The organism is Spiroplasma culicicola AES-1 (assembly GCF_000565175.1).
Classification (GTDB): domain Bacteria; phylum Bacillota_I; class Bacilli_A; order Mycoplasmatales; family Mycoplasmataceae; genus Spiroplasma_A; species Spiroplasma_A culicicola.
In genome coordinates, this window is sequence record NZ_CP006681.1 from 115,343 (window position 1) to 173,013 (window position 57,671).

A 57,671-nucleotide genomic window follows, 5' to 3' on the forward strand; every position below is an offset into this window, starting at 1 on the left:
GAATGAGAATTATTAGAATTTAATAAATTAGATAGATTATCACTAAAACTAAAATAATTGTATAAAATATTTATGATATATAAAAAGGGGAAAAACAAAAATGGAAATCAAACAATTAGTTGATACATATCAAGAATATGATCAAAAAGAGATTACTTTAATTGCAAGAACAAGAAACCATAGACAGGGAAAAGCGGTTAACTTTTTAATTGTAAATGATGGAACAACAATTAATGATGTTCAAGTTGTCTACAAAAGTGATGTAAAAGGATTTGATTCAATTAGTGAAGCAAGAATTTCAAGTATTGTTGAAATTACTGGAATTGTAAATTTGACTCCAGGAAAACAACAAGAATTTGAAATTCAAGCAACAAGTTTAGAATTATTAGACCAAGCTGTTGAAGATTATCCATTACAAAAAAAAGAACATTCACCAGAATTTTTAAGAGAAATTGCTCATTTAAGAGCAAGAACAAAAACATTTCAATCAATTTTTAGAATCAGAAGTGTTGCTGCGTTTGCAATTCATGAATTTTTTAACAAAAATAACTTTGTTTACGTAAATGCCCCAATCATTACAGAAAATGATGCAGAGGGTGCAGGAGAATCATTTATTGTTACAACAAGAACTGATGGAGATTATGAACAAGATTTCTTTGGTAAGAAAGCAGCTTTAACAGTTTCAGGACAATTAAATGCAGAGTCATATGCACAGGCGTTTAAAAAAGTTTATACATTTGGACCAACTTTTAGAGCAGAAAATTCACATACTTCAAAACATGCTGCTGAATTTTGAATGATTGAACCTGAGGTTGCTTTTAATGATTTAGCTCAAAATATCGAATTAATTGAAGCAATGGTTAAATATACAATTAACTATTTATTTGAAAATGCAAAGGTTGAATTAGAATTTTGTGAAGCAAACTTAGAAGAAGGTTTAATTGCAAAATTAGATAACGTTAGAAATTCTAAATTTGCAATTAATACTTATGCACAAGTAATTGAAATTTTACAAAAAGCAGTAGCTGATGGACATGTTTTTGAAGAATCAAATATTGAATTTGGACTTGATTTAGGAACAGAACATGAAAGATATATTTGTGAAGTTGTAAACAAATGTCCTACATTTGTTACAAATTATCCAAAAGATATTAAAGCATTTTACATGAAACAAAATGATGATGGCAAAACAGTTGCTGCAGTTGACTTGTTAGTTCCTGGAATTGGAGAACTAGTAGGGGGTAGTCAAAGAGAAGATGACTACGATAAACTAATTACTAGATGTAAAGAAATGAATATTGATCCAGAAGAATTGTGATGATATAACGATTTAAGAAAATATGGTTACTATAAATCTGCTGGATTTGGACTTGGCTTTGAAAGATTAATTATGTATGTAACAGGATCTGCAAATATTAGAGATGTTATCTCATTCCCAAGAACCCCAAAAAACTTATCTTTCTAATTTTTAATAAAAGATAATTGAAAAAAATGATAGAATAATAATGATGTGAAAATAGGAGGAATTAATATGTTAATTTCGTTTGTTGTAGTTTCACAAGAGGTTGAAGAAAGCATTGAAAATACTATGAATAGTATTGCTTATCAAACAGATGACGATTATGAAATCATACTTGTTTCTGATAGATCAATTGTAGAAAATACAAAAGAAACATTTGGAAAAGATAAATTCTGAGCAAACAACAATTTTAAATTAGTTTTAAATAATTCAGTACAAGGAGTTTCAGTTTCATGAAACTCAGCAATTGACTTAGCTGAAGGAAAATACATTAAGTTTGTAAATCAAGGAGATACATTGGATCAAAACTTTGTAGCTACAGTGAAAAAAGAACTTGCAAAACATGCAAAAGAAGAAATTGATGTTGTTGAATATAAAGGCAAAATGTTTGGTTTAAATGATTCAGAAACAGATATTTTCTTAGAACCAGATAAAATTTATGATTTAAGTCAAGAATTTTGTCCGTATGCATTTACAAATGTAACTTTATTTAATAAATTGTTTAGAACTAAATTGTTACAAGAATTTGGCTTTAAATTTAGAAGATTTGTTAGATTTGACTTATTATTTGTATACAAAGTATTGGGACAAACAGAAAAATACCTATACTTAGATTCACCAGCAATTGAAAACTATTTAATTGAACCAGTTGCCTACTCAGCATTTGATTTAGTAAATCAATGAACACATATTTTAAACTACTACAGAAGAATTGCAAAATTTAAAGAATTAAAAGATCAATTAAATTATGCATATTATAAAACTATGGTTCACATTTGATTATGATTGATTAAACAATATAATAATAAATTATTGATGAAAAAAGCAACTAATTTTGCAAGTAGAAAATTTGAAGATAAAAAAGCTGATTTTATCAAAAACAATTCTGTTTTTGTAAACACACCAGATGAAAAATTTAAAACAATTTGTCTTTCATTTGAAAAATACATCAAAGAAATTCTTAAATTAGCTAAATAGGGAGTCTTGAAAATGTCATTAGACAATAACTTAGGCATTTATAATACTAAAACCTCTTCTTGAATGTGTGAAAAACCGCATTTAGGAAGAGTTTTTTTTGCTAGATTAATTGATGTAATTATTGTTTCAATTCCTTTGGTTTTGGTTTTGGTGTTTTATAGAGCAAGTAACTTAACAAGCGCAATTATTGTTTCGTCAACTAACTTTGTCACTTTATTTTTGTATTTTGTAGTACTTGCAAATTTCTTTAATGGCAATAGTCTTGGAAAACTAATTATGAATTTAAGATTAGTCAAAGAAGAAAAACAAAAAATTAAGTTTAGCGAAATATTGCGCAGAGAAATATATTATGTTTTTATTCCTTTTTTTATTCAAATTATTTTTCAATCATTAATTGTTATTGTCTTTTATACTTTAAATAAGGATAATGATGGTGAAGAAACTATTGGAAAATCAACAATTATACTTTTACAAAATTTAAGTTATCTATTATATACATGTTGATTTATGTATATATGTATAACAATTTGATTACAAAAAAATTATCAATCAGCAATTGATCATAAACTTAAAATATTTGCAGTTAAAATTAATTGAAATTCAAAAACTCAAACTGAGATTAAAGTTGTTGATCAACAAAAAAATAACCATGTACATTTAAAAGATAACAAACCAGGATTAGTTAATCTTGATTTACTAGAATTGGAAGATGAAAATGATGAAGAATAGTATAAAAAAAATTAATGAATTTATTGAGAATAAATATTTTACTGGTGCAAGTCTTATTGTTTCAAAAAATAAACAAATTATTTTTAAACAACATTTTGGTTTGAATGATGTAAATTTAAAAACTCAATTTAATGACAAAACTTTATTTAGAGCATATTCAATGACAAAGCCTTTAACTGTAATTGCATTTTTGATACTTGTTCAACAAAACAAACTTAATTTTGATACTTTATTAGAAGATATTTTTCCATGTTTTAAAAATCAAACTCAATTAGTAAACCAAAATAGTAAAGAAACTCAAATTGTAAACCAAAAAATTACAATGCATCATTTATTAACAATGACAGCTGGAATGACTTATCATGGAAACAAAAATCAAACTCAAATTGAAACTGCTAAATTTATTAAAGACTTTTCTTCTAAAAAGGACTTTTGAGATTATGAAACATTTTGTAATAATTTATCACAAATTCCATTATTATTTGAGCCAGGTAGTTCATGACATTACGGTTTATGTTTGGATGTAATTAGTGCTGTTGTTGAAAAAGTAAGTCAACAAAAATTTAGTCAATTTATTGAAGAACAAATTTTTAATAAATTAAATATGTTAGATAGTGGATTTTATGTTAAAGATAAAACTAATGAAGCTAAAATTTATAACTGATCATTTGATGGAGAAAATAATAAATTAGATATGATAAATGATTTTAATTTTTTATTTCAAGATATTTATCAAGATACACCAATTTCTTTGGGAGGAGCTGGATTAATAACTACTGCTTTGGACTATAATAAATTTTTAAACTTTTTACTTGATGGCAAAGATGAAAATCAAAAACAGATTCTAGATTTTAAATTCATTAAAAAAATGTCTCAAGATCAACTTAAAGATTTAAGACAATATTTTAAATGAACTTTAAATGAAGATTATAGTTATGGATATGGAGTAAGAGTTAGAATTGAAAATGAAAGTTATCCTAAAACTCAAATTGGAGAATTTGGTTGGGATGGTTTACTTGGCTCAACTGGATTGGTTGATCCAAAAAATAAAATTACAATGAATCTAATGTTAAGTTCTAAACCAGGACATAATAAAATGATTGAATCTGAATTTTTTGATTCATTTTATAAAGATGTCTTAGAAATAAAATAAAAAGTTGAATGTAATCATTCAACTTTTTAATTAGAAATTTAATTTACTAGTAATTCAATTTCTAAAGGTTCATAATTTTTTTCAATAAAAATTATTTTAGCTGCACCAATTTTTAATGCATGAATATTAAATTCTAATAAATTTGTATCTTGATCTGATTTTAACTTTGTAACTTTAATAATATTTTCATTACTTGAAATAAATTTAATTTCACTATTTGTTTCTAATTTTAAAATTTTCATTTCTCCTGGAGAAAATATATTTGATTCTAAAATATAATTTAAAGTTCGCGTTTTATTTTTATTTAAGCCATTGGCTTCTAAAATTAATTTTAATTTATTAAGTTCTCAATTAGTGTTATTGAGTTCAATTTGTTGATTATCAATCTTGTCGTCTTTCATTTTTAAATCTAGTTCTATTTTTTTCATATCATTTTTCTGTTCGATATAAAGTTTTCGACACTCAAGTGTAAAACGAGGCATAAGTTCACCTTTATCTATGGAAACATAATCATTATAAGATTTAATGTATTGGCCAAGCAATTTATCTTTTTGTGTTTCCATAAGCATTATATCATTTTCACGAGTACTCACTCATTTTCCTTTACTGATACTTTTTGGATTTGTAAACTCAAAATCAACATTAAAATTAATTTTGACAAATTTCAAAAATATTTGATAATCACAATTGAGATTAAATTTATTTTCTTTTTGCCAATTAAGTACAAATTGATCAGGAATACTTTGATGATAAATAATATGTATTAAAGTTTCTTTTTGATTAAGGATAATATTTTTATTGTCATTCATTTTTATTTTCTCCTATTCTTATGACATATGAAGAGTTTTTTTCTCTCAATATAGTTATCGTCATAAAAAACATGAATTGTACAAAAATATTAATTTGAAAAAAATTATTGAACTCATTTTTCTTTTTTAAAAGTGATATTATAAATAAGTTATAAGGAGTATTTAACATGAATGAATTATTAAAGAGTTTGAATGATCCTCAATTAGACAGTGTAATTACAACTGATGTTCCTTTAAGAATAATTGCTGGAGCTGGTAGTGGTAAAACAAGAGTTATTACTACTAAAATTGCATATTTAATTGAAAAAGAAAATTTAAATCCATATAAAATATTGGCAGTTACATTTACAAATAAAGCTGCCAATGAAATGAAAGAACGAGTAAGAAAAATTACTCAAGATAATTTTAGAACACCTTATATCATGACCTTCCACTCATTTTGTGTAAGAGTATTAAGAGAAGATTTTGAATATGTGGGACTTCCAAAAGAATTTACAATTATTGATACAAGTGATCAAACAAAAATTGTGAGAAAAATATTAAAAGATTTAGACATGAATGATTCTAAATCAAAACCAGAAAAAAAGATTTTAGCAAAAATTAGTAATTGAAAATCAAGTTTTACAACTTGACAAGAAGCATATGATGAAAGTTTAAATCATTTGTATAAAAGTTATGCAAAGGTTTATCGCAAGTATAACGAGTTTTTAGAAGAAAAAGGTTATGTTGATTTTGATGATTTAATTTTAAAAGTGCATACTTTATTTAAAACAAATATTGAAATTAGAAGTAAATGAGCAAATCGCTTTGATTATATTTTAGTGGATGAGTTTCAAGATACAAACTATACTCAATTTGATTTAATTAAGTGATTAACATCTGGAAGAAATTGTTTAACAGTGGTAGGAGATCCTGACCAAACAATTTATTCTTGAAGAGGTGCTAAAGTTAATATTATTTTAAACTTTGAAAAAGAATTTAAAAATGCAAGAACTGTCATGTTAAAACAAAATTATCGTTCAACAAAACCAATCTTAGATTTAGCAAATGATTTAATTGATAATAATAAGAATCGAGAAAAAAAAGATATTTTCACAGAAAAACATGAAGGTGAAAAAGTATCAATTAAAGAAGCAAATTCAAAAAACTTTGAAGCAAAATATGTTTCAAAAAAAATTAAAGAACTTGTTGAGTCAAAACAATATAACTATTCAGATATATTTGTTTTATACAGAACAAATGCTTGATCATTTGAATTTGAAAAGGAATTTGCAAATAATAAAGTTCCGTTTCAAATGGTTGGGGGATTTCAATTTAGAGATAGAAAAGTAATTAAAGATACAACAGCGTTATTAAGAGCAATTGTTGTTAAAGATGATTTATCATTTGATCGTATATTTGGCTTTATTCCTAAAGTTGGAGCTGTTACTAGTGAAAAATTATTTAATTTAGCACATGAAAATAATTTAAATATGTTTGATTTGTTAGTAAATCATTTAGATTTAGTAAAAACAATTACTAAAAACTTAAATGACTTAAGTTATGCTTTAAGTTATGCTGCAAAAATGTTTGAAGAAAATAAAAACCTAATTGATATTTGTCAAACTTTAATCAAGACAACAGGTTATCAAGATCGATTAGATTTAAAAGATAAAGAAGATGTTGAATCTTTGCAAAACTTAGAAGCATATTATGATCAAATGAAACAATTTGATTTGGATTATGATAGTGAACCTCAAACTTTAAAACGTTTAGTAAAATTTTTACAAGAAGAATCACTTGGTGATGCAGAACAAGAAATTCAAGTTCCAAACAAAGTAACATTATTAACAATTCATGCTGCTAAAGGACTTGAAAATAAAATAGTTTTTATTACAGGTGTAAATAAAGATGTCTTTCCTTCAAGGATGAGTTTTAGTTCAATTGAATCATTAGAAGAAGAAAGACGTGCTTTTTATGTTGCAATTACAAGAGCACAAGAATTGCTATATATTTCGTATGTTTCAGGAGAATATTCATATATATCTGGGGGAAGTTTAAGTCCTTCTAAATTTATTGGAGAGCTTGATCCAAATTTATATGAAATTGAAAAAAATATCTTTTTCCATTCTCCAACAGAAATGTCAAGTCAAAAATATGATTCAGGAGTCATTCATACTAAACCAGAAAAATTAGATGCTGGAGTTAAAGTTGGTGACGCTATTGAACATATGATGTTTGGAGAGGGAATTGTTACCAAAGTATTAGATAAATTTATTTCAGTAAGTTTTAAAAAAGCTGCATATGGTACAAAAACTTTACCTATTAATACAACAGCTTGAACCAAAAAAGATTATTAAACGAATCTTTTTAAACTGTAAAAAATTAATTATTTGCATCTCTCAATAATAGTTTTGATGCTTTATTAAAGAAAAATAGAGAATAAATAATTCTCTATTTTTATGTTATAGACATTTGTATTTTGTATTTTTATACTCAACTATATTTTCAATTTGTCAATACTAGTTTCTTTGCTTGTGCCAATTTTTTAATTAAATCTCTAAATAAGATATTATATAAAATTATTCATTTTTTGTTTTTAATTCCTTGTTTAAAGAGAACACATCCCCTATAAATTTCTAAAGTATCCCAATTAAATGCATACTAATTTTAGCACATGCTATTGAATTATTATGATTTTCAAAGTTACCTGAATATAAATATTTATAAAAATAGAAAAAATTATTATATAATCCTAAGGTGAAATAGAATAAAGAGTGGACACCTAAAAATATATTTGATTCTAAATATTGAAAGAGAGTGAAAAAATGAAAAATTTATTAGCAATTTTAGACTCTGTTACAATTATAAGCAGTGTCGTTGTAGCAAATGTTGCAGTGACATTTAAATTTAAAGGATTAGCAGAAAAATAAATATATATTTGTATGAGCAAAATTGATTGAATTATATTTGGTTCATCTTTAGGAATAATTCTATTTTTTATATTATATGTACAAAGTATAAAATTATGAAGAAAAATGAAATTAGGAAAAGCTAAAAGAGTAATCCAAATTTTATTGTGACCATTTGCATTGATTGCATTAATATTTTTCCCAATATTTATTTTAATAAGCATATTTCATTTAGGAAAAGGTCCAGGACCACCAAGGGATCCTGGTTTTGCAATTGGGGGTTTACTTTGAAAGTATCTTCCAACAATGAAGAACGCCAATAATGCAAAACAAAAAGAGATGGAAGATGTTTTTCAAAAGTAGAACCGGAATGATAAATTTTAAATAATAGCAAATTAAACAAATAAATAAGAGTACTACTAGGTAAATAATATAGACGATTTTGTTCTTTTTATTTTCATATTTGAATAGTAATTCTAAACCTAAATTATTAAAGTAGATTTTTTACAAAAGAATTAATTATTTATTTAAAATATACATTTATATATATAATATATATGTTAGGAGGAATTGAAAATGACTTCATTTACAGCAAAAGTTATTGATCCAGTTGGGTTACATGCAAGACCTGCATCAGTTTTAACAAAGGAAGCTTCAAAATTTGCTTCAGAAATTAAAATAATCTGTGGGGAAAAAGAAGGTAATCTAAAATCAATTATGAACGTAATGGCTTTAGCAGTTAAATCAGGGGCAGAAATTACTATTGAAGCAACTGGTGATGACGAAAAAGAAGCTATTGCAGCTATTGAGCAAGCAATGAAAGATAATTCAATTATCTAATTTAAAATTTTATTTAAAAGTATTGAAAAACACCATTTTAATGGTGTTTTTTTATTTTTTAAACTTATAGTGTTTATATAAAGTTATCTTGAAACATAGTATAATAATTATTAAGGAGGAATAAAATGATAGAGATAAAAAATGTCTCAAGGAAACTGGGTAACTTTGGTTTACAAAATGTTAGTTTTAAAATCAAAAAGGGTTCAGTTGTTGCCTTTGTTGGTGACAATGGAGCTGGAAAAACTACAACAATCAAAGCATTATTTGGTGAATTGAAGATTGATAGCGGTCAGATTTTAATTGATGGTAAAAATATCTTTGAAAATAACAACTTAAAAAAAGTTGCTTTTTTTCCAGATTCAAATAACGTACCAATGAATATTAAAGTCCATGACTATATGCATTACATTTGTGCTGCCAATGGTATTACAAGTGATATTGCAAACAAAAAAATTGATAGTGTTTATAAATTATTAGAATTAAGACCTTACAAAAACAAAAAAATCAAAGAACTTTCATCGGGTTGAAAGAAAAAGGCTATTATGGCAAGTGTTCTTATTAGAACACCAGAATATATTGTATTTGACGAACCAACAGCAAATGTGGACGTTGAATCTAAATTATATTTTATGAATATTTTAAAATTATTAGTAAGACAGGGAATTACTGTTTTAATTACAAGTCATATTATTGAAGAACTTCAAGAAGTGGCAAACTATTTAGTATTAATTAAAAAGGGTGAAATTGTTTATGAAAATGATTTTGACAACCAAAAAGAGCAAATAATGGATGTATACAAACAGCATATGAAAAGTCCAATTAAGGATTTAAGAATTTTGCAAGAATTGTATCGTGGAGAAATTTAAGATGAAATTAAAATTAGACAAAAGGAAAGCAAATGTTGAAAAACAAGCGTCTGCTAACTTTACAATTATTTTTAATATCAACTTAAAAATGGCTCTTAAAAACGCGGGTATTTTAGTTACTAAATTAGTTTATATTTTTGCAATGATTATGATTTTAACTTTTGAGGTATCTTCAGCAATTAAACCTCAAGATGTAGATTCATTAGCAACTTTTAAATTGATATTTTATATATTTTCAACCATTTTAACAGTATTTTATACTATGGTTATTACTATATATTTACTTAAAAAACAGTGATCTGATGGAATTCATTCGATTGAATCAAGAGCTGGATTTAAACCATGAAAATCTTATTTAATTCGTGCTCTTGTACAATTTACTGTAATGTCAATTTCAAATGCAATTATTTTATTTTATTGCATTGTATTGCAATTTATATCTGCTGCAAACACAGAAATTTATTTTGCATATGTGTATTCACAAATGTTTTTCTTAGTATTTTTATCAGTTGTAGTAACTTTAATGTTATTAGTAATATTTGCAGTATGTAATACACTAGTAGGAACAATGTTATCAACAGTATTAATGTTCTTTATGGCATTTTCACCATTATTTGCATCAATTAAATCTCTACTTTCTGGAGATTCATCAATTGATTATGGATTAAAAATGAATGCTATAGATGCTTTTACACGTTCAACATTAAGTGATGGTAATGTAAAAGTTAATTCATTGTATAAGGATCAATTAAACAATGATCAATCAATATACTTAACACAATTTAAAGATAATTTAGAGGGTCTAAGTGAAACATTAAGTGAAGAAATAGATATTAAATATCTTGGTTTATCACAAATACCATTGGAAGCTCGTACAATGGTTGAATATTATGATTTAAATAATGGGGATATAAATGCACAATGAGTGGTATGAAAAGATATGACTTATAAACTTTTAAGCACTGGACAATATGGTTATGAAAATTATGTTGAGGGAGACAATCTTCCAAAAGAAAAGTTCATATTAAATAAATTGCCAATTGCAGATATTTTAGAAGATTTATTAGTTGCTGTAATTGAAAATTCCACTCAATTCAAAAACGAAAATGATGGTATTGTACCAGCCCTATTTATAGAATCATATAGTTGAAACTATACTCCAGAGGTAATTCAAATTGATAACTTTATTAGTCAATTGAAAAAAGTAAAACCAGAGTATAGTAATTTTTTAACAAATATTAATAAAATTTATAACAAAATGTCTGTTGTTTTAAATGCAGATTCAACTCAAATATTTTCAAATACACAAAGAACACATTCAAGTGACACTCCAATTGCGCATGAACTTTATACAAGTGATATTTCATATAGCCAAAATGATATACAAAGTAGAAATATTTGTGATGAAATAGGTATAGAATGTAATCAAGAAATTCTTGATAGAAATGAAGCTGTTGCAGAAACTTACAACAGTTTTCCTGAACTTTCAATTATTAATTATTTAATTATTAATTTATGATTTGATTCATTTGCACTTGATAGTGAAATTGATACATTGTATCAATATTACAATAATTCACAAGCTGCAAAAGATTTAACAACAGATGTATTTAAACACTTTGGTGTAATGTCTACAGGAATATTTGCAAATCCATTAATTAATGATTCATTTAATTCATCAAGTTTTGCACCTATTAAACAAGGAAATACAACATCTGTAAAAAATATATTAGATTATGAAAAATATACACCAGATAATTTAGAGGCCTATGCCTTACAAGAACCTTACATTATTAAAGAAAAACTAAAATATACAAATGCATTCATTATTCCATTAGCATACTTTGTGTATCTATTAGTATGTTCACCATTAGCTTATATAGGATATTGATTCTATGAAAGAAAAACAAAAATTTAAAGGAAAGGAACTATTTTAAATGATTGAAGTTAAAAAAATTACAAGAGATCTTGGTGGTTTCTTCTTAAATCAAGTAAGTTTTACAATTAAAAAGGGTTCAGTTGTTGCTTTTGTTGGCGATAATGGAGCAGGTAAAACTACAACAATTAAAGCTTTATTTGGTGAATTGCGATTAGATAGTGGACAAATTTTAATGAATGGAAAAGATATTTTAGATGATCAAAATTTACAAAGAATTGCATTCTTTCCTGATTCAAATAACGTACCAATGAACATGAAATTAAAAGATTATGTTTCATATATTTGTGCAGTGAATGGAATGTCAAAAAAACAAGCTCAAGATAGAGCTGAAGCTGTATATACAATGTTAGGGTTAGAACCTTACGTTAATAAGAAATTAAAAAGTTTATCAGCTGGATGAAAGAAAAGAGCAATTATGGCAAGTGTTTTAGTTAGAGCACCTGAATTTATTGTTTTTGATGAACCAACAGCAAACGTTGATGTTGAAGCAAAATTATCATTTATGAACATTTTGCATGAACTATCAAATATTGGAGTAACTATTTTAATTACAAGTCATATTCTTGAAGAACTTCAAGAAGTGGCAAACTATTTAGTACTAATTAAAAATGGTGAAATAGTATATGAAAATGACTTTGACAATAAAACACAAAAAATATCAGACATTTATAAAACAATTAATGCTCAAAAAACAGATAACATTAGTTTATTAAATGACGTTTATTTAAATGCTGGAGGTGTTGAAAATGGAAAATAATCAAAATCCAATTCAAACAAGCACTGTAAAGCTTAATTTACAAAAACCTGTTAAAGTCAAAAAACAAAAAGAACCTCGTCAAAAGGGTGAAAAATTTATCAAGCCAATTAAATTTGAAGGTATTTGATTATTATTATGAGTTAATGTTAAAAAAGCATTTACTACAAAAACAATCATAGCAATGGGAATTGTTTTCTTAATTATTTCGTTTATCTTTACATCAATATCATTGCCAATGATAGCTTCAGGAGATGAAGTTGGAAAAATTATTTCATGAATTGGATATATTTTAACAATGTTCTTCTATATAATTTTTCTATCACTACTAGCAATAATATTGGTTAAAACTCCAATTCTAGAAGGAATTACCCAAATTGAAATTAGAGCAGGAGTTGCTATTTGAAAATCATATTTAATAAGATTTGCAACATACTTATTAATTGCATTTGCATATTGTTTAGTAAATATGATTATTGTATTTAGTTACCTGCCTTTAGCTCAAAACTTAAAATATCTAAGAATGGCCTTTATAATAAGTCCCCCAATTTTCTTATTTATCTTTGCAATAATTTGATATCCATTAATTACATTTATTGCATTAATTTGTTCACAAGCAATGGGAATATTTACAAATATTTTTGTTGGAGCAGTAGTTGCAGTTGTACCTATTATTAATGCTGTTATTCCAGTATTTATGGGAGATTTTGGTGAAAAAAATAAAGATATTCAAGTTAAGACCGTCCAATTACAATTGGCAAATGATTTTTATCAATCAACAATTAATGATGAAAATGTAAAAGGTATTTATGAAGAAGATATTTTAAGTCAAATAAATAAAAATATTGATCAGATAAATAAACAACATAATACAACAACGGAAGATAATATATGTGTTATTAGAACTTTAGATTTAAATTCACTTATTACTTATGATCAAACTTCAGAAGGCAATCCCTCTGGATGTTCTTCAGCGTCAAATTATTTAGAATATCTTGAAAGAGCATTCTATTTAGGTGAATTTAATACAAATACTACAACTAATACTGAAATTACAAATGTATTTGATAATCTTTATATTTCACAAATTTTATCAGCAATGTTTGATTTAGTTGATGAAAAACTATATGAAGTACCTGTTGGTCATCCTGGATTTAACGAAGCGGGAATATATTATGCAAGTAGTTCACAAAGTTGATATGATAATTCAAGATCTACAAACTATATAGATATTTCAGTGTTAGTAAAATGATTAGCAAAACAATTACCTGAATATAAAAATCTTTTAACAACTATTGAAAAACAATATAATAAATACAAAGAAATTATGTGAGATTACAATTCTATTAATGATAATTATTATTTATATTCAGGAAAATCATATTCATATATGAAAATAGCACAAAATGATTTTTATAAAGGTGTACTTGAATTGAATAATGATGCAATTAGTGTTTATAAAAGACATCCAGAATTGGCAATCATTAACAATTTAATTATTCAAAATTGAATGAATGTTTATGCACTAAATTCAAGTCTTCAACAGTCAGCTTGAAATGAAGATAATTATGGTGGTAGTTGAAATACAACATCATTAACAAATGAAGAAATGTTTGAAAAAATGCAAAAACGTACTACTTCACAAATTATTTCTAAATATGCTAATCCAACTCATCATATTTCTTCAATGTGAAATGGATTATTTGGTAAAAATGTTATGTTAGATTTACTTGTAAGTGATTCTAGTATGGAAATGATTCCTAGGGGTGTTACCAAAGGAGTTTCAAATTTAGAAGAGTTTGCTCAATATTCAACATGAGATTATGTCAAAAGTGCCAAAGCAAGTGAAATTGATCCAGATAGAAAAATGGTACCAATGTTTGAAAAAGTAACTTTAAAAGTTAACTTTGGATATAATGTTTCATTGATAGTATTTATTTATGTTCTATCTTCATTAGGAGTAAATGCTTTAGTTTACTTAACATATAAAAAACAAGCTAGAATTTAATATTTAAAAAAATCTCATTAGAGATTTTTTTGTTTTTAAACCCATAGATTAGAAATGCTTATAATGAACTAAATTTTGTGTATAATAATAGTTGATTAACAATTTAGGAGGAATACACAAAATGTCAATGAAATTAAAAGGAATTGGGGCAAGTAACGGGATTGCTGTTGCTAAAGTTTATGTTTTAGACGAACAACCAATCGTTATACCTCAAGAAAATACAACAGATGTTGAAAAAGAATTAGCAAATGTTAGCGCTTCAATTGAAAAAGCAAAAACAGATTTAGTAAATCTACAAAAAATTGCACTTGAAAAATTGGGTGAAGAAAAAGCAGCTATTTTTGAAGCACATGCTTCAATCTTAGAAGACCCAGCAATGAGCGAAGAATTTACTGCTTTAATTAAGGAACAAAATTACAATGGAGCAAAAGCAATTGATGAAGTTGCAACCAAATATATTGAAATGTTTGGTGCAATGGATGATGATTACTTTAGAGAAAGAGCAGCTGATGTTAAAGATGTAACAGAAAGATTAATGCGTTACGTTTTGGGATTACCAGTTGCAGATTTAGCAACAATTAATGAAGAAGTTATTATTGTTGCAGAAGATTTAACACCATCTCAAACTGCACAGTTAAATCCATTATTTGTAAAAGGATTTGCATGTAATATTGGGGGAAGAACTAGTCATGCTGCTATTATGGCAAGAAGTTTAGAGATTCCTGCAGTTTTGGGATTAAAAACTATTGTTCATAGTGTTAAAGAAAATGATATTTTAGCAATGGATGGATTAACTGGAGAAGTTGAAATTAATCCAGCAAACAAAGACGAATGAACTAAAAAAGCTGAGAAATTTAAACAAGAACAAGCTGAATTAGAAAAATTTAAAACTTTACCAACAGTTACAAAAGATGGATTTGATAAATTTATTTTAGAAGGAAATATTGGTAGTCCAAAAGATGTAGCTGCTGTTTTAGAAAATGGGGGAGAAGGAGTTGGATTATTTAGATCTGAATTCTTATACATGGACAATGATCATTTCCCTACAGAAGATGAGCAATTTGAAGCTTACAAAAAAGTTGTAAGTGACATGAATGGCAAAGTAACAATTATTAGAACACTTGATATTGGGGGAGACAAAAAATTATCATATTTTGAATTCCCAGAAGAAATGAATCCATTCTTAGGATATCGTGCAATTAGATTTACATTAGACAGAAAAGATATTTTTAGAGACCAAATTAGAGCTTTACTAAGAGCTAGTGCATTTGGACCAATTGGAATTATGTTCCCAATGATTGCAACAGTTGATGAATTTAAAGCAGCAAAACAATTTACACTTGATTGTAAAGTTGAATTAGAAAAAGAAGGTGTTAAAGTTGGTGCAGATCTAGAAATCGGAATGATGGTAGAAATTCCTGCAGCAGCAGTAAATGCTGAAAACTTTGCAAAACATGCTGATTTCTTCAGTGTTGGAACAAACGACTTAATTCAATATTCAATGGCTGCTGACAGAATGAGTGAACATGTGACATATTTATACCAACCATATAATCCTTCAATTTTAAGATTATTAAAATTAACAATTGATGGAGCACACAAACATGGTAAATGAGCTGGAATGTGTGGAGAAATGGCTGGAGAACCTGAAGCAGTTCCATTATTAATGGGTTTAGGACTTGATGCTTATTCAATGTCTGCAACAAGTATTCCTCAAGCAAGAAGCATTATGTCAAAATTGACTTTAGAAGAAACTCAAACATTAGCTGCTAAAGCTCTTGAATGTGAAACTTCTGATGAAGTATTGGCATTAGTAAATGACTTAATGAAAAATAAATAATAAGTAAAAAAATCCCTTATGGGATTTTTTATATTTTCTGAATTAATTTATAATAAAATCAATTTCAAGAGTTTTGTATCCTTCACTGATAAAAACAATTTTTGTTTTACCAGTATTTTTTGCATTAATTTCAAATTCAATATTACTAATATTTTGAATTTGAGTAATTGAAACTATATTATTGTTTTTGCAAAAAGCAGTAATATTAATATTTTTATCATCGCTGAATTTGATGTTTGTAGTTTGACCTTTTTTAAGTAGATTTGAAGTTAAAACATAAGTAAATTCTTTTTCATTTATATCAACTTTAATTCCATTTGAAATTAAAATATTTGTTAAATTATTAATTTGATTCTGTAACAATTGTTGATTTAATTGGGCTTCTTGTTTTTGAATTTTGATTTCTTGTTCAAGAAATTTGTTTCGTGCACTTTGTTGTTTATAAAGTAACTCACATTCTTTAGTTAGTCTTGGCATTTTTTTATCCTCATTTACAGTGATAAAACTGTTATAGGATGATACATATTTATTAAATTCTTTGACTATATGATCTTCCATTGCCATTATATCATTGTCATTTGTAGATTTCCAAGACCAATTTGTCTTATCAAAAATAAGATTGTATTTTTCTTCCATAAAATTTATGAAGGTAAAGTTATCATTATCAATGTCAAATGTATCTTTAAAAAGTCATTCTTGAATAAGTAGATCATCATTTTTAATGAAAGTTAAATTTATTTGATTGTTAGAAGTAAAATTGTTGGTTTTATTTTTCATATTATTTCTCCTTATGAATAATGAATGAAAGAATTTTTTCTTTCAATATAGTAATCGTCATAAAAATTGAGAAATTTACATATTTTTGTATGTTTTTTTAAGAAATATTAAAGATAAAATCACTGATTTACATTTATTAATTTTTATAAGCTAAAATGTACTATTATAATAAAGATAATTATTATAGAATAATTATGGAAGGAGATCACTCATGGGATTATTTACAAAAAATAAAAGCGTAGAAGTATTTGCACCAGTTGATGGAGAAATTATTGATTTATCTACTGTGCAAGATGATGTATTTGCAGAAAAAATGTTAGGTGAAGGTTTAGCATTTGTTCCAGCAAATGGTGAATTCGTTGCTCCAATTGATGGGAAACTAGTTACAGTATTTCCATCAGGACATGCATATGGAATTGCAACTAAAAGCGGTGTTGAAATTTTATTACACATTGGTTTAGATACAGTTTCATTAGATGGTGAAGGGTTTGACGTTAAAGTTAAACAAGATCAAACAGTTTCAGTGGGAGATTTATTAGTAAATGTTGATATTGAAAATGTTTCTAAAAAAGTACCTTCAATGCAAACTCCATTAATTTTTACAACTGATTCAATGAACGGAAGAACAATTGAAATTGTAAAATCAGGAACTGTTGCAAAGGGAGACTTAATTGCTATAGTTAAATAAAAATAAAAATGTTTATAAAATAAGCATTTTTATTTTTTTTATTAGTAAAATAATAAATAAGGTGAAATTATGGAAACAAATAATGACAAAACATTAGAAAAAGAATTTGCAAAAAACGAGAAGAAAGTTGCAAAGGCAATGGCCAAAAAAGAAAAAAAATTAGAAAGAGAAATTAGACATAACGAAAGAAAAGTTAAGTTTTATAAGTGACATAATAAAAATTATAAGCTAGAAGATAATCAATTTAGATATAACTTAGTTAATTGAAAAACTGATGGAATGATTTTTTTAAGTTGTGCGTTTTTTATTCCAGTTTTATTTTCTTTAATTGGATTTTTCTTTTTTGATCTAAAAACAAATAATTATACTCAAGCTACAGTTGAACTTGCAAAATTAATTAGTGCAGCTGTTGGTCTATTTTTATTGGGCCAACGTCACTCAAGAATATTGTGAAGTGGGGGATTTGCTTGATATTTCCTATATGTATTAGCTCCCCAATTTATTGTTTTAATTCTTGCATTTATTCCATTTGAAAATAGTGATATTTTTAATATGTTGGCAATGCTAATTAGTGGTGCAGCTGTTTTAATAATTATTCTTAAATTTGATAGAGTTATAACTAAAAGAATGAAAGAAACATTTAAAAATCATTTAGGTACTTTGATTGTTACAAGTCTTATTGCTTTTGTTGCGATGTTTTTAATTTCTACAATGTTCTTTTCAAGTTTAATTGAAAATACATGATTAAATCTAGCGCAAGCAGAAAATCAAAATAGTTTAACTGGCCCATTAAATGATGCAAATACATCAACAACTGTAAAAATAATCTATGTTATCATATTATTTGCATATGCTGTTGTTGTGGCACCTTTATTAGAAGAAATTGTAATTCGCCAATCATGATTTGTAAATATTGGAAATAAATGAGCTGGATTAATCTTTAGTTCATTATTCTTTGGGTTTATGCATTATGGAACAACTGGAGATTATGAACATTTCTTAAGTTATACTTCTGCTGGATTTTGTTTAGGAGCTGTATTTATATTCTCAAAAGCAAATGTAACATATTCATGAATGGTACACTTGTTAAATAACTTAACTGCATTTATTCTAATGATAATAGGTGCTTTTGCATAGAAAGAAAACAAACTAATGACAATCTTAAAAGTAAATAAAAATGATGAAAATCAAACGGTTTTTAATTTTATTAAGAAAAATTTTAAAACTACAAATTTATCAATTATCTATAAGTGATTTCGAACAAACAAAATTAAAATTAATGATAAAAGAATTAAGGATCAAAAAATTATTTTAAAATTTGGAGATGAAATAAAAGTTTATGATAGTGCAAGTGCTGTTAAAAGACAAAATAATCACATTGTTGATTACAGTTTATTAAAAGTTGTTTATGAAGATGACAATATTTTAATAGCAGATAAACCAAGTGGTTTAGAAATTCACTCACCAATTAATGAAAATCTTGATGAAATGGTAAGAAGTTATTTAATTGAGAAAAAAGAATATAATATTGAAAATGAAAATTCATTTGTAATTAGTCATGTTCACAGAATTGATAAATTAACTCGTGGTTTGGTTATTTATGCTAAAAATAAAATGAGTTTAGATATATTATTAACTTCAATTCAAGAAAAAGATGAAATCTCAAAGTTTTATCTTGCAAAATTAGTAAATAATGATTTGCCTGAAGGTTTAGTAAATGGGTGAATTCGTTATGATAGTGAAAAACAAGTTGCTGTATTTAGAGAAATTCAAAAGAATAGTTATAAAGAATCCAACCAGATTAATCAAATAGTTGATGAACAAAATAATATTTATTCAATTCAATTATTATCTGGAAGAAAACACCAAATTAGATCAATTTGTTCTTTTTATAAAGCACCAATTGTTGGAGATTTTCGATATGGAGCTCCAAGAAATGGATCAAAACAAATTGAATTAATTGCCTATAAACTAATTTTTAATAATCTACAAGGTCAATTAAGTTATCTAAATAATCAAGAATTTATATCAAACTATAAATTTTAAAATGATAAAATTAAAAATATATTGCAAAGGGGGAAAAATATGTTATCTACAAAACAGGGTATTTTAAATACAATTGTGGGAACTGTAATCTCTCTTTTTAATGCTTTAGTGCAATTCTTAACAATGTACTGAGTTTTGAATAAATTTGGAACAGAGTTTAACGGGTTTATTAAACTTGTTGGTTCATTTTCTATTTTAATTGCAACAGCTGATGGAGCATTAGGGGTGGCTACAACAATTTTGTTGGTTCGTCCTTTTGTTCAAAATGATTGAATTACTGCAAATGAAATTTATTCAACAGCTAAAAAGGGTTATCGCAAATCTGCATTAATCGGTTTATTATTAGTATCATTAATTGGTTTTGCTTATCCTTTATATGCAGGGGTTTCATCTAATGGAAGCATTTTTGATATTAATAGTTGAAAAGAAATTGGAATTGCAACTCCTGATGGCCAATTAGTTGGCTACTTTTCATTAGTGGCAATTACATTAATTTTTGGGGTAAAAAACTTCGTAACAGCATATTGATTTAGTGTATATGAAAATGTAATTGCAGCAGATAATAAAAATTCAGTTCGAAGAATTGCTATTTTGTTTACAGATGTTTTTGTTTATTCAATAATGTTTTATTTGTTAAATATTGATTCAATTAATCCAATTTTTCCATTTTTATCAATGCTTTTATATGGACCAATTAAAGGAATAATGATTTATTTTTATGCCAAAAAAAATTATATTTGATTGAAATATTATCGAGATTTTAATAGTTTTAAATTAAATACTACTAAGAAAAAGATTACTTTTTCTTCATTAGGGACATCAATTCTTTTAAATACAGATGTTTTAATTGTTTCAATTGTTTTAGGACTTAGTGTTTCATCTACTCTATCTCTTTACTTAGTAATTGCAGTTAATACTAGATTGATAATGACAAATTTTATTACTTCATTTAGAGAATTTTTTGTTACATTGGTTGCAAAACGAGGAAGGATTCATTGAGAAAGTTATGCTAAATATGAATTATATACATATTTAGTAGCAGCATTTACATTTATCAATATGGCAATATTAAGTCCATATTTTGTAAGTGCTTTATATGGAGATATTGCATCAGTTGAAGGGCAAGCAAATCAAAATGCAAAGGAATTTATGTTCTTTAATCCTAGTTTTTCAATTTTATATGCTGCAACTACTGCACTTGTAATTTTATGTGAAGCTCAAATAACTTTAATTCATGCAAAAGGAAGATATGGAGAAGTATCAAAATTCCAAAATTATCTTGGATTTATTTATATTGTTCTTGGGTTTGGAGTAACATTCATTTGCAAAACTTTTGCAATTGGGGGTTCAGATATGAGCTTGGTTAATGGAATTATCTCAATGTATGTTTTAAAAGTGGCATTTTTAGTTCTAAGATATGCTTACTTATGATTCTATGTTTATCGCTATGCAACATATAATTCATCATTTAAACATGTTTTAAATAATTTAATGATCTTATTAATACCTTCAATTTTAATGACATTAGTTAATATTTTCTTAATTAAAAATCAAATGCCAGTTGAAGAAAGTGCTATTGCTCCTGCACCTATAGCACCACTTATTGCTTTATTCTTTGGAAATATTGCTGCTAGTGGATTAGTCTTGATTATATTTTCATATATATTCTCTCCAAAAATGATGAATGGTATTGTGACAAAATTACCAGTTATTAATAAAATTGTAAGTAAAAAATCAGAAGAAGCGAGAAAAAAACGTTTTGAAGAGTTTGGTATCAATGTTGAAGAAATAGTTGATAATGGTGCACAATTAAGTGAAGCACTTTATGGAATCACAACTCAAGATGACAATACAATTGGAGAAACCGAAATTAATGTTCCAAAATCAAATGAAAAAATTTATACAATTAAAGGTGGCAAATAACCACTTTTTTTATTTATTTGATTAATTAAACCAATTAGTATGGTTTTTTTAAGTGATATAATCATTTTGGTGAAATAAATGACAATAATATCTTTAGGAGTACCAATAGCATTGGCAATTGTTGTACTTTTTATGTTTTATACATCTGGAACAATCATATTTGAGTTCTTGAGATTTAAAGTTAAAAACCAGTTTGCTTCAATTGCTGCTGGATTTTTTGCATATTTTACTTATATTTCAATTTTAACTTTACCATTACAATTGATTTCAGTTTTACCTTATATTTTCTTTGTCTATTATTTATGAGCATTAACAATTGTTTACTTGCTATTTTGCTTTATCTTTTTAAAATATTGATTATCAACAAATTTTTTATCACTTAATTTAATAATCTTTTTTATAATTGTTAGTTTAATTGGAGTTTTAAATTATTTTGGATATACCTATATTAATGATGGAAGTTTTGCTAGACATAAAAATACCTTATCAATTCTTTATTGACTAAAAGATAATCCAGTATCATTTTTTAATAGTTCCACACTATTTAATTTTTTAGACTTTAAACCATTTCAAGGATGATATACATTCCAAATCTCAACATTAATTTTGGCAGGAGCTGAATCATATCAATATCAAGATGTACTTGTACCTTTTACATTTATATTAGATTCATTTTTAACAGCTTCTATTTTCATCACAATGTTTGAATCATTGAAAAAAACTACTTCTAAAGTTAATACATATTTATTGTTATCAATTTCATTTATTATATTTGGATTAATGAAAACAGCTTTATTTACAACTACTTATACTTTTTGATCTGGAGAAACAATTTTTATTTATTTAGTATTTTATACAATTGTTTTAATGTTAAAATATACAACACAAGATTATCGTGAAAGACATAATCCAATATTTATAGGAACGGTTTTAGGGGGATACATTTCATTTTCATGAGAAAGTTCTTATCAAGTATTATTCTTAATTTATTGTTTAATCTTTGTTCTACAAAGAAGATATTCAACAAACTTTACTAAAGATATTTTAAAATTATCAATTTTTGCATTAACTGATGTTGTCTTTTATAATATTGTTTCAAATTATTATTTACAATCAATTTTATTTGGAGGATTATTACTATTCTTAATAATTGTGGCTTCATTAATGACAAGAAGATATTCAACAGTTATTGCTTTTGAAGTATTTACAGATTCAAGAATTAAGTTAGTGACTTTTCTTTTACCATTAGCATTTATGTTAATTTCAATTGCTTTAACTTTAGGTTCTAACCAAGCATTTATTAGTACAGCAGATACATATTTAAATTTCTTATATGTATGAACAACTATATTTAAAAATGAAGAGATTAGATTTTGATTAACAACAATATCTGCTTTAACAATTTTGGCGATTTCAGTTGTATGAATTTTTATTAGAAAGATTTTTACAACAACAGCTTTAACTGGAATTGTTGATTTAATTTTAATTTCATATTTAACTTTCTATAATCCAATTGTAGTTAAATTTATTACTTTAATATATCCTACAATGTTAGAATCAAATGGAATGATTATGATTATTCAAGGAAGTATTTTATTAAATGTACTTGCATATTGGGGAATTAATAAGTTTGATGCAAAAACTGAACCACAAGTAAAAGTCATTAAAAAATATAATTGATTAGTTTAAAAATGGGGGTAACAAATGACTGAACTAAAAAAACACATTGAAGAAATTAAAGAAAAATTACATCAATGATCTCATGCATATTATGTTTTAGATAAACCAATGGTTGATGATTTAGAGTATGACTCATTGTTAAAAGAATTAATTAAAATTGAAACTCAAAATCCACAATTAATTACGTCAGATTCGCCAACTCAAAAAGTTGGGGGTATTGTTTTAGATAAATTTGAAAAATATCAACATAAAACTCCAATGTTAAGTTTGTCAAATGCTTTTAATGATGAAGATTTAAAAAATTTTAATGATCAAATTTATAAAGAAATGGAAAATAATAATTATTCTTTTTTCGTTGAACCAAAAATTGATGGGCTTTCAATCTCTTTAATTTATAGTAATGGAATTTTATCAAAAGCTGTTACTAGGGGAGATGGAGTTTTTGGAGAAGACGTAACTGTTAATGTTAAAACTATTAAATCTATTCCTTTAAAAATTGCCAATCAATTAGATTATTGTGAAGTTAGGGGAGAAGTTTTTTTATCTAAAAAGGAATTTGATAAAATTAATCATCAGCGTTCATTAAATGGAGAAGAGTTATTTGCAAATCCAAGAAACGCAGCTGCTGGAACTTTAAGACAACTTGACTCAAACATTGCAGCTTCAAGAAATCTAGATGCTTTCTTGTATTACTATATGGATCGCGAAACAATTGCAACTCACAGTGAATCAATGAGATATTTAGATTCAATGAAGTTTAAAATTAATTCCCTTGGTAAACATTGTACTAATATTGAAGAAGTGATTGAACATATTCATTATATTAGTGAACAAAGAAGTGAATTAGATTATGAAATTGATGGAGTTGTTGTTAAAGTGGATGAATTTGATTTATATGAAAAAGTAGGTTACACTTCAAAATTCCCAAAATGAGCAATTGCCTATAAATTCCCAGCAGAAATAAAAACTACAAAGTTATTAAATATTTTTCCAACTGTTGGAAGAACTGGAAGAATAACTTATAATGCCGCACTTGAACCAGTCCAACTTGCTGGAACAACTGTTCAAGCAGCTACACTTCATAATGCAGACTTTATAATTGATCGCGATATTAGAGTCGGTGCTGTTGTCAAAGTTAAAAAAGCAGGAGATATTATTCCTGAAGTGATTGAACCAATTATTGATAAAGATTTTGATACATTAGAAAAATTTCAAGAAGCAACTCATTGTCCTGAATGTAATTTTATTTTAGAAAGATTTGAAGATGAAGTAGATCAATATTGTCCAAATAAAGAGTGTCCAAGAAAAATTATTAGAGCAATTGAACATTTTGTATCACGTGATGCTATGAATATTGAAGGACTAAGTATAAAAATTATTGAAAAATTATTTGCCAATAATTTTGTAAAAGAAATTAAAGATATTTTTAATTTAAAAAATTTTAAAGAACAATTAATTCAACTTGATAAGATGGGAGAAAAATCTGTTACTAATTTATTAGAAGCAATTGAAAAATCAAAATTAAACTCAGCTGAAAAATTATTTTTTGGTTTAGGAATTAGACATGTTGGTAAAAAAACTGCACAACTTTTAATTACTAAATATAAAAATATTTTAGATTTAAAAGATATTGATTGAAACGATTTAGAAGAGATTCACGATATTGGACCAACTGTTACTAAATCAATTACAAAATGATTTAGTGATAAAACAAATATTGAAATGTTACATACGCTTGAAGAACAAGGAGTTAATTTAAAATATTTAGGACAAATTGGAACAAAGTTTAGTGATAGTATTACAAATAAAAATTTTGTAATCACTGGAACACTTTCAAAACCAAGAAATCATTTTAAAACTATTTTAGAAGAGTATGGTGCAAAAGTTATTGATAGTGTAAGTAAAAAAACAGATTATTTATTAGCAGGAAGTGAAGCTGGAAGTAAATTGGAAAAAGCTCAAAAATTAAATGTAACAATTATTGATGAACAAGAATTTAATAATCTAATTGGAGGTAAAAATGAAAATTAATAAAGAATTTATTTTAGAATTAGCAGAAGATGTAATGTTAGAATTAACAGATGAAGAAGCAGAAGAAATCACAAGTTTTGAAAATGATATTTTAGAGAAATTTGAAAAAGTCTTTGCGATCAATACAGATAATGTGAGAGAGAGTCATTATCCTTTTGATTATAATAATACTTATTTACGTGAAGATGATGAGATCAGAACAATTGATAGAGAAATGTTATTGAAAAATGCCCCAAAACATGAAGAAGGTTATGTAGTGATTGAGAAGGTGGTCAAATAATGGATATAAAAAATTTAAGCATTATTGAATTACATGAAAAGTTAAAAAACAAAGAGTTTAGTGTAAGTGAATTGGTAAATCAAACATATAAAAATCTTCAAGCAGAAATGGATTCAAATTTTTTAGTTTCATTAGTTGAACCTGAAAAAGATTTAGATAAAAAATTTGATGAAAGCAATTTTTTATCTGGAATTCCTTTTGTAACTAAAGATAATATTTCTGTTAAAAATACATTAACAACAGCTGGTTCAAAAATTTTATCAAATTATATTGCACCATTTGATGCAACAGTTTCACAAAAATTAAAAGAAGCTAATTCAATAGTTTTGGGTAAAGCAACTTTAGATGAATTGGGAATGGGTGGAACTGGTCTATTTGGTTTTAATGGAGAAGTTAGAAATCCAAAAGATCATTCTAGAATTGTTGGGGGAAGTTCAAGCGGGAGTGCTTATGCTGTTGCAACTGGACTTGTACCTTTTGCAACTGGAACAGATACTGGAGATTCAATTCGTAAACCTGCATCATTTAATGGAATAGTTGGATACAAACCAACTTATGGAAGCATTTCAAGATATGGAGTAATTCCTTATGCTCCAAGTTTAGATCATGTTGGTTTCTTTACAAGAAATGTAACTGATGCTGCAATTCTAGCTGATGCTACATTTAAATATGATAAAAAAGATTTTACTTCAATTGATAATACAAATGAATACTTTAAAAATTTAAATAATCCAAATCAAAAAATTAAATTTGGTTTCATTAAACAAGTTGAAGAACATATGAGTGGAAAATTACATGATGACTATCAAACAATTTGTGACAAGATTCGTGAAGATGGTCATGAATTAATTAATCTTGATTTTAATAAACAACTTTTAGATGCAATTCCTGCAATTTATATGATGATTTCATTTGCAGAAGGAGTGTCTACTCATGCAAACTTAGATGGAATTAACTTTGGATTACGTGCACCAGGAAAAGATTATGCAGATATTATGAAAAAAAGCCGTGCACAAGGATTTGGAAAAACAGTTAAGAGAAGATTTGTAATTGGAAGTTATCAATTAAAATCTTCTAATCAAGAAAAACTTTTAGCAAAATCAAAAAAAGTTAGAAGATTAATTATTGAAGAATTAGCAAGAATGTATGAACAAGTAGACATTTTAATTTTGCCCCCAGCTTTAGAAGTTGCTCCATTAGTTGAGCAAGTTATGGGAACAGATATTGAAGAGCGAAAAGATAATGGAAGTGTTTTTTTAGAAGATGTTTTAATTTTGGCAAATATGAATGGAATGCCTTCAATTACAATTCCTTTTGTTAATTATGATAATTTACCAATTGGAATTAACTTAAATGCAAAACCAAAAAATGATTTATTATTACTACAAGCATCAAAATATATGGAAGACTTAATTAAAAAAGTTGTAGTTAAGGGTGGTGATTTTAATGAATAATTTTGAAGTAATTATAGGAATTGAAAATCATGTTGAACTAAAAACAAAATCAAAAATGTTTTCTCCAGCTCCAGTTAGTTATGGAGAAGAGCACAATACTCAAATTTGTGAAGTTGATTTAGGATATCCTGGGGCTTTACCTTCAGTTAATCAAGAGGGAGTAAGATTGGCAATCCTTGCATGTAATGGATTAAATATGCAGATTGACGAACTACTACGCTTTGATCGAAAAAATTATTTTTATCCAGATTTAGTTAAAGGATTTCAAATTACACAACAATATCACCCAATTGGGAAAAATGGATTTATTATTGTTAAAGATGAAAATGGCAATGATAAAAAAATTGATATTGAAAGATTACATATTGAAGAAGATACTGCAAAACAAATTCATAAAGGTGACACTACTTATATTGATTACAACAGAAGTGGAATTGGGTTAGTTGAAATTGTTTCAAGACCAGTTATTAGAAGTGCAAAAGAAGCAGTTGATTATGTAAATAATCTAAGAGAAATTTTATTATTCTTAGGAATTAGTGATGTCAAAATGAATGAAGGATCACTGAGATGTGATGTCAATATTTCATTGAGACCATATGGTTATCCTGAATTTGGTCCAAAAGTGGAAATTAAAAATTTAAATTCATTAAACAATGTTAAGAAATCAATTGAATTTGAAATTCAAAGACAAAGTAAATTAATTTTATCAGGACAAGAAGTTCAACAAGAAACAAGAAGATTTGATGAAAACATTCAAGAAACAGTCTTGATGAGAACAAAAAGTGATGCTGTTGATTATAGATATTTTAGAGAACCAAATATTAATCCAATCAAATTAGACAGTGCATGAATTAAAGCAACAATTGATGCATCTCCAGAATTGGCAAGTGTAAAAAGAAATCGTTATTTAAATGATTATACTTTCAATGAAGAAGAAACAAATTATATTCTTGCAAGTTTAGAATTAACAAATTTCTTTGAAGAAACTGTAAAACTAAATGTTGAACCAAAAAAAGTTTTAAATTATTTATTAACAGATATAAAAGCTTTAATGAATAAAGACAACATTTCAATTGATCAATCTCAATTGACTCCAAATGATTTAAAAACAATAGTTGATCTTTTAGACAAAGGTGAAATTTCTTCAAAACATGTCAAAACTTTATTACCAATTGCATTTAGTTCAAATCAAAGTGTTGAACAAATCATTGAAGGACATAATTTAAAATTAATTAATGATGAACAAACAATTAAAAATTATCTTACTCCAATTGTAGAAACTAATAGAAATTTAATTGTTGAGCAATATGAATCAAGACCAGAAAGAGTTGAAAAAACTATTATGGGACAATTGATGAAAGAAACTGGGGGAAATGTTAACCCAGAAAAAGCAAATTTAATTATTAATGAAATGATTCAATCAGTTATTAAATAAAAAGAGAACCAATCAGGTTCTCTTTTTATTCTTCTTCAATTTCTCCACGAATTTTGATTACTAAATCATTGATCATTGTATTTTTGGCAAACACAATTAAGATATCTTCTTCTTTTAAAGTTGTATATTCATCGGGAATAACAACTTTTCCATTACGTTTAATTTGAACAATATTGAAATCTTTATTAGTACTTAAACCATTTTCACTAATAGTTTTATCAATTACATTTTCATCTAAAACTTGAATGCTTGTAAAACTATATTCTCCGTCAGTTGATTGCACATCTCCTTCAATATCAAATAATGATTTTGTAGCAACCAATTTTCCTGTCATAACGTCAGGAATAATTACTTTATCTTCTTCAATTCCTAATGCTAATAGAATTCTTTTATGATGTTTGTCTCTTGCATTTACGGTAATATTTTCAACACCTAAGTCAATTAAGTTTAGAACTGTTAAAATACTTGCTTCCATACTTGAACCAAAACATACAATTACACAGTCAAATTGTGAAATTCCATTTCTTTCTAAAGCATTTTTATTAGTTGTATCCAAAACAATAGCTTCAACTGATTCAAATTCTGATACATAAAGATTTAATTTTTCTTCATTAATATCAAAGATTTTAATATGTTGTTTTTTTTCGTCTAATGTTTGTGCTACTGAAAGACCAAAATGATTGGCACCAATAATCGCAAAGCTTTTCTTTTTAGCCATAATTTAATATGCCTCAACTTTCTTACTCATATAATTATACAACTCTTTTTGAATTGTTGTATAATTATAAATAGGTTTTCAAATCACAAGGGGATGATTTGTATGGATAATTTAAAAAATGAACCCAATAATGAGGTTCAAGATAAGAAAAGAATAAAAAAGAGAAAAAGAAAACTAGTTAAAGTTAAGAGATCAAAGTCTTTGGATAATACAGAAAAGACTTTTTTTGCAAAACTTAAATCATGGTGACCTTTATCAAAAATCAGTGGAAAAATCATTATTGGTTATTTATCTGCAATTATAATTGGGGGATTTTTATTAAGTATTCCTGGAATTATGATTAATAAAGAACACGAATGAAACTTTATTACTGGTATTTTTACAGCGTCAAGTGCGATTTCAGATACTGGAATTAACATGGTTTATACATATTCAGATTACAGTATTTTGGGTCAGTTTTTAATTTTGGCAATGATTAAAATTGGGGGAATTGGTTTACTTACTTTTAAAATTGTTTTATTGGTAATGTTTAATAAAAAAGTTTCACTAGATGATCAAAGTGTGGCCAAAACTGAAAGAGGTAGTGGAACACTTGCAAATACAGTTGAAATGATTCGCGACGCTTTTATTTTCCTAACAGTTGTTGAAATATTGGGCTCATTTGCACTATTTTTTGGATTTTATTTTACACCTCCTGGAGAAACAATAGAAGCAGGAACATTTGTGAGTCCTTATCAAAGTTTTTCAAAATCATTGTGATATGGAATTTTTCATTCAATTAGTGCTGTAAATAATGCAGGATTTGACATTATTGGTCAGCAATCACTAATGCCGTATAATCAAGAAGGAGTACAAGCATATCATTTACAATGAATTTTTATGATTCAATGAATTATTGGGGGATTGGGATATCCTACTTATCACGATATTAAAAGAAAAATTAAAGCGAAAAAAGAAGGAAAGCAAGTTAGATTTTCATTATTTACAAAATTAAACTTTGTAGTCTATTTAACTTTATTTTTAATTGGTCCTTTATTGGTATTTTGTTCTGAATATTTCACTCAAGAACATAGTCGCATTATGGAATATGTTGATGAAAATAATAATAGTACAGAAAGGCATTGAAAACCTTGATATGTATGATCGATGGATATTATTTTTAATGTAACTTCGTGTAGAAATGCAGGATTTTCAACAGTAGATGTGAACGACTTTACTGCTGGGTCTAAATTTATTATGTCAATTTGAATGTTTATTGGTTCTGCGCCTTCATCAACAGCTGGGGGAATTCGAACAACTACATTTGCAATTTGTATTATTGGGATTGTTTCAATTATGAAAAACAAGCATTCTGTTGAAGCATTTAAGAAAAAAATTCCTGATGAAACAGTAAAACGCAGTTTTGCAGTTGTTTTCTTATCAATGCTAATTATTATGACAAGTATTTTTATAGTTTATTTAGATTCAAATGTAATGTTAACTCAAACAACTGATGGTAATGAAGGTTTACCTCAAGATAGTGAAAATACAATTATTAGATTAATTCTTTATGTATGTAGTGCCTTTGGAACGGTAGGATTCCAACCATTTAAACCAGATCAAATTATTCAAATGGGAGTTTTAAGCAAAATTGCTTTAATCTTGACTATGTTTATAGGTCAACTTGGTATTTCAAATACATTATTGGCCTTTGTAAAACCAAAAAATAAACAGAACTTTGGTTATTTAGAAGAAGAAGTCACAATTGGATAGTTAAAAAAGTTTTATAATCCTTATAAGTGTAGATAAAATCAACCTTTTAAAATGCTGTCATTCTTGACAGCATTTTTTAAAGGAGTAATATCTTTGTGTAATAGAAAAAGAGGCATTTTATATGTTGGAAAATAATACAACAGAATTACCACTCTCCCGTAGGGAAGAAGTGCAAAATTCTAATTGACATAACTTATCAAATGATAAAATTGTTAAACTTTTAGATACAAATACTCAAACAGGACTCAGTGAGCAAGAAGCTCAAAAGCGATTGGAAATATACGGGTTAAATAATTTACCCAAATCTAAGAAACCAAATTGATTCTTAATCTTTTTAAAATCATTCTTAGATCCACTAAGCATCATGATGTCAATTGCAGGGATTTTATCTTTAACAATTTCATTGATTTCAAATGAGTTAACATCTCCAGATATTGCTGGATTGGTCATAATTGTTACAATTATTTTGACAAACTCTATTATTTCAACGGTTCAAGAAATAAAATCTTTAAGACAAAGTGAATCGATTAATGAGCAAAGAAATTTTGCTTGAGTTTTAAGAGACAGTATCAAAAAAGAAATAGACACACAATATTTAGTACCTGGTGACATTATTTTTTCAAAATCAGGTGATTTTGTTGCTGCTGATTGTCGAATTTTTAGTAATCAATTGTTAAAAATTGATGAGTCAGCTTTAACTGGAGAAAACGAAGCAATTAATAAGATATCTGAAAAAATTAAAGAAAAAGATTTGGTTTTAGGAGATCAAAAAAATATTGCTTTCATGTCTACACTAGTTATTGAAGGAAAAATGACAGGAATTGTCATTAAAACAGGAAAAGATTCAGAAATTGGAAAGATTGCAACTAACATTACAGATCACAAAGCTGAAAGAACTCCTTTAGAATCTAAGGTTATTAGATTAACAACAATTATAGGATTTATTTCAATTGCTTTAGGAGTTTTAATGTTTTTAGCAACTTTATTAATTCGAGATAACTTGAATCCCGAACTTCAAAGTTATAATAAATTAATGTTAATTGCAGTTTCATCTGCAATTAGTGTTATTCCCGAATCATTAACAATCATTGTCAAAATTTGTTTATTAGTTGCTAGTCGCAAAATGGCTAGAAAAAATGTATTAATTAAAAATCCTAAATCAATTGAAACTTTAGGAAATGTAAACATTATTTGTTCAGATAAAACTGGAACACTAACACAAAACCAAATGACAGTCGATGGTGTCATTGTAAATATGACAACAATTGAAAAAGACAAGTGAAATCCCCAAGAATCACAACATTTATTAAATTGTATGGTATTGTGTAATGATGCATATATCGAAAATGAAGAAAAAGTAGGAAGTGCAACAGAAATTGCACTTGTAAAACTTTTAATAGATCACAAAATTGATTATTTAAAAGAAAGAAAAGTAAATCGCAGAATTGATGAAATTCCATTTAGTTCATCAAGAAAAATGATGTCAACAGTTAATACAATTGGGAGACAAAAATATTTATATACTAAAGGAGCTGTTGATTATTTAATTCAGAATTGTCAATCAAAACTTGTAAATAATAAAGTAACTCGAATTGAAGAAGAAGATTTCAATATTTTAAGAGAACAATTACAAACTTATGCTGCAAAAGGTATGCGTATGATTGGTTTTGCATATAAAGAGATGCACAATGAACAACATGCAAAAGAAGATAATTTAATCTTTTTAGGAGCAGCTGCAATTATTGATCCTCCAAGAGAAGAAGTTGCTAAGTCAATTCAAGAAGCTAATGCTGCTGGAATTCGTGTAATTATGATTACTGGAGATCACAAAATTACTGCATTAGAAATTGCAAGAAGATTAACAATTGCCAATGAGCATTATAATGATGTTATAACTGGTGCAGAAATTGAAAATATGGATAAAGAGGAATTAACTAAGAAACTTGAAACAACTAATGTTTTTGCAAGAGTTAATCCAGAACATAAAGCATTAATTGTTGAATTATTACAATCACAAAAAAATATTGTTGCTATGACTGGAGATGGAGTTAATGATTCACCAAGTTTAGTAAAAGCAGATGTTGGAATTGCAATGGGAATTACTGGAACAGATGTTTCCAAAGAAGTAAGTGATGTTGTTTTAGCAGATGATAATTTCAAGAGTATTATTGCTGGAGTTAATTCAGGAAGAAACGTTTATGAAAAAATTAAGTATTCAATTTCATTCTTAGTTGCTGCAAATATAAGTCAAGTATTGACATTGTTATTAATTATGGCAATTTATAATACACTTGCTTTAAATTCAGTAAATATATTATTTCATATCTTTGTTGTTGAAACAATTGTGGCGATTCCAATTGGGATGCAAAAAGAAAGAAAAGGGGTTATGAAAAATCAACCTCCAAAAAATAAGAATGAATCGCTTTTAAAAGGAATTTTTATTCAAATCATAATTACAACAACTTTAAACAGTTTAATTGCATTATTTAATTATCAAATTGCAATTTGATGACTTGGAGATAGTTATGCAGCACAAGAATATGGTAAAACTGGAGTTTATATTGCAATTATGTTTGGACCAATTATTTATTCATTCATATATAATAATTTCTTTTTAGCAATTAATTTTAAAACAGATCACAAAACTGATCGTTATCGTCCAAACAAATGATTAATTATTTTTGTTTTAATAGCAGTAAGTTTAACAATAATGACAATGTTACCATTTGAATTTATTAATGAATTCTTTGATTTTAAAACAGTGGGATTAAATTTAGGACTATTAATGATATTTATATTAAATACAATATTAATTACTCCATTAATTTGAATGTTTTATTGTTTAACAGGTAAATGCATTTTAAAGTATAAAGAAAGAAAAACTAAAATATAAAACATATTTAAAACACTTTTAATAAAGTGTTTTTTTCATTAAATTTATTTAATAATAGGAGTAAAATTAAATTAAATATGAAAGAAAGCAAACTAATAATAAAAGTAATATAAATCTAATCGTAATGGAACACTGAAAAGGACTAAATTATGGCTAGAAAAATTCAACCTTATCAACTAATTACTTATCCTAAAAAAATTACATATGCTAATCCCAAAAATAATAAAAATAATTTTTGGGATTTGTTATTCAAAATAATTGCAATAGAAGTAGTTTCAATCTTAGTTGGTACATTAACAGCTGGAGTTGGAGGAGCAGCAGTTCAAACATGAGGCTTTTCACAACTAGGAATCGCATCTACACAATTAGTGATTAGAGCTACTGTAGATTTTACTATACATCAAATGTTTGATTCATCAATGGGAATTAAATCCAGTAAAAATACACTTTTGAATCTATTTTTTAGTTTTTCAAATATTGGTTCTCTTGGTAGAGCTAGAAAAACAGATAAAATAATAAAAATTTTAAATGAACATCAATTATTAAATAAAATTGGAATTAAATATACAGTTAATAATTTATTTGAAATTAAAAAGGCACTTCAATATAAAAAAATTATATTAAGTAATAATAAAAAAATAACATTTTCTAAAAAAATAACAGATTTAGAAATATTACAAACAATTATGGCAATTTCATCTAAAGAAATGAAAAGTTCTTTAAAAAGAATGTCACAAAAAGAGTTACAAGCACTTATTGAAATGGAAAAATTATTATATAAAGTAAGTCCTGATTTATTTGCAGACCTTAAAAATTTAAATACCACAAAATATAATAATAATTTTAAACAAGCTTTTAATTTAAATATAGATGAATTTTTGAATTTAAAAGATAAAGATGCAATTGAAATATTATTAAAATTAAATAAAAATTCCAAAATATCAAAAGAAATAATAATGATAAATAGATTAAGAATACAAAAACAACTTCAAGAAACTTTAATTGCAAGTTTCAAAGATATTGGGAAAGTAACCCAAAATACATTGAATATGTTAAACCCACAAAAATATTTAGAAATTGCAATTGATAAATTATTAGCTCCAATTTATAAATCTATGGATAAAATAATAAAAAATTCTAGAAATAATTTAATTCGATTAAATAAAAATATTAGACGAACGATCAAAAAATATAATATATACGCATGCAATCCAAATTCTTCCTTTATTGGTTTTATATTTAAACCAATATCGTTTTTAGGAGATGGATATATTGAATTATGAAAGGAAATTTCTTATAAAAGTACAACAGATAAAGATATAAAAAAATATTCAAAATTAGTATTTTGAACAAATATTAAACAAGTTGAAGAATTCTCATATTCAAAAAATCAAGATTATTACTTTAATATAAAATGAAAAAATAAAAAAAATATAAATAAAATAGAAGCTGAAAACTTAAATAATATTTATGAAGATAGCATAAATAGTTTAAAACATATTAAAAATATAAAAGAACTTTTAAATAGGCAAAGTATAAGAGTAAAAAATATAAATCCATCAAAAATTGTAAATAAAATTTCTGATTCTTTAAATGTAAAGTTTAAATAATTAGAAATTTATAATAAGGAGAAATGAAAGTATGAAAGAATTAAATAAAAAAATTTTAAATGAATTTAATGAAAATTATAAAGATATAAAACTTGATTTTAATAGTAAAAAAGAAAATGATATTAGAAATGGTATTTATGAAATTATTTATGGAAAAGAAAAAATTAATTCTTCAAAAGAAAAAGAAGAAACTTTAAATGAATATATAACTAATTTATTTGATTTATCAAATATACAATGAGTTTTAAAAGATAAAAATGGTGAAATAAATATTGAGCTACAAAACTTATTACAAACTTATTTAAGCAAAACTGATTTTTTATCAAAATTTTGAATTACAAAATTCAAAGCGGGAATGCAAGGGAAATATGGTTTATTAATAGTTGAAATAAAAGACAAAAATTCTTATTCAAGGCCTGAATTAATTCCAGTAAAAGTAATATTTGAAAATAGTTTTGATAATCAAGTTTTTGAATCTTTGTTATCTTTTGAAGAAACAACATATTCTAATAAAGAATTAATTTATTTCTTACAACGACATTATTTAATAAAAAATAATAAAGTTCAAGTAACTTCTAAATTAATAGATTATAAAACTAATTCTTTAATAAAAAGTGATAAAATATCAAACTTAATCAAACAAAATTTAGATTTAAAAAAGAAAAACTTAGAATTTGATTTTATTCCTTTATCAATATTAAAAAATGATATAACTGGTAAACCAAGATGTGAAAAAGTAAAAAGCAAATTAGAAATGTTAGATAAATTTGATGAAGTAATAGCTATACTTCCTCATTGAGAAAAGGGTTCAATTATATTTAATGGTAATTCTGTTGAACCTCAAAATAAACCTCAACAGTTATATGAATTTATGAAAGGAATATTACTTGATGGGATGATTCAAATGAAACCAATTGAAATTGAGGGTATCCCATCCAATTTAAATGAAAATATTATTAATTGAAATCCAACTTCAATATTGAAAGTAGTTAGAAAAACAAGAAATGATATTTATGAAGAAATTAAATTAGATCTTGGTTTTCCAGTTGATGAAATTACAGAACCGAATAAAAATGATTATAATTCAATATTTTTAAATAATCCAAATATTAAAAGAGAACTAAGATTAATAAAATTATTTCTTATAGACATGGCATATAAATTTTTAAGTATTTTACAAAAATCTAATATTCAAGAAACATTCCCTGATATTGATTTAAAACAAATAGAGATTAATGTTAATTTAGGCATAAACGAATAATTTTTAATAAAGGAGAATTATATGAGTAATCAAATAAAAAATGTTTCTGATATTTCAGATGAAGAATTTATTGAAAGTTTTACAGCAAAACAAAAGTATAGAAAAAAAGAAAATATAAATGATTTATTATATTTAAGTAAACAAGTTGTGCAAGTTTTTATCTATCCATTAACAACACTAAATGGCAAAAAGTTAATTGAGGGTTTAAGAATTGGAGAAAATAAAATAAATTTAATGGCAACAACTATTGATAAAGTTATTTCAATAAAAGCATATCTTTCAGATATTCAAGATTATGATTTGGTAGAATCATTAGATCCTTTAAATCCACTTGAACAATTAATGAGAGTAACTGATACAATTAATTTTTTTACCGATGAAATTAAAGAGTTAGATTATGAGTGTTTGTATCTTTTGACAAAAGAAAAAATAACTGAGAATAATTTAAATGACTTAAAACAATATATTGGCAAAATTATTACACCAAGTATTGATGAAACTGGTATGGAAATGAGTTTTAGTTCTTTAGAAGAGTTTTCAAGTAGTTTTAAAACTTCTCCAATTAGAGTTGTATTAAGTGAACCAATTAAAAGTAAAATTAAAGAAATACATATTACAAGTCCAAAAGGAACATTAATAGGAAATATTAAACCAGTTGATGAAAATGGTAGATTTCCAGAATTATTAGCTAAAAAAGGAACAGAAATTTTTCCTAAATTATGTTTTCCATTTCAAATTGCTCCAGTAGTAAGCATTGTTGATTATTGAAGTAGTGACCAAATAATTCCTTTAAATGATATATTTGAATTTTTAGATTCTAAGAATATCAAGCATGATGAAGAATTTAGTTTAGCAGACTTTCTAGTTCTTGGAGAAGAAGGTGATTATCCAACAATTCATTTTAATCATGCAAGTAAAATTGAAATCCGATCTACAGGTAGAGAAGCTAATATTGGACGTTGAGTAAGTTATCAAGCGGGTGGTTGTTATGTAACTGATGCGTATGATGAGAGAGATTATATTGGTACTGAAGAGTTTAATTTAGAAAATGGAATTAAATCGATTCAAATTAACTGTGCATTTCAAGGTCAAGGACCAATTCATAATCTTCATAGCAAAATTGGACCAAGTGGTAGAAATATAAAAGACATGTCTTGTGATATAACTGAAGGTAGTGTTTCTAAAAAGACAACTGCTTTTGAGACACTTTTAAAGATGCTAACTGAAACTTTTTGAAAAGATTATGAATTTAAAGGTGCAACAGAAAGTAAAAAAAATAATAATGGAGAATGAGAACTAAAAATAAAAGATGAAAAAATTTATGAATTACTTGAAAAATATGCAGGTCAAGATAGATATGCAGTAACTACAAATTTATGATTGAGTTGAAAAAAAATAAATATTGATAAAGTAAATGCAAATTTAAAAATAGTTAAACGTATTGAAAATACGATTACAATGTTATCTGGATATATAAAATCAAATTTTTCAATTAATAAAGGTGATAATGATGATTATAAAATACTGTTACCCTTCTATTTTGAATTGCAAAACAAAATTGATAATCCAATTGGGATGATAAATTATACAGATATAAAGGTAAAGTTAAAATCTAATTACTTTGAATTTACTGAAACTGGCATTAAATTAAAAGATAATTGTATTTCCAGAAACCTAGTCCATAAACTCGAATATAATCATTATGCATTTCCTGAAATGACAAACATGATTGAAACTGCAAGCATACCTTCTAGTATGCCACTTGATCAACAAACTGCTAATGGTGAATATTCAAAATATCAGGTTAAGTGTTTCTCTAATCAAGAATTAGATATTGAAAAGCTAAAAAATCATTATGGTAGTGGAAATATAAATTTTAATCCTTTATCTAGCAACAAAATAGTAAATAATGGAGAATTTGAGTTTGAGGTACCAGTTACAATTGAAGAAATAAAGTTATCTTCATTTTATGGATACGGACTGTGAAGAATTAATTTAATTGATGAAAATAATAATAGTTATAAATTGGGTTTAAAGTTATTTGATAAAAATGACTCAACAATTTCATATATAAATTTGATATTATAAACTTGTAAATGAAAGGATATGCCAATATGAAAAGGTTTATAAATATTATGTCTGCTTTTACTGTAACAGTTACTACAAGTTCAGCTACAGCAATGGTAGTATCATGTAAAGGAGATTATATGGTTAAGTTATATCATTTGCATAGTGTTCAAGGAAAATGAGAAGTTACCCCTGAACATCCAAATAATTTAATTATTGAAGTTGATAAACGTGATATTAAGAAATATACATTGGAAGAAGGAATTTATGAAAATACAAGAATTGCATTTTATATGAAAGATGGAAGTATTAATAACACCAATGATAAGTGATGATCAGGTCCAGCAATACAATATGAATATTATTTTACTAAAGAATTAGGATTTGGTCCAGATGTAGAACAAGAATAGCGATAGCTATTCTTTTTATTTATAATTTTAACTTTATTTTTTAATGTCAATTACAATAAAGTTGAGCATATATTTTAATAATTAATAGTTGTATTTTAATCATTCTTTATTAAGACATTTAAATTTAAGGAGTGAAAAAATGACTAATTTTAAACTATGAACTATAACAAGTTTTGAAGAATATGTTAATGAATGACCATCATTGGCAAATGAATTTAATAATTTAACAACTTATCAACAAAAATTGGGATATACATCTCCAGAAGATTTTTTCATTAAAAATGCTTTTGCAGCCCAAGAATTGGCAAATCAAAGAGTTGGCAATATTTTGGAAAGAATATTTTCAACATCAGATTTGCATGCTAATGTTCAAGAACAATTAAAAAAATTTACATATAAAGCAATTGATCATTTAAGAATGAATGATTGTGTAATTTATCAAAATACAAAAACAATTCAAACAAATTATAATAATGGTAGAAGCGATAGTATTGAAAATGATTTAAATGTATCTTTAGAAAAAATAATTGGTGATAGTGCATGAAGAAGTTGAATTGGTGCTAACATTGAATCATTATATTTAAGATATTTAAAAGAAAATGATTTACCATATCTTTTAGATCCAGAACAATTTTATAATAAAAAACAAATTGATGATTTTTTTGAAACTATTGATTGAAAAATTTATGAAGAGCATACTTATACAACTGTTCACATTAGAGATTTGCAAAAACAAATTAATAGAAAACAAGAAGTGACAGATCAAGTATTATTACAACAAAAAACAGATGATGAGGGAAATCCAATTGATGAAATTGAAGAAGTGGGATATTTTGATGAGATTTTATTTCAATCTTTTAGACCAGACTCAACAATCATTGATACAGATAGAGGCAGAAAACGAGCAGTTATAAATTTAAATGATACTATTGGAGAATTAATAAATGCTAGTGTTTATCAAAGTTCAAGTGAATCAGATCAAAAAAATGCAATTGGTAGAATCTGAGGGTGAGGGATCGAAAATTATTTAAAACATTCGGAAGAAACTTTTAATGAAAAATTTAAACAATTAGAAGATAAGATTTTAGATATTAATAAAAATAAATGAATTATTGGTGAATATAAATGAGTTAAAGTAGGCACTCCTATAGTGAAAGGCTGAATAAAAATCAATTTAACTACAGGTTATACATTAATAGCTGGTACATCACAATCTACATCGACTGGTTCTATAAAAAGTCATACACATACTTCAAACGCTCATAATCATTATATTAATGGCTCAGGAAATTATGTACCAGTTCTTATGGGTGGGGCAAAATGATATAAAAGAAATGCCGATAATGGTGCTGGAGACAATAAGGCAATTGTTTCTGATACAAATAATCCCAATATAGCTAACATTGCATTAACAGATTCTGCATCTTCTAAAATTAATTCTACGGGTGGATCATCTAATTTAGCTGCAGGGCAATATGCTGAACTTTGAGAATATGTGGGAATTGATGCAAAAGGAGAAACCTTAAATACTAATTTAAATGCAAAACTGAGTTATTGACAAAAAAATGATATTTTAGATAAAGAATATAAAGATAATGATGAATGTGCCCCTTTGAAGGGAGAAAAATATGATGAATAATGAAAAATTTAAAAATGATATTTCAGATGAAGAATTTATTGAAAGTTTTACAGCAAAACAAAAGTATAGAAAAAAAGAAAATATAAATGATTTATTATATTTAAGTAAACAAGTTGTGCAAGTTTTTATCTATCCATTAACAACACTAAATGGCAAAAAGTTAATTGAGGGTTTAAGAATTGGAGAAAATAAAATAAATTTAATGGCAACAACTATTGATAAAGTTATTTCAATAAAAGCATATCTTTCAGATATTCAAGATTATGATTTGGTAGAATCATTAGATCCTTTAAATCCACTTGAACAATTAATGAGAGTAACTGATACAATTAATTTTTTTACCGATGAAATTAAAGAGTTAGATTATGAGTGTTTGTATCTTTTGACAAAAGAAAAAATAACTGAGAATAATTTAAATGACTTAAAACAATATATTGGCAAAATTATTACACCAAGTATTGATGAAACTGGTATGGAAATGAGTTTTAGTTCAATTGAAGAATTTTCAAATAGTTTTAAAACTTCTCCAATTAGAGTAGTATTAAGTGAACCTATTAAAAGTAAAATTAAAGAAATACATATCACAAGTCCAAAAGGAACATTAATAGGAAATATTAAACCTGTTGATGAAAATGGTAGATTTCCAGAATTATTAGCTAAAGCAGGAACTGAAATTTTTCCTAAATTGTGTTTTCCATTTCAGACTTCACCAGTTTTAAGTATTGTAGATTATTGAAGTAGTGATCAAATAATTCCATTGAATGATATTTTTGAATTTTTAGATTCTAAAAATATTAAATATAATGAAGAATTTAGTTTAGCTGATTTTCTAGTTCTTGGAGAAGAAGGAAATTATCCTGCAATTAAATATGATCATGTTGAAAAAATAAGTTTTAAATTACATATGAAAGCATACAAAACAAGGGGTAGTAGTGGTAATGGTCCTTCAGGAATTGTAGATGATATATTCAATATGGAATTTAGCAATGCAAATAAATTTGGTGAAGGAAATTTGACAAAGATATTTACTAAACCAAATGCAAAGGATAACTACTTTGATGCAGATATTGCAAATGAATTTGATACAGAATTTGCAATTCAATCAGGAGTATTTAAAGGGAAAATTCAATATAAATATTCTATATCTGATTTAAATGTTATTCCTACAGGGATTTCAAAATCCACAACTGCTTTTGAAACACTTTTAAAAATGCTAACTGAAACTTTTTGAAAGGATTATGAATTTGAAGGAGCGACTCAGGAAAAACAAAAAGATGGACAAATAATTGAGGAAATTAAAGATTGAGATATTTTTAAATTAAGTCAAAAATATGCTGGTCAAGATAGATATTCAGTAACTACAAATTTATGGTTAAGTTGAAAAAAAATAAATATTGATGCAGTGAATGCTAATTTAAGTATGGTTAAAAGGATTGAAAATACTATTACAATGTTATCTGGATATATTAAATCTAATTTTTCTATTAATAAAGGAGACAATGATGACTATAAAATATTGTTACCATTCTATTTTGAACAACAAAACAAAATTGATAATCCAATTGGTCATGTAAAATATGAAGATATAAAAGTAAAATTAAAATCTAATTATTTTGAATTTGGTGAAGATAATATTAAAATCAAAGATAATTGCATTTCAAGAAATTTAGTTCATAAGCTTGAATATAATCATTATGCTTTTCCTGAAATGACTAATATGATTGAAACAGCAAGTATACCTTCAAGTATGCCTCTGGATCAACAATCAGCAAATGGTGAATATTCAAAGTATCAAGTAAAATGTTTTTCAAATCAATTAGTAGATATTGAAAAATTAAAAAATCATTACGGTAATGGAAATATAAATTTTAATCCTCTATTTAGTAATAAAATAGTAAATAATGGAGAGTTTGAGTTTGATGCACCAATTACAATTGAAGAAATAAAGTTATCTTCATTTTATGGATACGGATTGTGAAGAATAAATTTAATTGATGAAAATAATAATAGATATAAATTAGATTTAAAGTTATTTGAAAAAAATGACTCAACTATTTCATTTATAAATTTGATATTATAAATTTGTAAATGAAAGGATGAGTCAATATGAAAAGGTTTATAAATATGATGACTGCTTTTACTGTTACAGTTACTACAGTTTCAACTGCAACAATGGTAGTTTCATGTAAAGGAGATTATATGGTTAAGTTATATAAACTGTTTCCTGGAAATAATAATAGTTGAGTTCCTTCTAGTCATGATAATTTTTTGATCATTGAAGTTGATAAACGTGATATAAAGAAATATACATTGCATGGTTCTGAAACAGCAACCCCTTATGTTACAAGGATTACCTTTTATATGAAGGATGGAACTATTAACAATACTAATAATAAATGATGGTCAGGTCCTAAATCAGAATATGAAAAATACTTTATTAAAGAATTAAGGTTTGGTCCTGATGTAGAACAAGAATAGGAATAACTAATCTTTTTTATCTAGTAACAATCTTAATATATAGGAATTTTCGATATTTTCTTGTACTTTAAACAATGATTTAACAATTTGATATTATAAATTTGTAAATGAAAGGATGAGTCAATATGAAAAGGTTTATAAATATGATGACTGCTTTTACTGTTACAGTTACTACAGTTTCAACTGCAACAATGGTAGTTTCATGTAAAGGAGATTATATGGTAACACTACATTTTTTGACGCCTTCTGGACCTAACAATTCATGAATTCCAGCTGAAGGAGATAAAAGTATTATTATTGAAATTGATAAACGTGATATTAAAAAATATACATTATGAGGAGATAATGCATATCCAGATTTAACAGAAATTGATTTTTATATGAAAGATGGAACAGTTAATAGCACTTCCAAACGTAATTGGTCAGGTCCTAAATCGGAATATGAAAAATATTTTACTAAAGAATTAGGATTTGGTCCAGATATTGAACAAGAATAGCAAATGCTATTCTTTTTTGTCCAGTAACAATCAAATATATAGGAAGTTTCAATATTTTCTTGTATTATAAACAATGATTTAACAATTTGATATTATAAATTTATAAACGAAAGGATATGCCAATATGAAAAGATTTTTAAATATGATGACTGCATTTACTGTTACAGTTACTACAGTTTCAACCGTAACAATGGTAGTTTCATGTAAAGGAGATTATATGGTTAAGTTATACATGTTACATCAAGCAGGCCCTGGTGGATCTTGAATTCCATCAGGAGATGAAGGTGGTCCATTAATAATCGAAGTTGATAAACGTGATATTAAGAAATATACATTGGAAGAAGGAATTTATGAAAATACAAGAATTGCATTTTATATGAAAGATGGAAGTATTAATAACACCAATGATAAGTGATGATCAGGTCCAGCAATACAATATGAATATTATTTTACTAAAGAATTAGGATTTGGTCCAGATGTTGAACAAGAATAGCGATAGCTATTCTTTTTATTTATAATTTTAACTTTATTTTTTAATGTGAATTACAATAAAGTTGAGCATATATTTTAATAATTAATAGTTGTATTTTAATCATTCTTTATTAAGACATTTAAATTTAAGGAGTGAAAAAATGACTAATTTTAAACTATGAACTATAACAAGTTTTGAAGAATATGTTAATGAATGACCATCATTGGCAAATGAATTTAATAATTTAACAACTTATCAACAAAAATTGGGATATACATCTCCAGAAGATTTTTTCATTAAAAATGCTTTTGCAGCCCAAGAATTGGCAAATCAAAGAGTTGGCAATATTTTGGAAAGAATATTTTCAACATCAGATTTGCATGCTAATGTTCAAGAACAATTAAAAAAATTTACATATAAAGCAATTGATCATTTAAGAATGAATGATTGTGTAATTTATCAAAATACAAAAACAATTCAAACAAATTATAATAATGGTAGAAGCGATAGTATTGAAAATGATTTAAATGTATCTTTAGAAAAAATAATTGGTGATAGTGCATGAAGAAGTTGAATTGGTGCTAACATTGAATCATTATATTTAAGATATTTAAAAGAAAATGATTTACCATATCTTTTAGATCCAGAACAATTTTATAATAAAAAACAAATTGATGATTTTTTTGAAACTATTGATTGAAAAATTTATGAAGAGCATACTTATACAACTGTTCACATTAGAGATTTGCAAAAACAAATTAATAGAAAACAAGAAGTGACAGATCAAATATTATTACAACAAAAAACAGATGATGAGGGAAACCCAATTGATGAAATTGAAGAAGTGGGATATTTTGATGAGATTTTATTTCAATCTTTTAGACCAGACTCAACAATCATTGATACAGATAGAGGCAGAAAACGAGCAGTTATAAATTTAAATGATACTATTGGAGAATTAATAAATGCTAGTGTTTATCAAAGTTCAAGCGAATCAGATCAAAAAAATGCAATTGGAAGAATATGAGCATGAGGGATTGAAAATACTTTAAAATTAGCAAATAAAAAGTATGATGAAGATATAAAAGAACTAAAAAAGAGAATAAAAGAAATTGATGATAATAAATGAATTATTGGTGAAAGAAAATGGGTTAAAATTGGAACTCCTTTATTATCTGGATGAAAAAAAGTAGAATTACCTAGTGGATTTACACTTGTATCAGGTATAAGTGAAGGTCTTACTACTGGTGAAAATAAGGAACATTCCCACTCTGGTGAAGCGCTTCTTTCTAATAAAGCTTCAGGTGGTCAGGGAGGAGTACCTTGATCATCAAGCTTTCCAAGTTCTTTAAATATTTATGGGGCTTTTTTAGGAGTTCCAAAATTAGCTTTAGATATTAAAACTGAGGGTGGTAAAAATAACTTATCTGCAGGAATGTTCTCTGATTTGTGAGAGTACATTGGTAGTAAAGAATAAATAAGATTGAATTAAAATTGTAGTGTAAAAATAAAAAAATTTATAAAAAAATCTTGCTTTTCTATTTAGTTATATGCTATTATGAATAAGTAGATTTTTCTATATGGCTTTTTAGCTCAGTTGGTAGAGCAACCGGCTGTTAACCGGTTGGTCGCAGGTTCGAGTCCTGCAAAAGCCGCCATTTTATATGGCCTGTTGGTGAAGCGGTGAACACACACGGTTTTCATCCGTGCATACACGGGTTCGATCCCCGTACAGGCTACCATATTTTATTTTTTTGTTGGAGTGCTAGCTCAGTTGGGAGAGCTCCTGCCTTACAAGCAGGCGGTCGGCGGTTCGAGCCCGTCGCACTCCACCATTTTTTTAACGCTGATGTGGCTCAATTGGCAGAGCAACTGACTTGTAATCAGTAGGTTGTAGGTTCAAGTCCTATCATCAGCACCAGAATTGAATTTGGCAACAATCTCTTTATTGGGATTGTTTTTTTATGTAATAATATAAATAGGGGATATAAAATATGAGAACTTCAAGTTATGCTTTAGCAATCACTGGTACGGTTTTTGGCTTAGTTATTCAAATTCTAAGTGCTTTTTTATATGTTCCTATTGCCAAAGAACTGGGTATTTATGATGAAAGAGGATTTGGGTTTGCTTTAACTTTATTCTATATTCTTTGTAATATTATTTGATTAATATTTTTTGCAGCTTTTTCATTAAATAAAAAGAAAATTTCAAAAAGATTTGTAGGAGGTATTATTGGGATTGCATACTCAATTCTAGTAATACTTGCATCATGAGTCTTTGTTACTTGAATCTTTTGAATTTTGAATTTCATTTGTGCAGTAATAATAATTGTTGCTTCAAGTTTCTTTATTAAAGATAATAGAGAAAATTTATAATACTTTAGTAAAAATGTGATATTATATTTTTGTCAAATTTTGTCTCGTTAGCTCAGTCGGTAGAGCAACTGGCTTTTAACCAGTGGGTCATAAGTTCGAGTCTTATACGGGACACCACGCATCCGGAATTGGCGGAATTGGCAGACGCACCAGACTTAGGATCTGGCGTAGTAATACGTGGGGGTTCAAGTCCCTTATTCCGGACCATTAATTAGAAAATAAAAATCCCAAATTTTTGGGATTTTTTTATTGTCTTTATTTTTGTTATATGATATATACTATATAATTAAAAGAGGTGATATATCATGAATCAAAAAGAAACAAAAAAGATTATGTTATTTTCAGATTTAGATGGAACAGCATTACAATCTGATCACACATTTAACCAGGTGACAATCGATATGGTAAAAGATGTTTATGATAAAGGACATTACTTTATACCAATTACGGCAAGAAGTACAAAAGATGCTATCTTTCAACAAGCTGTTAATTTAAATATTGATAAACACCAAGGAATTGCAATTGCCAACAATGGAACTCATATATATGATTTTAAAACACAAACATATATTAGAGAAGCCTATATTGACAATACAATGTTAGAAAATATTTTTAAAACCACTTATGGTAAAATTGGAAAGTACAAAGTTCACTACTTTTCAAATGACATTACTTATGTTTATGGTGATGGTGAAAACTCAAGATATTGAAGCGATATTATGAATATTGATTACAAAGTAATTTCTTCTTTTGAAGAAATAGAAACACCAGTTAATCATTTGACAATCATTTTAGCAGATAATGCAACAGATGAACAAAGAACTGAGTTTTTAGAAGAATTTGCTTTTGTAAAAACACAGTTAGATATTACACAATATACAAATCGTGTCTTTGAATTATGTACAAAAGGAATCAATAAAGGTGAAGCAGTTCAATACACTTTAAAACATCTTGGATTAGATGAATCAAATAGTGACGTTTATTGTTTCGGTGACAGTGTCAATGACATACCAATGTTTAAAATGACACAATACCCTGTTGCAATGAATAATGCAATGGAAGAATTAAAACAATTAGCAAAATTCCATACATCTTCAAATAATGAACATGGAGTTGCCAACTTTATTAATCAAAATATCTTAAGAGAGGAATAACATTATGGCAAAAATTTTAAATACAGTTGATGAATTCAACACACAAATTTCACAAGGAACAACTTTAGTAGACTTTTATGCTGACTGATGTGGTCCATGTAAAATGCTAGCACCAATTTTTGAACAAGTTTCAACAGAAAATACAAATACAGCATTTGTAAAAGTAAATACTGATGAATTAGGTGAAATTGCAAATAAATACGAAGTGAGATCAATCCCAACAATTATCAAATTTGAAAATGGGCAAGAAGTTGCAAGACACGTTGGAATGATGGGAAAAGATCAACTAGTTGATTTTTCAAAATAATTAAATGATTAAATTAATTGCATTAGACATTGATGGTACATTATTGGGAAGCCGTAAAAAGGTTACAAAACAAAATATTCAAGCAATTAAAGCAGCAAGAGAACAAGACATTAAAATCTGTATTGCAACAGGTAGAAGTGCTTCTCGAGTTGAGCCAATTGCTAGAGAAATTGGTATTATTGATAACAATGAATACATTATTTGCTTAAATGGTGGGGGAATTTATCAATACGATAAAGATAAAAAACTTCAAAAAATTAAAGAAACATTATTTTCTATTGATGATGTCAAATATATTTATGATAACGCTGTTGAAAATAAGATTAACTGTTTTTCATACAATGAAGATCCAAAATCAACATATGTTATTAAAAATAGAGGTGCTTTTATTTGATTTATGAAAAAAATATCAGGTAGAAAAGCATTTGTTTATGATAATCAAAAAACAGATCAAAAAGCGTACAAAGTTATTGCTTATGGTAAGAAAAAAAATATCTTAGCAGCAAAACCAAAATTTGCTGCTAAGAATTATGAAATGTTTTCTTGAAGTTATGTATCAAATAAAACAATGAATATTGAAATCAGTCCAGTTGGTGTTGATAAATTATATGCTTTACAAGAAGTTTCAAAAATTTATAATATCAAACAAGAAGAAGTAATGTACTTTGGTGATGGAGATAATGATAAAAGAGCAATTGAATGAGCAGGAGTTGGTGTTGCTATGAAAAATGCAGCAAGTCATATTAAAGAAGCTGCTTCTCATACGACAGGACATCATAAAAAATCTGGTGTTGCTCAAAAGATTAATGAAATTATTTTAAATAAGTAAAAGCAGTTCTTATTAGAGAACTGCTTTTTTATGTTTGAAAGGATTACTATGACTATTGTGCAATTACATTTGGTGATCAATTCAAACATAAATATTTATCCTTTTAAGAAATCTTAAAGCACACTGAAATATAACATTATTCGTGTGGCTTGTATGTACGTAGCTATTTTTAAAATCCTATATAATACAAATTTGATTTTTTAGCATTCGTTGTTATTCACAAAATAATTTTGTGAATTAAACATTGTGGGGTTAGGACATAAATCCTTTGTTTAAATTTTCAACGTGGACCACCCATTAAATAGTATTATTTGTATTCAAGACTGCAAATAATTATTTAAATCACTTACTTTGGGGAATAATTGATTAATATTTTTAACTATTGTTATATTAAAAATACTTTCTTTGAGATCAAACTTAGTCTTGACATGGGTTTGATAAAAGGCAAAAAGTTTTAAAAACGTATTTATTACCTTTCATTGCAATTATAAAACATTGAAGATAGTTGAAGGCAATAGTAAAATGCAAAAAATTTATTTTTTTATATTTTTGGAATGAAAAAATATTATTCATACTCTTTAAAAATAGATATAATAATAATTAGCAATAAATTATTTGGCAAGGAGGTAATAATTATATGGAATTAATCAATTTTATTAATATTTCACAATATCTCATTAGTGAATGATTAGACGTAATTATTACACGAACTGAATGATTTGAAAAGATACTTGAGACTGAGTGACTCTCCCTGAATGCGTAATAATTTTAGATTACGCGGCATATTTGAATATTTAATTTTTTAGAGGAGAAATACACTTATGAAAAATAATAAAAACATACTTGAGATTCGTAATTTAACAAAAACTTACGATGGTAAAGTTGTTTTAAAAGGTGTAAGTTTTAATGTTCATGAAGGTGAATTTATCACACTTCTTGGACCTTCTGGTTGTGGAAAAACCACAACATTAAATATTGTTGGTGGACGTGAAAAACAAGATATCGGAGATTTATTATTCGAAGGAAAAGATCTAACACCAATCCCAAGTAATAAACGTCAAATTAATACTATTTTCCAAAATTATGCACTATTTCCTCATTATGATGTTTATGATAACATTGCTTATGGATTAAGAATTAAAAAAATGAAAGAAGACTTAATTGAAAAAGAAGTAATGAGATACATTAAGAAGTTTTCACTTGAAGGGCATGAAACAAAAAGAGTTCATGAACTTAGTGGGGGTCAAAAACAACGTGTAGCAATTGCACGAGCACTTGTTTTAAAACCAAGAATACTTTTATTAGATGAACCAATGTCTGCATTAGACGTGCAATTGAGAAAAAGAATGCAAGATGAATTAAAAGATCTACAAGAAGAAATTGGTATTACATTTATTTTGGTAACTCACGATCAAGAAGAAGCTTTAACTTTAAGTGATCGTATTGTTGTTATGAATGAAGGATTAATCCAACAAATTGGAACTCCAGAAGAAATTTATAATGAACCTGAAAATAGATGAGTTGCTCAATTTATTGGAGTTTCAAACATCATTAATGATGGAGAAATGATTAAAGATTTACGCTTAAAATTTGATGGAAAAGAATTTGACTGTACAGATAAAGGATTTGGAGAAAACCAAACTAACATTGATATTGTTATTAGACCAGAAGATATTAAAATTGGTGAACCTGGAAAAGGATATTTTGATGGAATTGTTGAAAATATTATTTTCAAAGGAGTTCACTATGAAATCACAATTAAATGTGAAAATAGAACTTACATAGCTCATACAACTGAATTTCATGATTTTGACAAAAATGTTTCAATTAAATGAGCTGCAAATGATCTTCATGTAATGTGAAAGGAAATCGATGAATAATAATATTGAAAATAACGAAGTTGTTGAAATTAAAGATAACTTTGATATTGAAAATGAATTAGAAGCGATTGAAGACATTGAATCAATTGGAAGTGAAGAAGAGTTTGTATATAAAACAGCAAGTTTTAAAGAAAAAATTGGAAATTTTAAAATTGTCAAATCATTAAAAGGCAAAATTTGACCTGTTTTGTTACCATTTATGGTAACAATGGGTTTTTTAGTAATTCTTCCGTTAGTAGGAATTATTCTTTTTGCAATTATTAATCCAACAGGAAATAGTATTAAGTTTGAATTAAATCTAGAAAACTTTGTACGTTTCTTTACATCATCAAGCATTATGATAGTATTGGGATTATCACTATTATATGCAGTTATTGCAAGTATTATAGCTGTTACTATGGCATATCCAATTGCCTTAGTAATGTCTCAATTAAAAAGTAAATTAATGGCTAAAAATGTTTGAGTCTTATTAACTTTACCAATCTGAATAAGTATGATCTTAAAAATTTTAGGGTTAAGAAGCTTATTTGAATTATTAGGTGGCAGTGCATTGGGAACACCATTTGCAGTAATCGTGGGAATGGTTTACATGTTTTTACCATTTGCAATTTCACCAATTTATAATGCTTTAGATAATCAAGATCCTTCATATTATCAAGCTGCTTTAGATTTAAAAGCAAGTAAATCAAAAGCATTTTGACATATTACATTTAGACAGTCATTACCAGGAGTATTTGCTGGATTTACACTTGTTTTAGTACAAGCGGCAACTTCTTTATTGATTGTAAGATATATGGGAGATGGAAAAATTAACTTGATTACAACCATTATTGAAAATTACTTTTTCAAAGGAACAGACTTTGGTTTTGGAGCAACAGTTGCTGTTGTTTTAGCATTGTTATTATTCTTAATTATGGGAATTACAAAACTATTGTCAAATAAATTCGAAGTAAGGGGGTCAAGAAAATGAAAAAATTCTTCAAATCCAGCTATTTCGTAATTATCATGCTCTTTATTTATGTGCCCATTGCTGTTATGATTTTCTTTTCATTTAACAAGGGTTCAAATTTAAGCGAATGACAAGGATTTAGTTTAAAATGATATGAATATTTTTTAGGTTATTCACCATTTATTAAATCAATTATTGTATCTCTATTTGTTGCTATGGTTTCAACTATAATTTCTCTTGTAATTGGAGTAATGGCAGTTGTGGGATTGGCAAAATGCAAAAAAAGAGTAGCCAATAATTGAGTTAGAGTAGCCAATATTCCATTGGTAAATGCTGATGTGATTACAGCTGTAGGATTAATGTTATTATTTATTTTCTCAGGAATGAGATTTGGAATTGTTTCATTAATTGCAGCTCACGTTTCATTTAACGTGCCATATGTAATTGTGACAGTTCTACCATTTATGATGAGAATTGATAAAAACTTATTAGAAGCATCAAATGATTTAGGATCAACACCAACAAAAACTTTCTTTAAAGTTATTTTACCAATTTTGACTCCTTGTATTATTACAGCTGCTGCAATTTGTTTTGCAATGAGTTTTGATGATTTTATTATTTCTTATTTTACTGGTGGAGATCAAACTAACGTTTCAACTTTTATTTATACTGCAAAAAGAATGCAACCTTACATTAATGCATTTGGAACATTATTAGTAGCAGTTATTGTGTTTGTTATTTTAGTTTGAAATATAGCTCAAATTACAATTCAAAGAGTTGCTTTAAATAAAGAATTAATTAAAAAAGGTGATTACAAAATCAAACAAAGAAATGCATTACAAAATCGTATTGATTATTTACAATCATGTATTGATAATGAAGTCAAGATTAGAAAAAGTCGCAATCTTTTAAAATGGTTTAAATATTGGAGTTTACAACTTCAAATTAAACGCTTAAATAATAAGAACAATAATGCAAAAATTTCAAAATTAGAATGAAAAAAAGCATTACTAACTGATGAAATTAAAGCAGAAAAAAGAGTGTCAACAATTCATGTTAAATTAGTTGAAAAAAGAACACAAATTGAACAAAAAATAGCAAAAACAACAAATGATAAAAAAATTAAGAAATTAAATATTGTTATTTCTAAACTAGATAAAAAAATTGATAAATATCAATCAGAATTAGATTGAATGGCACAAAGAGATGAAATTGCCAAAGATAGAGCACAAGATGTTCAAGCTCAAATTGATGAATTAAGAATTCAATTTGAAGCACTTGACAAAAGTGATATTAAAAACAAAACTTGATATACTAAAAAAATTGCAAAATTAATCATTAAACGTGATGGATTTATCGAAGGTAAAAATAATTTAAAGTTAAGATTAACAATTGAAAAATTAGCAGAAATTAAAGCAAAAAATGAACGAATTGCTAATGAAAAATATTTACAATTAAAAGAACAAGAAGTTAAAGTTATGAAAAAAGTGTCAATTGTTGAAGCAGTTGATAAAAAAATAACTATTTTAGGACTAAATAAAGATCAAAATTTAAACTTTGATCAAGAATTAAGCATTTTAACAGAACAAAAACAAGAAAATTTAATAGCTGTTAAAACTAAATTACTAGCAACAATTGAAGCTAAAAAAGCAAAATTAGATGAAATCTTTGGCGATATTAAAAGAAAACAAGCTAAATATTTTCCTGATGTATTAGCAGAAGATTATGTTCCTTCAAGAAATAGATGATTAAAAAGAAACTGAAAACAAGTTTCTATGGGAACACTTTTATTAGCATCTTTCTCATTAATTACTACAGCCTATGTATTAAATAATATTTATGATTTAGTAATTGGAAATTGAGGAAGTTACATTAATCCAGATGTATTAAGTGGATTTGAAAAAGAATATGGTGTTAAAATTAACTACCAGCAATATGATTCAAATGAAAGTTTATATAATAAAAACTATACATTTAATTATGACATAATGGTGCCAAGTGAATATATGGTTCAAAAAATGGCAGAAGAAAACTTATTACAAGAAATTATGTGAGAATGTGTAACTTCAATTGAATTGAATTCAGAAGATACTTCAAGAGAAGATAAAACTTGTAGTCTAGATTTAGGACAAGAACAAAACGATGAAGTAAAGAATGATGAATCAGAAGATGTTCCTACAAATAAAATGAATGAATCTCTTCAAAAATCAATGGAAGGAATTGAAATTAAAACTGGTTCAGATATTAAAAATGCATTAGATTACTCAATTCCTTATTTTTGAGGAGATGTAAGAATTGTATTTAATGTGGCAACTGGAAATAAAGAAATGCTTCAATGATTAAAAGATGAAGAAATTCTTGAACAAGATGGAAATACAAATGATGGTAGTGAAGCTTGAGGATATACTGTCAATGAAGAAAAACTTTCATGAGATATTTTATGACAAGCTTCACAAAGAGGATATAATTTAGCATTAAATGAAGATCCAAAAAATGTTTTTATGTACGCTTTTGAAAAATTATATGGAACAGTTCAACCAGAAAATACTGCTCAAATTACTGAAGCTGCTAAAGAAATTAAAACTCTTTTAAGTCCTAAAAATGTAGGAATCTATGGAGATCAATTAATTGATAAAGTTGCAACTGGAAATTATGATATTGCTGTTATGTATAACGGAGATGCAATTTGAGCATTATCAGAAGAATATACACCAGAAGATGAAGAAGACGAAGAATTAATAAGAGCAAAAAGAAATGAATGAACTTTAAATGGTGTAATTGGTGTACCAGGAAAAGAACTTGAAAATTCTTCGAATAAGACAGAATCTACAAATATTTGAAGTGATAATCTTGTTATTAATAAAACTAATCGTAATTTAAAATTAACTTATCAATTTATTAACTATATTTATACACATGATAATCAGATTCTTCAAGTTGATGAAACTGGAATGTCTTCAAGTAGAGACAGTGTAATTAATGAAATTTTAGATTCAATTGATACTGAAGAACCATATTTTGGGTCAAATTTAATAACTAGTTGATATAAACCAACAGAAAATGGTCAGTCATTTGAATTTAATGAAGCTTTAGACAACTATCTAGTTGATGAATTTAACAAAATTATTTCTACAAAAAATTAATTTAAAAAATGGTTTAACCCATTTTTTAAATTAGTAATTAAGTTATTTTTAAGCAACAATATTACAAAATTTGATATAATCAATTTTGTAATGGTACCATAGCCAAGAGGCTAAGGCATGGGACTGCAACTCCCTGATCGTCGGTTCGACTCCGACTGGTACCTCCATAAAGAAACAAAAAACCTTTTTAAAGGTTTTTTTATTTTTTGATAGAATTAGATTATGGATAAAATGGAGGATGAAAAAATGGTATGTAGTACATGTGGTGCACCAGCTACTTGTTCAGTTACAACTGGACAGAATAGACAAAAGTTTATTGGTTTTAACAACTCAGTTAAAGTTGACAATTTAACAAGATTCTTTTGTAATGAACACGTTGGTGAAAATTTAACAAAAAGATCTAATGTTAGATAATAAGTGGGGAATTTATTTATATGGAAAAAGAATTTAGATCATTTGAAGAAATAAATGGTTCAAATGTAAATGAAAAAAGAGAAAATGAGATTGTAAAAAAATATAAAGGACTTTTAATTGCAAATTTAGTATTAAACTTTGTTCCAATTTTATTGTTTATTATACTTGGAATTTTAATACCCTATATTGCACTATATTTAGTGCCAATGTTAGTTATAATTGTGCCAATTATTATTATTTCTGGTTTACTTATAAAAGATCCAAAGAATAAAAATTTGGTTATTGCATTATACTTTTTATTAACTTTTTACAATTGAATTTCACTTATTTTAATTACCATTTATGGTTATAAATTAGATTTTTAGAGCTATGAATTAAGACAAACAATTATAAGTATTGTTTGTTTTTATTTTCAAATTAAACAATAAATAAAGCCTTTTAATTGTGTATATTTTTTAAAAATTAATTGAAAAATATACACAATCGTATTTAATTTGTTATAATAAATATTGTTGAATTTTAGATAATTCAGCACAAAATGAAAATTTGTATTATAATATTTTTGGTTGTTTTTATTACACATTATGCGCCCTTAGATCAATTGGATAGATCGTTTGACTACGGATCAAAAGGTTAGGGGTTCGAGTCCCTTAGGGCGTGCCATTATTAGAAACAATCAATGAATATTATTAAGCAATGATATTCATTAGAATCCGGGAAGTGGCTCAGCTTGGTAGAGCATTCGGTTTGGGACCGAAGGGTCGCAGGTTCGAATCCTGTCTTCCCGACCATTTAATTTAATATTATTTTTTATATATGGGCCCGTAGCTCAGCTGGGAGAGCACCTGCCTTGCACGCAGGGGGTCGACGGTTCGATCCCGTTCGGGTCCACCATATATATGGCGGGGTAGCTCAGTTGGTTAGAGCGCTCGGCTCATACCCGGGAGGTCAAGAGTTCAAGTCTCTTCCCCGCTACCATATATTTATATTTTATGGACCTTTAGCTCAGTTGGTTAGAGCATCCGGCTCATAACCGGATGGTCATTGGTTCGAGTCCAATAAGGTCCACCATAATTTGACTCCAAAAATGAATGCGCGAATTATGAGGGACATAATTTCAAAATTGAATTACGGAAGATTACCCAAGTCTGGCTGAAGGGGTCGGTCTTGAAAACCGAGAGTCGGGGAAACCCGAGCGGGGGTTCGAATCCCTCATCTTCCGCCATTTATATCGCGGGGTGGAGCAGTTGGTAGCTCGTCGGGCTCATAACCCGAAGGTCGTAGGTTCAAGTCCTGCCCCCGCAACCATTTTGGCCCCATAGCGAAGTTGGTTATCGCGCCTCCCTGTCACGGAGGAGACCACGGGTTCGAGTCCCGTTGGGGTCGCCATTATTATTGGTTTTGTAGCTCAGTTGGTAGAGCAGTTGACTGAAGCTCAACGTGTCGGCGGTTCAATTCCGTCCAAAACCACCATCCAAAGAAACTGTTAAATCTCTTTTATAAGAGATTTTTTTATTTTATAAAATGATTTTTATAGGGGTTGTATAAAATTTTAAATTCTATACAATTGAAATTAAAGAAAGTGAGATGTAAAAATGCTTAGAAAAATCAATAGTAAGTTAATTCTAAAAACTGCGTTTATTATTGCCTTGATAATGCATTTTTCATATTCACTAATTCAATCAACAGGAATTGTAGATACACATGAATCATTTTTAATTTTTGATAGATCAAGAGTTACTATGAATATTATTTTTGCTTTTGCATTATTAATTGCTATTATTACTGAATTTTCAAAATTCTTAAATATTGTTGAAAAAAATTCAATACATAAAGATTCATTAAAATGAATTATTCAAAGAGATAATTTAGTTTTATTTGCTAAATTAACTTTAATGACTGTGCCATTTGTAATAGCACAATTACTACGTTTCTTTTTAAAACATAGTTTAGATACAACTTCAGCATTTGATATTTTTGTTTTAACATGGGCATCATTTGCATTAGCATTGGCTATAATATCAATTTTAATGTATGCTGTTTATAAATTTATTTTTTCAAAATCATGAATTCAAACTCAAGATAAAGAAGTTGATTACTTAATTTGATCACTATATTTTGATGTAATGTTTTTAGATATTGAAAACTTTGATATAAATAATCAAGTAATTAAATTCGAAAAT

The 57,671-nt window shown here is 26.5% G+C and carries 47 protein-coding genes and 16 tRNA genes (2 of these 63 running past the window's edge); 60 read left to right on the plus strand and 3 right to left on the minus strand.

Features of this window, described 5'->3' with window-relative positions; all coding sequences use genetic code 4:
• The 5 genes from SCULI_RS00535 to SCULI_RS00555 form a co-directional block, all read left to right on the plus strand.
• Window positions 1-57, plus strand: partial view of an alpha/beta hydrolase gene (locus SCULI_RS00535; RefSeq protein ID WP_025362693.1) — the 3' end only. The gene continues 1,020 nt to the left of window position 1, outside the view; only the last 57 of its 1,077 coding nucleotides appear in the window; its start codon lies off the left edge, out of view; it ends in the stop codon at window positions 55-57.
• Between the two features lie 43 nt (window positions 58-100).
• Window positions 101-1,465: an asparagine--tRNA ligase gene (gene asnS, locus SCULI_RS00540; protein WP_025362694.1), complete on the plus strand. Its 1,365-nt coding sequence runs from the start codon at window positions 101-103 to the stop codon at window positions 1,463-1,465.
• 66 nt (window positions 1,466-1,531) lie between these two features.
• A complete protein-coding gene (locus SCULI_RS00545) occupies window positions 1,532-2,497 on the plus strand; it encodes a glycosyltransferase family 2 protein (RefSeq protein ID WP_025362695.1) in 966 nt (321 codons plus the stop codon).
• Window positions 2,498-2,509: 12 nt separating this feature from the next.
• Complete coding sequence (locus SCULI_RS00550; RefSeq protein ID WP_025362696.1) at window positions 2,510-3,226, plus strand: RDD family protein; 717 nt, start codon at window positions 2,510-2,512, stop codon at window positions 3,224-3,226.
• Window positions 3,213-4,379, plus strand: a complete 1,167-nt coding sequence (locus tag SCULI_RS00555) for a serine hydrolase domain-containing protein (protein ID WP_053230316.1) — start codon at window positions 3,213-3,215, stop codon at window positions 4,377-4,379. Before SCULI_RS00550 ends, SCULI_RS00555 begins: the two co-directional genes overlap by 14 nt.
• 38 nt (window positions 4,380-4,417) lie before the next feature.
• Here SCULI_RS00555 and SCULI_RS00560 read toward each other — a convergent pair whose 3' ends face one another.
• Window positions 4,418-5,188: a hypothetical protein gene (locus SCULI_RS00560; protein WP_025362698.1), complete on the minus strand. Its 771-nt coding sequence runs from the start codon at window positions 5,186-5,188 to the stop codon at window positions 4,418-4,420.
• Window positions 5,189-5,355: 167 nt separating this feature from the next.
• Between SCULI_RS00560 and SCULI_RS00565 the strand changes: the two genes are divergently transcribed.
• The 8 genes from SCULI_RS00565 to ptsP all read left to right on the plus strand — a co-directional run bounded on the left by SCULI_RS00565 (window position 5,356) and on the right by ptsP (window position 16,326).
• Entirely contained in the window at window positions 5,356-7,527 is a 2,172-nt protein-coding gene (locus tag SCULI_RS00565) for an ATP-dependent helicase (protein ID WP_025362700.1), read from the plus strand.
• Window positions 7,528-8,205: 678 nt separating this feature from the next.
• A complete protein-coding gene (locus tag SCULI_RS00570) occupies window positions 8,206-8,442 on the plus strand; it encodes a hypothetical protein (RefSeq protein ID WP_148294453.1) in 237 nt (78 codons plus the stop codon).
• Between the two features lie 213 nt (window positions 8,443-8,655).
• On the plus strand, window positions 8,656-8,919 hold the full coding sequence (locus tag SCULI_RS00575; protein WP_025362702.1) for an HPr family phosphocarrier protein: 264 nt from the start codon (window positions 8,656-8,658) through the stop codon (window positions 8,917-8,919).
• Between the two features lie 125 nt (window positions 8,920-9,044).
• Window positions 9,045-9,785, plus strand: coding sequence for an ABC transporter ATP-binding protein (locus SCULI_RS00580; protein ID WP_025362703.1), 741 nt, complete (start codon window positions 9,045-9,047; stop codon window positions 9,783-9,785).
• A 1-nt stretch (window position 9,786) separates the two neighbouring features.
• The gene (locus SCULI_RS00585; protein ID WP_025362704.1) at window positions 9,787-11,703 is read left to right on the plus strand and encodes an ABC-2 transporter permease; all 1,917 of its coding nucleotides are present in this window, start codon (window positions 9,787-9,789) and stop codon (window positions 11,701-11,703) included.
• A gap of 19 nt (window positions 11,704-11,722) precedes the next feature.
• A complete protein-coding gene (locus tag SCULI_RS00590) occupies window positions 11,723-12,481 on the plus strand; it encodes an ABC transporter ATP-binding protein (protein ID WP_025362705.1) in 759 nt (252 codons plus the stop codon).
• A complete protein-coding gene (locus SCULI_RS00595; RefSeq protein ID WP_025362706.1) occupies window positions 12,471-14,486 on the plus strand; it encodes an ABC-2 transporter permease in 2,016 nt (671 codons plus the stop codon). The genes SCULI_RS00590 and SCULI_RS00595 overlap by 11 nt, the downstream gene beginning before the upstream one ends.
• 121 nt (window positions 14,487-14,607) lie before the next feature.
• Window positions 14,608-16,326: a phosphoenolpyruvate--protein phosphotransferase gene (gene ptsP, locus SCULI_RS00600; RefSeq protein WP_025362707.1), complete on the plus strand. Its 1,719-nt coding sequence runs from the start codon at window positions 14,608-14,610 to the stop codon at window positions 16,324-16,326.
• Between the two features lie 42 nt (window positions 16,327-16,368).
• Here ptsP and SCULI_RS00605 read toward each other — a convergent pair whose 3' ends face one another.
• A complete protein-coding gene (locus tag SCULI_RS00605) occupies window positions 16,369-17,103 on the minus strand; it encodes a hypothetical protein (protein ID WP_025362708.1) in 735 nt (244 codons plus the stop codon).
• Between the two features lie 217 nt (window positions 17,104-17,320).
• Between SCULI_RS00605 and SCULI_RS00610 the strand changes: the two genes are divergently transcribed.
• From SCULI_RS00610 to gatB, 9 genes are all read left to right on the plus strand, one after another.
• Complete coding sequence (locus tag SCULI_RS00610) at window positions 17,321-17,791, plus strand: PTS sugar transporter subunit IIA (RefSeq protein ID WP_025362709.1); 471 nt, start codon at window positions 17,321-17,323, stop codon at window positions 17,789-17,791.
• A 69-nt stretch (window positions 17,792-17,860) separates the two neighbouring features.
• Window positions 17,861-18,928 (plus strand): CPBP family intramembrane glutamic endopeptidase, encoded by a 1,068-nt coding sequence (locus SCULI_RS00615; RefSeq protein ID WP_025362710.1) that lies wholly within the window; start codon window positions 17,861-17,863, stop codon window positions 18,926-18,928.
• 15 nt (window positions 18,929-18,943) lie between these two features.
• Window positions 18,944-19,837 carry a pseudouridine synthase family protein gene (locus SCULI_RS00620; RefSeq protein WP_025362711.1) on the plus strand — a complete coding sequence of 298 codons (894 nt, stop codon included), beginning with the start codon at window positions 18,944-18,946 and terminating at the stop codon, window positions 19,835-19,837.
• A gap of 39 nt (window positions 19,838-19,876) precedes the next feature.
• Window positions 19,877-21,760 carry a hypothetical protein gene (locus SCULI_RS00625; RefSeq protein WP_025362712.1) on the plus strand — a complete coding sequence of 628 codons (1,884 nt, stop codon included), beginning with the start codon at window positions 19,877-19,879 and terminating at the stop codon, window positions 21,758-21,760.
• Window positions 21,761-21,838: 78 nt separating this feature from the next.
• Window positions 21,839-23,449: a hypothetical protein gene (locus SCULI_RS00630; protein WP_025362713.1), complete on the plus strand. Its 1,611-nt coding sequence runs from the start codon at window positions 21,839-21,841 to the stop codon at window positions 23,447-23,449.
• Window positions 23,450-23,464: 15 nt separating this feature from the next.
• Window positions 23,465-25,471, plus strand: a complete 2,007-nt coding sequence (ligA, locus tag SCULI_RS00635) for an NAD-dependent DNA ligase LigA (protein ID WP_025362714.1) — start codon at window positions 23,465-23,467, stop codon at window positions 25,469-25,471.
• Window positions 25,461-25,751, plus strand: coding sequence for an Asp-tRNA(Asn)/Glu-tRNA(Gln) amidotransferase subunit GatC (gene gatC, locus SCULI_RS00640; RefSeq protein ID WP_025362715.1), 291 nt, complete (start codon window positions 25,461-25,463; stop codon window positions 25,749-25,751). Before ligA ends, gatC begins: the two co-directional genes overlap by 11 nt.
• Complete coding sequence (locus tag SCULI_RS00645) at window positions 25,751-27,205, plus strand: amidase family protein (RefSeq protein WP_038647977.1); 1,455 nt, start codon at window positions 25,751-25,753, stop codon at window positions 27,203-27,205. The genes gatC and SCULI_RS00645 overlap by 1 nt, the downstream gene beginning before the upstream one ends.
• The gene (gene gatB / locus SCULI_RS00650; RefSeq protein WP_025362717.1) at window positions 27,198-28,640 is read left to right on the plus strand and encodes an Asp-tRNA(Asn)/Glu-tRNA(Gln) amidotransferase subunit GatB; all 1,443 of its coding nucleotides are present in this window, start codon (window positions 27,198-27,200) and stop codon (window positions 28,638-28,640) included. The genes SCULI_RS00645 and gatB overlap by 8 nt, the downstream gene beginning before the upstream one ends.
• A 25-nt stretch (window positions 28,641-28,665) precedes the next feature.
• Here gatB and SCULI_RS00655 read toward each other — a convergent pair whose 3' ends face one another.
• A complete protein-coding gene (locus tag SCULI_RS00655) occupies window positions 28,666-29,358 on the minus strand; it encodes a potassium channel family protein (protein WP_025362718.1) in 693 nt (230 codons plus the stop codon).
• A 102-nt stretch (window positions 29,359-29,460) separates the two neighbouring features.
• Here SCULI_RS00655 and SCULI_RS00660 point away from each other — a divergent pair, with 102 nt between their 5' ends.
• From SCULI_RS00660 to SCULI_RS00840, 38 genes are all read left to right on the plus strand, one after another.
• Entirely contained in the window at window positions 29,461-31,110 is a 1,650-nt protein-coding gene (locus SCULI_RS00660; protein ID WP_025362719.1) for a TrkH family potassium uptake protein, read from the plus strand.
• A 121-nt stretch (window positions 31,111-31,231) separates the two neighbouring features.
• Entirely contained in the window at window positions 31,232-34,003 is a 2,772-nt protein-coding gene (locus tag SCULI_RS00665; protein WP_025362720.1) for a cation-translocating P-type ATPase, read from the plus strand.
• Between the two features lie 149 nt (window positions 34,004-34,152).
• Window positions 34,153-35,613 (plus strand): hypothetical protein, encoded by a 1,461-nt coding sequence (locus SCULI_RS00670; RefSeq protein ID WP_025362721.1) that lies wholly within the window; start codon window positions 34,153-34,155, stop codon window positions 35,611-35,613.
• Between the two features lie 31 nt (window positions 35,614-35,644).
• Window positions 35,645-36,874, plus strand: a complete 1,230-nt coding sequence (locus SCULI_RS00675) for a hypothetical protein (RefSeq protein ID WP_025362722.1) — start codon at window positions 35,645-35,647, stop codon at window positions 36,872-36,874.
• A 21-nt stretch (window positions 36,875-36,895) separates the two neighbouring features.
• A complete protein-coding gene (locus tag SCULI_RS00680; protein ID WP_025362723.1) occupies window positions 36,896-38,962 on the plus strand; it encodes a hypothetical protein in 2,067 nt (688 codons plus the stop codon).
• A 26-nt stretch (window positions 38,963-38,988) separates the two neighbouring features.
• Entirely contained in the window at window positions 38,989-39,351 is a 363-nt protein-coding gene (locus tag SCULI_RS00685; protein WP_025362724.1) for a hypothetical protein, read from the plus strand.
• 139 nt (window positions 39,352-39,490) lie between these two features.
• A complete protein-coding gene (locus tag SCULI_RS00690) occupies window positions 39,491-40,990 on the plus strand; it encodes a hypothetical protein (RefSeq protein ID WP_025362725.1) in 1,500 nt (499 codons plus the stop codon).
• Entirely contained in the window at window positions 40,980-43,070 is a 2,091-nt protein-coding gene (locus SCULI_RS00695; RefSeq protein ID WP_148294454.1) for a hypothetical protein, read from the plus strand. Before SCULI_RS00690 ends, SCULI_RS00695 begins: the two co-directional genes overlap by 11 nt.
• Window positions 43,071-43,096: 26 nt before the next feature.
• Window positions 43,097-43,468, plus strand: a complete 372-nt coding sequence (locus SCULI_RS00700) for a hypothetical protein (protein ID WP_025362727.1) — start codon at window positions 43,097-43,099, stop codon at window positions 43,466-43,468.
• 125 nt (window positions 43,469-43,593) lie between these two features.
• The gene (locus tag SCULI_RS00705) at window positions 43,594-43,965 is read left to right on the plus strand and encodes a hypothetical protein (protein ID WP_025362728.1); all 372 of its coding nucleotides are present in this window, start codon (window positions 43,594-43,596) and stop codon (window positions 43,963-43,965) included.
• Between the two features lie 124 nt (window positions 43,966-44,089).
• Window positions 44,090-44,458 carry a hypothetical protein gene (locus SCULI_RS00710; RefSeq protein WP_025362729.1) on the plus strand — a complete coding sequence of 123 codons (369 nt, stop codon included), beginning with the start codon at window positions 44,090-44,092 and terminating at the stop codon, window positions 44,456-44,458.
• 139 nt (window positions 44,459-44,597) lie between these two features.
• On the plus strand, window positions 44,598-45,914 hold the full coding sequence (locus SCULI_RS00715) for a hypothetical protein (protein ID WP_025362730.1): 1,317 nt from the start codon (window positions 44,598-44,600) through the stop codon (window positions 45,912-45,914).
• A gap of 105 nt (window positions 45,915-46,019) precedes the next feature.
• Window positions 46,020-46,095, plus strand: a tRNA-Asn gene (locus SCULI_RS00720).
• 8 nt (window positions 46,096-46,103) lie between these two features.
• Window positions 46,104-46,179, plus strand: a tRNA-Glu gene (locus SCULI_RS00725).
• Between the two features lie 17 nt (window positions 46,180-46,196).
• Window positions 46,197-46,272, plus strand: a tRNA-Val gene (locus tag SCULI_RS00730).
• Between the two features lie 10 nt (window positions 46,273-46,282).
• Window positions 46,283-46,358, plus strand: a tRNA-Thr gene (locus SCULI_RS00735).
• A gap of 73 nt (window positions 46,359-46,431) precedes the next feature.
• The gene (locus SCULI_RS00740) at window positions 46,432-46,812 is read left to right on the plus strand and encodes a hypothetical protein (RefSeq protein ID WP_025362731.1); all 381 of its coding nucleotides are present in this window, start codon (window positions 46,432-46,434) and stop codon (window positions 46,810-46,812) included.
• Window positions 46,813-46,853: 41 nt separating this feature from the next.
• A tRNA-Lys gene (locus SCULI_RS00745) sits at window positions 46,854-46,929 on the plus strand.
• Between the two features lie 5 nt (window positions 46,930-46,934).
• Window positions 46,935-47,019: transfer RNA gene (locus SCULI_RS00750), tRNA-Leu, on the plus strand.
• A 98-nt stretch (window positions 47,020-47,117) separates the two neighbouring features.
• Window positions 47,118-47,966 carry a Cof-type HAD-IIB family hydrolase gene (locus SCULI_RS00755; protein WP_025362732.1) on the plus strand — a complete coding sequence of 283 codons (849 nt, stop codon included), beginning with the start codon at window positions 47,118-47,120 and terminating at the stop codon, window positions 47,964-47,966.
• 4 nt (window positions 47,967-47,970) lie between these two features.
• Window positions 47,971-48,273: a thioredoxin gene (gene trxA / locus SCULI_RS00760; protein WP_025362733.1), complete on the plus strand. Its 303-nt coding sequence runs from the start codon at window positions 47,971-47,973 to the stop codon at window positions 48,271-48,273.
• Between the two features lie 4 nt (window positions 48,274-48,277).
• The gene (locus SCULI_RS00765; RefSeq protein ID WP_025362734.1) at window positions 48,278-49,102 is read left to right on the plus strand and encodes a Cof-type HAD-IIB family hydrolase; all 825 of its coding nucleotides are present in this window, start codon (window positions 48,278-48,280) and stop codon (window positions 49,100-49,102) included.
• An 821-nt stretch (window positions 49,103-49,923) separates the two neighbouring features.
• Entirely contained in the window at window positions 49,924-50,982 is a 1,059-nt protein-coding gene (gene potA / locus SCULI_RS00770) for a spermidine/putrescine ABC transporter ATP-binding protein (RefSeq protein ID WP_025362735.1), read from the plus strand.
• A complete protein-coding gene (potB, locus tag SCULI_RS00775; RefSeq protein WP_038647982.1) occupies window positions 50,975-51,982 on the plus strand; it encodes a spermidine/putrescine ABC transporter permease in 1,008 nt (335 codons plus the stop codon). The genes potA and potB overlap by 8 nt, the downstream gene beginning before the upstream one ends.
• Complete coding sequence (potCD, locus tag SCULI_RS05470; RefSeq protein WP_025362737.1) at window positions 51,949-55,074, plus strand: spermidine/putrescine ABC transporter permease/substrate-binding protein; 3,126 nt, start codon at window positions 51,949-51,951, stop codon at window positions 55,072-55,074. Before potB ends, potCD begins: the two co-directional genes overlap by 34 nt.
• Window positions 55,075-55,166: 92 nt before the next feature.
• Window positions 55,167-55,241, plus strand: a tRNA-Cys gene (locus SCULI_RS00785).
• A gap of 79 nt (window positions 55,242-55,320) precedes the next feature.
• The gene (locus tag SCULI_RS05665; protein WP_158499952.1) at window positions 55,321-55,488 is read left to right on the plus strand and encodes a hypothetical protein; all 168 of its coding nucleotides are present in this window, start codon (window positions 55,321-55,323) and stop codon (window positions 55,486-55,488) included.
• A 20-nt stretch (window positions 55,489-55,508) separates the two neighbouring features.
• Window positions 55,509-55,853 (plus strand): hypothetical protein, encoded by a 345-nt coding sequence (locus tag SCULI_RS00790; RefSeq protein ID WP_025362738.1) that lies wholly within the window; start codon window positions 55,509-55,511, stop codon window positions 55,851-55,853.
• A gap of 221 nt (window positions 55,854-56,074) precedes the next feature.
• Window positions 56,075-56,151, plus strand: a tRNA-Arg gene (locus tag SCULI_RS00795).
• Window positions 56,152-56,202: 51 nt separating this feature from the next.
• A tRNA-Pro gene (locus tag SCULI_RS00800) sits at window positions 56,203-56,279 on the plus strand.
• A gap of 27 nt (window positions 56,280-56,306) precedes the next feature.
• A tRNA-Ala gene (locus tag SCULI_RS00805) sits at window positions 56,307-56,382 on the plus strand.
• A gap of 7 nt (window positions 56,383-56,389) precedes the next feature.
• Window positions 56,390-56,466: transfer RNA gene (locus tag SCULI_RS00810), tRNA-Met, on the plus strand.
• Window positions 56,467-56,482: 16 nt separating this feature from the next.
• Window positions 56,483-56,559 (plus strand) — tRNA-Ile (locus SCULI_RS00815).
• 61 nt (window positions 56,560-56,620) lie between these two features.
• Window positions 56,621-56,713, plus strand: a tRNA-Ser gene (locus tag SCULI_RS00820).
• 7 nt (window positions 56,714-56,720) lie between these two features.
• Window positions 56,721-56,796, plus strand: a tRNA-Met gene (locus SCULI_RS00825).
• A 4-nt stretch (window positions 56,797-56,800) separates the two neighbouring features.
• Window positions 56,801-56,877, plus strand: a tRNA-Asp gene (locus SCULI_RS00830).
• Between the two features lie 8 nt (window positions 56,878-56,885).
• Window positions 56,886-56,961: transfer RNA gene (locus tag SCULI_RS00835), tRNA-Phe, on the plus strand.
• 122 nt (window positions 56,962-57,083) lie between these two features.
• Window positions 57,084-57,671 carry the 5' portion of a hypothetical protein gene (locus SCULI_RS00840; RefSeq protein ID WP_025362739.1) on the plus strand. It continues 114 nt past the right edge of the window, so 588 of the gene's 702 nt are visible here — the first part of the coding sequence; the start codon lies at window positions 57,084-57,086; its stop codon lies beyond the right edge, outside the window.